Here is a 57,316-nt window from a genome sequence, read left to right as displayed (position 1 = left end):
TAAGGGCAGCCAGCACCAGCAGTTTGTCACCGATCAAGGTCGGGTACTGACGCTTGGTCTCGTTAAGGGCTTTGTTGAGCATCCGTACCGCCTGGGCCAGGGTTTCTTCCTGGCCTTCGGGCGCCTTGATCGAATAGTCGATGCCGAGGATCGACACGACATTGATCGGCTGCTCCTGCAGTCTCATGCGCCAACAACGCCCGCGCTGGCGCGCTCGACCAGGGCCTGGATGCGTGCTGCGGTAGCGCCGTTCTTCTCTTCCTGCTCCATCAGCGACAGCTGCAGGGTTTCGTTCTCTTCCTTGGCCTGGGCCAGTTCCTGGCCAAGGGCGGTGTTCTGCTCGATGAGTTGAGCGTTTTTCTGCATCAGGTCGCTGACCAGTTGCTCGATTTGATTCAGGGAAGCTTCCAGCATGGGTCTATCTCAGGTTGTTGCGAGGGGCACACACGATAAAGAAAAGTGCGCCCTATCGCCATTAAATATCGGATTCATAAGGTGTCGAACCCGCAGATTGACAGGGTAATCGACCCCTTGTTCCGACCTGGATCAACCGCCGGTCAGGAAAAGGTCAGCGGATGCACCATTTTCCCCGGTCGCATTCAAGACTGGCCAGTCACGACCGATAGCCCGGCAAGTCATGTTTTGTCGCTCTTATCCCACTTGCCTGGATCCTCCTCTCCATGTCCCTACGCAACATGAATATCGCCCCGCGCGCGCTTCTCGGCTTCGCGCTCATCGGCCTGCTGATGCTCGGCCTTGGTATCTTCTCCCTGGTGCAGATGGGCAACATCCGCCAGGCGGGCGTTGCCATCGAGCAAGTCAGCGTGCCCAGCATCAAGATCCTCGACGAACTCACCGCGCTGAACCTGCGCATGCGCACGCTTTCCTACCGCCTGCTGCTAAACCGCGAGCCGGCAACCCAACGCGATACCCTCGATCTGCTGGACCAGCGCAACAGCCAGATCGACCGTGCACGCCAGGCCTATCTGCCAATGATCGTCGCCGCCGACGAACAGGCAGCATTCGACCAGTACGGTCAGTTGCTCAACCAGTACCGCCAGTTGGAATCGCGCATGCGCACACTGAGCCAGGCCGACCGCCTGGATGAATTGCGTGACCTGCTCAACCGCGACCTGCTGGCCAACTCCGAGCAGATCAACAAGGTCATGGACACCTTGGTACGCATCAACACTGACCAGACTCGCGCCACCAACGAAAAAGCCGCCAACCAGTATGCCGGCGCTTTCGCTCTGGTGATCGGCCTGCTGGTTGCCGCCACCGTACTGACCTTCGCCTGTGCTTTCCTGCTGACCCGCAGTATCGTCAAGCCGATCGAAGAAGCACTCAAATGCGCCGAGCAAGTCGCCGACGGCGACCTGACCCACGTCATCCGCGCAGAGGGCACCGACGAAGCCGCCCGGCTGTTGCGCGCCATGGCGCGCATGCAGGACAAGCTGCGCGACACCTTGCAGCAGATCGCCGGCTCCGCCACCCAGCTGGCCTCAGCGGCAGAAGAGTTGAATGCCGTCACCGACGAAAGTGCCCGTGGCCTGCAGCAGCAGAACAATGAGATTGAACAGGCCGCCACTGCAGTCACCGAAATGACCAGTGCGGTGGAAGAAGTGGCGCGCAATGCCGTGAGCACTTCAGAAGCCTCCAGTGAAGCCAGCCGCTCCACCGGTGATGGTCGTGACCTGGTGATGGAAACCGTGGGTGCGATCGAGCGCATGAGTGGTGATGTGCAGGCCACCGCCAAGCTGATTACCCACCTGGCAGAACAGTCGCGCGACATTGGCAAGGTGCTCGACGTGATCCGTGGCCTGGCCGACCAGACCAACCTGCTGGCGCTCAACGCAGCCATCGAAGCCGCGCGGGCCGGTGAAGCGGGCCGTGGTTTTGCCGTGGTCGCCGATGAAGTGCGGGCATTGGCCCATCGTACACAACAGTCGACCAGCGAAATCGAGCGCATGATCGGCAGCATCCAGGGCGGTACGGAAGAGGCGGTAGAATCGATGCGCACCAGCACCGAGCGTGCGGAGTCGACACTGAACATCGCCCGTGGCGCGGGCATGGCACTGGACACCATCGCCGGTGCGGTGGCGCAGATCAACGAGCGCAACCTGGTGATTGCCAGTGCGGCCGAAGAGCAGGCCCAGGTAGCGCGGGAAGTGGACCGCAACCTGGTGAACATCAATGACCTGTCGGTGCAGAGTGCTACCGGGGCGCATCAGACCAGCGCGGCGAGTGCCGAGCTGTCGCGCCTGGCGGTAGACCTCAATGGCCTGGTAGCCCGGTTCCGCACCTAGAAGCATTCGCGGGCACGCCCGCTCCCACAAGGTTCACCGCAGTCCTGAAGATAGCGATGACCCTGTGGGAGCGGGCGTGCCCGCGAAGAATCCAGACTGGCCACTGGATCAGTAATCGATCCGCACATCCCCTTTCGGCACGCTGCAGCACGACAGGATGTAGCCCTCGGCTTCGTCCTCTTCGGTAATCCCGCCGTTGTGCTCCATCTCCACCTCGCCGCCCAGCTTGAGCACCTTGCAGGTGCCGCAGATACCCATGCCGCAGGCTTTCGGGATCATCAGGCCAACCTTGGCTGCCGCCGCATGCACGGTCTCGCCCGGGGCGATGCGGATGCTTTTCTCGCTGCCGATGAACTCCACCAGATTGAGGTCGGAAACGTCCAGCTCAGGTGCATCGGCCGCCTGCTCGGCGTGCTCCACGGCATCGGCCTTGGCTTCCGCCGGCGTCGCGCCGAACGACTCCTCGTGGTAATTCGCCATGTCGAAGCCGACCGCTTCGAGCAGGCGCTTGACCGCTGTCATGTACGGCGTCGGGCCGCAGCAGAACACCACGCGCTCCATGTAGTCCGGCGCGATCAGTTCCATCAGCCGCTGGTTCAGGTAACCGCGGTAACCTGCCCACGGCTCGCCCAGGCCATGCTTTTCGCAAATGATGTGCAGGCTGAAGTTGGGGATGCGCGAAGCCATCTGCTCCAGCTCGCGGTGATAGATGATGTCCTTCGGCGAACGGGCGCTGTGCACGAACACCATGTCGACATTGGCGTTGGTGTCGTAGAACCAGCGCGCCATCGACATCACCGGGGTAATGCCCACGCCACCCGACAGGTACAGCACCTTGCCCGACGGGAAGTCGATGGCGTTGAAAAGGCCCACAGGGCCGTGCACCGGCAGCTCGAGGCCTTCGTGCATGGTGTCGTGCAGGAAGTTGGAGACCAAGCCGCCCGGCACGCGCTTGACGGTGATAGAGAAGCTGTAGGGCACTGACGGCGAACTGGAGATGGTGTAGGACCGCATCACGGGCTTGCCTTCGATCTCCAGCTCCAGGGTGACGAACTGCCCTGGCTTGAAGAAGAACATGATCGGCTGGTCGGCCATGAAGCAGAAGGTGCGCACGTCCCAGGTCTCCTGGATGACCTTGACGCAGCGCACGATGTGGCGGCCGTTGGCCCAGGTCTGGGTAGTGACCGGATTGAGGAAGGTATCGGACATGTTCATCTCCAGCGGCCGACTATGGCCCTTTTCATGGCTGCGATAATGCGCAAGCTGAAGGCGACGCACATTCCTGCCTGCGACATCGACGTGCTTATCGCGACCAGCCCCGTGGCACAAGGGCTGGCGCGTCGTTATTCAAATCGGCCATGTCGCCCATGGATACGGTTCGCGGCGTCTTCGGACGCACACTCCACGGCAAAAGAACTAGCTGTTTTATCTGAAGCAGCCTTGCGGCACCACAACAACGATTAGCCACCTTTTGCCGGCCGCATACGGCCCCGAGGAATACACGATGGACGTCACCGCAACCCTGAGCCTGGGCGATCCACTTGAACCTGCACGCAAGGCTACCGCCGAGATGCTGCAGACCCGCGAGCGCACCTACTCGCTGCCCCAGCCTTTCTACACCGACGAGCGTCTGTTCCAGATCGACATGCAGGAGATCTTCCATAAAGAATGGTTGATCGCCGGCATGACCTGCGAGATCCCGGCCAAGGGCAACTACATCACCCTGCAGATCGGCAAGAACCCGATCATTGTGGTGCGCGGTGCCGAAGGCAAGGTGCATGCCTTCCACAACGTCTGCCGCCACCGCGGCTCGCGCCTGTGCGTCAGCGAGAAAGGCAAGGTGGCCAAACTGGTGTGCCCATATCACCAGTGGACTTACGAGCTGGACGGCCGCCTGCTGTTCGCCGGCACCGAGATGGGTGCTGACTTCGATATGAACCAGTACGGCCTCAAGCCCGTGAACGTGAAGGTTGCCGGCGGCTACATCTTCATCAGCCTGGCGGAAAACCCGCCTGCCATCGACGAGTTCCTGGCCACGCTGGACCATTACATGGAACCGTACGACATGGAGAACACCAAGGTGGCGGTGCAAACCACCTTGATGGAAAAGGCCAACTGGAAACTGGTGCTGGAAAACAACCGCGAGTGCTACCACTGCAACGGTTCGCACCCGGAACTGCTGCAAACCCTGCTGGAGTGGGACGACACCAACGACCCGCGCGCCAGCCAGGAATTCAAGGACCACGTGGCCGCCTCCGCCGCTGCCTGGGAAGCCGAGAAGATCCCGTACCTGCACAAGAGCCACGGCCTGCGTAACCGCATCGTGCGCATGCCGCTGCTCAAGGGCACCGTGTCGATGACCATGGACGGCAAGCAGGCCTGCCAGAAGCTGATGGGTCGCATCAAGAACCCGGACCTTGGCTCGATGCGCATCCTGCACCTGCCGCACTCGTGGAACCACTGCATGGGCGACCACATGATCGTGTTCACCGTGTGGCCGATCAGCGCCCAGGAGACCATGGTCACCACCAAGTGGCTGGTGCACAAGGATGCCGTCGAAGGTGTGGACTACAACCCCGAGAACATGCGCAAGGTGTGGGACGCCACCAACGACCAGGACCGCCGTCTGGCGGAAGAGAATCAGCGTGGGATCAACTCCACGGCGTACCAGCCTGGCCCGTATTCGAAGACTTACGAGTTTGGTGTGGTGAACTTCATTGACTGGTACAGCGGGCGGCTACTGAACAACCTGGGAGCAGAGCCTGCGCCGTATCTGAAGGAAGTGCAGGCGCAGTAACCCGTACCACCCACTGGCACGGCAAATTGCCGTGCCAGTGGGTTTATGGTCGCCTTATGTCCCGATTCGGAGACTGAGGCGGCGCACTGGGTTCAGTACCCCAGCGACGCCACGCATCCGCAGCTGCTCGACCTGCCGAAGCGATCCTGGCCCCTAGTGCCATGCTTCTGCCCCACACGTACGAAGCCCCTTCGAAAACCATCCGCACACCGGTGACTTCATAGACCGTCTCCCAGGCTACCCTTACCCCCGACACTCCGGGCTGTCCTACCCCCCTCCATACAGCCTGTGCCGCCTCGGCGTTGGAGAACAAGCCACCGCTGATGTTCCCAATTGCGTTGCCCAGCCCCAGGCGACGGCCGTGACTGGTCAGTACATTACCAATCCACCCTTGTTCGACTCCGCTCATTGCGGTGCCTGCAACCCCCATTACTCCTGTGTAGAAAAGGCTAGTATTACCAATCCGGGATCTTAGGCTCGGCGCGGTATATTCCGCACCGGAATGCTGGCTTTGCAGGTCGGCGACCACGTTTCTGGCCGTTCGTGCGACAGCCCCGCCCAGCGTCACCGAACTTGAAAACATGCTTATGCCACTGATCGCCGGGCTAATCACGTCGACCCGGTTGCGGGCGGAGGTGACCGGGTAAGCGCCACTGGGGTCGACCCGGTTGATCGGGTCGCCATTACAATAGGCATAGGCATTCAGCCCACCATCTGAGAAAGGGCTGAGTGAGTCGGCAGAGTGAAAGCGCATCAGCACAGGGTTGTAGGTTCGCCGGCCGTTGCCCAGGTGATAGCAACCCGTCAGGCGATCGACCATCTGCCCGGCGAAGGCAATATTCCTTGCACCAGCATAGGCCCCGTATGCTGAATACGACCTTGGAATCCCGCCCATATGGGTAGGGATAACGGGTTGCAGCATGCCATGCATGATGAACGCTCAGCCGATAGTGATCGCTCATTCTACTCGCCTGAAACAGGACTGCTAACTGATAGAAATGATAGGTTCTTGGTACTTATTCACAGGTTTTGACTTGGGTGATCCTGAGTTTTTACCTGCACTCACCAAGAACGTATGCCAGAGCAGTGTTAGAGCCCGATTGGCTGTTTTCTGATCAAAGCATTCGAAGACAGGAACGGCGGGGCCTACAGCCGCTCTCAAACAGATTATCCACAGAGCGGCTAACAGAGATTGTGGGAAAGCCCCGACAAGAACCAGCATTGACCGCCTCAGGCGAAGCCGACGGAAGCTGATCATTTTATGATCTAAACCGTGTAAGCGCCGTTATATAAGGCTCCTAGCCATGCACCAACAATTTATCCACACCTTGGCGAACAGATTCCGTGGGCAAAACGGAGCGTACCTGACAGTTCGTCCAGTTTGCTGGAATCCAGGCATGTGACGGGGGAAATGAATAACTTATGCACAGGGAACTGGGCTATGGATTGTGTCGCAGGGGCCGCAGCGCGGCCCCAGGATCTGGATTCTGCCTCAGGATTGTCAGGGGGCTGCCAAGCGGCCCATCGCGTCACACAGGCCGCCCCCACGGGACTCAGCGCAATACGCCCTCTTCCACCAGCAACTTGAGGATCGCCTCAGCGCCTTCCTGCGGCGAAACGTCCTTCAGCACCTTGCCACCACCGCCACTGGCCTTGGCCGTCGCGGCCTTCATGCGGTCGGCGCCACTCTTGGCCTTGATCACCTTCAAGCGCTTGGGCCTTGGACGGGCCGGTTGCAGCTCGGCTTCAGCCAACAGCTCATCTTCGACAATGGCCACGTTACGCGCCGCCAATACCCCCCGACGCGCAGGCCCAAAAGCACTCTGGCGCGGCTTGGGCGCAGCGTTATCCACAGTCGCCAGCAATGGCAGACGCACCTTCAAGCGACGCCGCTGACCACGCGGCAGAGCCTGCAACACCTGCGCGGTGCCGTTGTCGATCGACTCCACCTCAGCCAACCCGACAATCAGCGGCCAGCCGAGCTTTTCGGCCAGCAGGAACGGCAACATGCCCGACCCCTCGCCAGTCTCGGCCTGGCTGCCAGTCAGCACCAGTTGGGCCCCGGCGTCGCGCAGATAATCGCCCAGCACGCCCAGCACATCGGCCCCGGCCGGTTGCTCCAGCACATCGAGGTGGTCCAGGCCCATGCCCAGGTAAGCGCGCAAGGCCTCTTCCTGTGGATCGCCCGCATGCACCACCTGCAAGTTATCCCCAGCCAGCTGCAAACCCAGCTCCACGGCACGGGCATCCTGCTCGGCGCGGCGGGCGCGGCCAGAGCTGGGGTGGGCACCAATGGAAACCAGGCTGATCACTTTCGTACTCATGCTCGTGCCCTTATGCCGCGTCGCGCTGGCCGCCGCTGCGGTAGTTGTCCACAGCCTCGATCAGCGCCTTGAGAATCGCCGAGCTGTCGCCAATCACCGACAGGTCAGCCCGTTTGATCATGTCGCAGCCCGGGTCCATGTTGATCGCCACCACCTTGTCGCAGGCACCGATACCCTGCAGGTGCTGGATCGCGCCCGAGATACCCACAGCCACGTATACACGCGCGGTAACCCAGGTGCCGGTTGCCCCCACCTGGCGGTTGCGCGGCATAAAGCCATCGTCCACTGCCACCCGCGAGGCACCTTCGGTAGCGCCGAGGGCTGCGGTGGCCTTGTGGTACAGGTCCCAGTCCTTGACTCCGTTGCCGCCCGAGACGATGAACTCCGCTTCGGCCATGGCAATGGTGGCCGGGTCGACGGCCACCGAGCCAAGGTCTTCGATGCGCGGCAGGCTGCGTACCACGCTTGTGGACAACTCCACCGGCAGCGCTTCGTGACGGGTTTCGCTGACCGGCTCGGCGCACTCGGCCGCCGCCAGGATCAGGCGCGGCACGGCGCGTTGCAGGTCTTGCTGGCCGGCACCGGCGCGGCCGATGCACTGGCCGTCCTTGACCTGCCATACCCGCGTTGCCGGGCGCTCGCCCAGCGCGGCGCCCAGGCGCCGACCCAGTTCACCGCCACCGGTGCGGCTGTCGGGCAGCAGCCAGTGGCGCGGCGCGAACTGGTTATCCACAGCCCGCAGGCCTTGCACCAGTTGCTCCGGTGCATAACCTTCAAAGGCCTCGCCTTCGATAACCAGGAGGCGGTCGACACCGGCTGTGGAAAAGTTGCTTTCCTTGTGCTCGTTGAACACCACGGCCAGCACCGCCCCGTCGCTGCCGGCCAGGCTGTGGGCCAGGCCAAGCAGGTCGCGGTCGTGGCTGCTCAGGCGGCCGCCAACCATGTCCGGCACGACGGCAATGTAGAACGCCGGCGCCGCCACCTGGTGCAGGGGCAACTTGACCTCGGCTGCTGCCGTGCGCCGCCCGCCCGCGCCGGTGCCCTGCTGGGCGCCGCTGCGGTCGATGCGCTTGATGCCGGCCGGGCCGACAAAGCCCGCGGCAATTGCATGTGGGTTCTTGCGGATGATGCCGTTAGGCCCCATCCAGCTGGTCTGCTGCGTCTGCATCGCGGCATGCAGCGGGTGCAGACGGTTACGGGCGATCCACTCGGCGCGTGGGTCGCGGCGGATAATGTCGCTCATCAGTGCACCTCCGCAGGTTCACGTTTAGCCGTTTGCGGCTTTGGGACAGTGGATGCGTCCTCTTCGATCAGCACGTCGGCCACCAGTTCAGCCAGGTCCTTGATCTGCGGGCGCGGTTCCACCACGCCTTCAAGCATGGCAGTGCACTGCGGGCAACCCACGGCTACCAGCTCGGCCTCGGTCTCACGGATGTCGTCCATGCGCATATCGGGAATACGCTGCTTGCCAGGGATGTCAGTGATCGGCGCACCGCCACCACCACCGCAGCAACGGGAACGGAAGCCCGAGCGCTGCATCTCGCGCACCTCGATACCCAGCGCCTTGAGCACTTCGCGCGGGGCCTCGTACTCGCCGTTGTAGCGGCCCAGGTAGCACGGATCGTGGTAGGTGACGCTGCCGCCCTTGTGCTGACCAAGGTTGAGCTTCTTGGCCGCGATCAGTTCGGCGATGTAGGTGCTGTGGTGCTGCACCTGGTAGTCACCGCCCAGGGCGCCGTATTCGTTCTTCAGCACATGGAAGCTGTGCGGATCGCAGGTGACGATGCGCTGGAACTTGTACTTGGCCAGGGTCTGGATGTTGCGCTTGGCCAGTTGCTGGAAGGTCGCCTCATCGCCCAGGCGGCGCGCCACGTCGCCGCTGTCGCGCTCTTCCAGGCCGAGTACGGCGAAGTCCACACCCGAGGCTTTCAACACTTTGACAAACGAACGCAAAGTACGCTGGTTACGCATGTCGAAGGCACCATCACCGACCCAGAACAACACTTCGGTCGCTTTCACTTCAGACAGCAGCCGCAGGTTAAGGTCGGCAGCCCAGTTCATGCGCCCGCCGGGGGCGAAGCCGCCAGGGTTGTCGGTGGCGATCAGGTTGTCCAGCACCTCGGCGCCCTTGTTCGGGGTGGCGCCCTTTTCCAGGGTGAGGTGGCGGCGCATGTCGACGATGGCATCGACGTGCTCGATCATCATCGGGCACTCCTCGACGCAGGCACGGCAGGTGGTGCAGGACCACAGCGTCTCGGCGTCGACCAGGCCATTGACGATCGGCTGGTGTGGATTGCCGCCGTGTTCGCCGATCGGTTTGCCAGGGTATGGGCTACCGGCGAATTGCGCGTCAGTGCCACCGGCAAGGCCGATGACCATGTCCTGGATGAGTTTTTTCGGGTTCAGCGGCTGGCCAGCGGCAAAGGCCGGGCACATGGCTTCACATTTACCGCACTGCACGCAGGCATCGAAGCCCAGCAGCTGGTTCCAGGTGAAGTCCACCGGCTTTTCCACGCCAAGGGGAGCGTTCGGGTCTTCCAGGTCCAGCGGCTTGAGGCCGGTGGAGCGGCCGCCGCCGAAGCGATCGGCACGGCGGTGCCAGGCCAGGTGCAAGGCACCGGCGAAGGCGTGCTTCATCGGGCCGCCCCAGGTCATGCCAAAGAACAGCTCCGACACACCCCACAGCACGCCCAGGCCCAGAACGGCGACCATCACCCAGCCACCGGTGTTGGCCGGCAGGATACCGGCGACCGGCAGGGTGGCAATGAAGAAGCTCACGGCGAACGCCAGCAAACTCTTCGGCAGGCGCATCCACGGGCCCTTGGACAGGCGAGAAGGCGGGTTGAGGCGGCGTTTGAAGACAAAGATCGCACCGGTGAACATGATCACCGTAGCCACCAGCAGTGCGTAGCCGAGGATCTTGCTCTGCAGGCCAAAACCATGCACCAGAATGGCCAGGACAGCAGACAGCACAAAGCCGCCCGCAGTGGCCACGTGGGTCTTGGACATGTATTTGTCGCGCTCAACCACGTGGTGCAGGTCCACCAGGTAGCGGCGCGGCATGGCCAGCAGGCCGCCGATCAGGTTGACCTTGGACGGCCGGCCACGGCGCCACATGCGCACCCGGCGCAAGGCACCGAGCACTGCCAGGCCAAGGGCAGCGAACAGCAGGATGGGTAGAAGGGTGTTCAACATGGGAGACTCCCACAAACAGCTGGATTCTTGCGCCGACCAGAGGGCGAGACTGGCCCCATGTAGGAGCGGGCTCACCCGCGAATGCGTCCGGTCAGGCAACAGTGTTGTCAGTGCTGACGCATTCGCGGGTAAACCCGCTCCTACAGGGATCGCGCCCGATGGCGGCGACTGTTAACGATCAGAAGTCCTTGCACAGGCGCAAGGCGTCGTAGATCGCCGCATGCACGTTGCGCTGGGCCACGCAGTCGCCGATGCGGTACAGCAGGTAGCCTTCGCCCGGCTGGCTCAGGATCGGCTGTGGCTTGATGGCGAACAGCGCCTCCACGTCGATCTGGCCCTTGTTGCGCGAACCTTCCTTGAGCGCGTAGTACAGCTCTTCGTCAGGGCGCACACCGTTCTCAACCACGACTTGATCGACCACGCGCTCTTCCTTGGCGCCGGTGTATTCGTTCTCCAGTACCGCAACCAGCTTGTCGCCTTCGCGGTAGACCTTTTCCAGCATCATGTCGCCGGTCATGATCACTTCTTTGGGGTACATGCTGCGGTAGTAGGTGGGGAAGGTAGTACCACCCATGGCCACGCCTGGCTTGATATCGTCGGTGACGATCTCGACCTGGCTGCCTTTGTCAGCGATGAAGTCAGCTACCGACATACCGGTGAATTCGCAGATGGTGTCGTACACCAACACGTTCTTGCCCGGCGCTACCTTGCCATCGAGCACATCCCAGCTGCTGACCACCAGCCCTTCAGCGGCGCCCCAGTGCTCATTCTGCTCCAGGAACGAGTGCCCACCTACCGCCAGCACGATGACGTCCGGGCGCAGGTCCTGGATGGCAGCCACATCAGCGGCGGTGCCAAGGCGCAAGTCGACTTTCAGGCGAGCCAGTTCAAGCTGGTACCAGCGGGTGATACCGGCAATCTGGTCACGCTGCGGTGCCTTGGCGGCGATGGTGATCTGCCCGCCAATCTGGTCCCTCTTCTCGAACAGAGTTACGTCGTGGCCGCGTTCAGCAGCCACGCGGGCCGCTTCCATGCCGGCAGGGCCTGCGCCAACCACCACCACCTTGCGCTTGACGCCGGTGGTTTTTTCGATGATGTGCGGCACCCCCATGTATTCACGGGAGGTCGCGGCGTTCTGGATGCACAGCACATCCAGGCCCTGGTACTGGCGGTCGATGCAGTAGTTGGCACCGACGCACTGCTTGATCTGGTCGATCTGGCCCATCTTGATCTTGGCGATCAGGTGCGGGTCGGCCATATGCGCACGGGTCATGCCGACCATGTCCACGTAGCCGCCTTCAAGAATGCGCGTGGCCTGGTTCGGGTCTTTGATGTTCTGCGCGTGCAGCACCGGGACCTTGACCACTTCCTTGATACCGGCCGCCAGGTGCAGGAACGGCTCCGGCGGGTAGCTCATGTTGGGGATGACGTTGGCCAGGGTGTTGTGGGTATCGCAACCCGAGCCGACCACGCCGATGAAGTCGAGCATGCCGGTGGCGTCGTAGTAGGCAGCGATCTGCTTCATGTCCTCGTGGCTGAGGCCATCAGGGTGGAACTCGTCACCACAGATACGCATGCCCACGCAGAAGTCGTCACCCACTTCGGCGCGTACGGCTTTCAATACTTCCAGGCCGAATTTCATGCGGCCTTCAAAGGTGCCGCCCCATTCGTCGGTACGCTTGTTGACCCGTGGGCTCCAGAACTGGTCGATCATGTGCTGGTGCACTGCCGACAATTCCACGCCGTCCAGGCCGCCCTCTTTGGCGCGACGCGCAGCCTGCGCGTAGTTGCCGATTACCCGCCAAATCTCTTCCACCTCGATGGTTTTGCAGGTGGCGCGGTGCACAGGTTCGCGAATGCCCGATGGCGACATCAGCGTCGGCCAGTTGAAGCCGTCCCAGCGCGAGCGACGGCCCATGTGGGTAATCTGGATCATGATCTTGGCGCCATGCTTGTGCATGGCGTCGGCAAGGTTCTGGAAGTGCGGGATGATGCGGTCGGTCGACAGGTTGACCGATGCCCACCATTCCTGCGGGCTGTCGATGGCCACCACCGACGAGCCGCCACAGATGGCCAGGCCGATGCCGCCCTTGGCCTTCTCTTCGTAGTACTTCACATAGCGGTCGGTCGTCATGCCGCCGTCAGTGGCGTAGACCTCGGCATGCGCGGTGCTGAGCACACGGTTGCGGATGGTCAGTTTGCCGATCTGGATCGGCTGGAACATTGCTTCGAATGCCATGACGCTATCTCCGGCTTACAACGGCTTTGTAACGAACAGGCCATCTTCGTGGCCTTCTTCCGACCCGCCATAGACCTGCTCGGCCACGGTGCGGATCTTGCTGCCGCGGGCAGCGAGAATCTGGTCCATCGCGCCAGCGAACCAGCCGGTGAACATGTAGTCGACCTTGCGGCCACACTTGCCATAGACGTACACGAACGCAGAGTGCTTGAGCTTGACGCTGCAGGTACCTTTATCCAGGTCGATATCCTGGATCTCGAACAGGCCCCAGCCACGCTGGCTCAGGCGCTTCATGTAGTGCTCGAACACCGCCACGCCTTCCAGGCCATGGCACTCGGCCTCTTTTTCACACCAGTGCCAGGCAGACTTGTAGCCAGCCTTGTAGAGGATCTCGGCATAGGCGTCGGCGCCCAGCACTTCCTCGATGCCCATATGGTTATTGACGAAGAAATGCCGAGGCACATACAGCATCGGCAAGGCGTCGCTGGTCCAGACACCGGTCTCGCTGTCGACTTCGATTGGCAATTGCGGGGCGATTTTGGCCATGGAAACTCAACTCCATTAAATTTTTTGTGGGTGCCCCGGCGTTGCTGGCAGGGGCTATCAGGCTTGGAGAGCGGCTTACTCGCCCCAGACATCCTTGAGGACGTTTACCCAGTTCTCGCCCATGATCTTGCGCACCACGCGCTCGGAATGGCCGCGTTTGAGCAAGGTCTCGGTGAGGTTGGGGAATTCGCCGACAGTGCGAATGCCCAGTGGGTTGATGATCTTGCCGAAGTTGGTCAGGCGGCGGGCGTAGCCCTTGTCATGGGTCAGGTATTCGAAGAAGTCCTGGCCGTGACCCTGGGTGAAGTCGGTACCGATACCGATGGCGTCTTCACCGACGATATTCATGGTGTACTCGATGGCCTCGGCGTAGTCATCGATGGTCGAGTCAATGCCTTTGGCCAGGAACGGCGCGAACATGGTGACGCCAACGAAACCGCCGTGATCGGCGATAAACTTCAGCTCTTCGTCCGACTTGTTGCGCGGGTGCTCCTTCAGGCCCGAAGGCAGGCAGTGCGAGTAGCACACCGGCTTTTTCGATTCGAGGATGACTTCTTCGGAAGTCTTGGAGCCGACGTGGGACAGGTCGCACATGATGCCGACACGGTTCATCTCGGCAACGATCTCGCGACCGAAGCCGGACAGCCCGCCGTCACGCTCGTAGCAGCCGGTGCCCACCAGGTTCTGGGTGTTGTAGCACATCTGCACGATGCCCACGCCCAGCTGCTTGAACACGTCCACATAAGCGATCTGGTCCTCGAACGCATGGGCGTTCTGGAAGCCGAAGAGGATGCCGGTCTTGCCCAGCTCCTTGGCCTTGCGGATGTCGGCGGTGGTGCGCACCGGCATCACCAGGTCGCTGTTGTCGCGGATCAGCTTCTGGCTGGACGCGATGTTATCGACGGTAGCCTTGAACCCTTCCCAGACCGACACCGTGCAGTTGGCCGCCGTGAGGCCGCCTTTGCGCATGTCTTCGAACAGCTCGCGGTTCCATTTGGCGATGATCAGGCCATCGATGACGATGCTGTCGGCGTGTAGTTCGGCTGGGCTCATCAGGCTGTCCCCTTTTATAGAGTTGGGTCGCGCCAAACCTTCTGCCGGCGCTTTGAGGCCAGCATATGCCTGTGCCCCGAGGCGCCCCGGTGCAAAAACGACAGGGGGTTTGCCGAAAGCGTCAATGCGCGACAAGAGCGCGTCTGGCGCGTGTTCCGGGGATGAGAGACAGTCTCGATAACGACATTTGCGGCCGGTACATGAACATTTGGTCAGGGAGCTACCACCTGACCTCTGGCTGAGCGAGAATCCCTGCGATTCGACAGCCTGTTGAGGAGAAAACGGATGAAATCAATGGCATGGCTGGTGCTGCTGGCCATCGTGAGCGGGGCCCAGGCCGGTGAGGAAGAAAGCACACCTTGCGACAATGTGGAGACCGACCAGCAAACCTTCGCCTGTGCAGCATTCAACAAACAGGTCGCCGAGCGTGAGCTGCAGTCGGCCTATGACGACCTGGTTGCGCGCATGCGTGATCAGTTCGGCGACGAGGCAGGCCTGATGTCGCGAATAGAGGCAGCCGAGAAAGTCTGGAGCCAACTGCGCGATGCAGACTGCAAGGTCGAAACCCATGCTGAACAACCCGGCAGCAACGCCTACCAGATCGCCTGGAACAGCTGCATTGCACAGCGCAGCGATGAGCGAGCGGAGTATTTGCGCAGCCTGGGCTCGCAAAACAGTGACGAGCCGGCACCCGAAGATTGATCAGCACGCGCGAGTGAAGGATCAACTCCAGAGGAACAACATGCCGCTGATGCCCCCTGCGTAATTACTCGATAGTGCCCTCAGACCACGTGCTCACCATGTGTGTCTTGGAACTCACAACTATCAAGGAATTACAAAGTGGCTGACATCAAAGTTGAAATGGAAAAAATCCGCAAAGAGGGTCAAGAGCGCGTAGCCGCTACCGGCCAGACCATCTGCATCTTCGCTGACAATGTGCCTGCCAACATTGCAGAAGACATCCTGGCCGGCATGCGCTTGATGACCGAACTGGCCAACAAGAAGTTCGACAAGGAGACCCAGCAGCGCGAGTGGTACAACTTCTACAACGATGGCCTGATCAAGTTTGGCTGGACCATGACGGGCGCAGCACATGCCGAAGATGCCATTGATGAGGACAACCTGACCCTGGCAGAGCTGATTACCAAGTCCGTCACCATCAGCGTCTCCGCGGACCCTCGTCGCGCCGCCTGCGCCAGGCGAGTTCTGCAAATTGTCGTGCAGAAACCGGAAGTCAAGGCGCACCTGGAAAAGCACAGCCATAGCGAATCCGGCAAATCGAGCAACTTCGTGGTCGCCCAGTGCGAAATGACGCCACAAGGCCTGCCCGCGATGCACATGACCAGCTTCCAGGCCAGCTACGACTCGAAAGTCGAGCGTGAAGGCGCCCTGACGCGCAAGGTCGACAAAACCTCTACCCGCGTCTATCGCGCTTCGCAACAAGGCACGTTCAGCGTTCGTCACTTCGACGCTGCACGTGACCTTGTGAATGAGAAGATCAAAGGCGACCTCGGCGCGTTTCTCGCTATCTGATTAGCGAGGCCGGGTACCAGAGCGCGCTGGTACCCGGTTCTGGTCATCTGCATCCATCAAGGAGCAATGCCATATGGGTGATACGAGCCTGGATACCCGAATATTCGAGGAGCGGCTAAGCATCAAGCCTGCGCCCTGGCTGACACTCGATACATGGGAAGATTTGCAGCTATGCCTGCGTTATTCACAAGCAGTGGCCAATGAAAAATACTCGATGGAAACCCAGCCTCAGCAATGGTTCACTGTCGCTCGCGCCACCTTGCAATCATTGAAATTCACCCTGTTCGAACATACTCATAGAACCATCGTGTATGAGCCGAACTTGCTTGCGTTAAGCGATGTTTACAGTGGCTATCTCCCCCCGCCCCGCGAGAAAGGACCTTGGTTCAAGAGCCTCGAAGAGAATGTTCAAGCCGCTCTGCAATCGGCAGGTACGCGTACCTTCACCGTCATGAACGCCTCTTCACATCTAAGTATTGAAATGGACCATGAAGGGGACCATGTCCCGGTTGCGATCCTGTTTTATGCCTACTGCATTACCGACCCGGTCGAGCCCACCAGAAAGTTGAACCTGGTATTTGACCATCTGGGTGCACGCTTCAATGCAGCGGGTTTCGCCCCGCTTCGCGAGGATCTGCAAGCAAGGAATCGTGAAAAGCTAAGGGCCATTCTCGAGCGAGAACTGGATTGAAGCTCACTTTGTACCGCTGGGCCGTCGCTCTTCCCGCGGGCACCGTCCAAACCTCAGCTTGTAGCGCCGCGTGAAATAGGATGGCAGTTCAAACCCGCACGCAAGGCTGACTTCAGTCACCGACATGTCGGTCTGGGCCAACAGCTGGCGCGCCTTGTCCAGCCGTAACCCAAGATAGAAACCGCTCGGTGTTGCATCAAGGTGCATGCGAAACAAACGCTCCAGTTGACGCCGTGTCACCTTGATCGCGGCAGCCAGTTCCAGCGTAGTCAGCGGTGGCTCGATGTGTTTTTCCATTTCTCCAATGGCATGGACCAGCTTCTTGTTGCTGATGCCATAACGCGCACCGATCTGCATGCGCTGGTGGTCCTGGCGCTGACGGATACGACCCAGCACGAACTGCTCGGACACCTTGACCGCCAGTTCGCTGCCGTGAGATTGGGCAATCAGGTGCAGCATCAAATCGATTGAGGCCGTTCCGCCGGCACAGGTGATGCGGCTGCGGTCAATCTCGAACAGCTCCTGGGTAGCTTGAAGGCCTGGGTAGCGCTCCTTGAATGCCTCAAGCGCCTCCCAATGCAATGTCGCCCGGTAGCCCTCGAGCAGCCCTGCCTCGGCCAGCACCATCGCGCCCGTATCGATGCCCCCGAGCATGACAGCTTCGTGGTTGAGCCGGCGCAACGCATGCAGCAGTTTGGGTGCGACATTGGCCAGTGGTTCGAAGCCCGCGACCACCAGCAGGATGTTGGCCGGCTCGCCCTCCCCCAGGGCGGCATCGGCATTGATCGACATGCCATTGCTCGCCAGCACCGCCTCACCGTCCAGGCTAAGCACCTGCCACCGGTACAACTGCCCACCAAAACGATTGGCCACCCGCAGCGGCTCCACCGCCGAAATGAACCCCATGGCAGAAAAGCCGGGCACCAACAGAAAGGCAATCGTCTCCATCATCCTCTCCTCCACAGAAACTGGTCGCCCCGGTGCTAATTCCTGTCGCTAGCGTGCGCTTGGGCAAGGTAGCGCCAGCGTAGCGTATTCACACGGTCCGCAGAGGCCGCCCTCAATAACAATATGCACTGCCGATGGAGAGCCACCATGCACAGCTTGATCCGCCGCAGCCTGTTGCCCCTTGCCCTGAGCAGCATCGTCGCCACCCCGCTTTTCGCCGCCGAGCCCGCCGCCTGCAAAAACGTGCGCCTTGGCGTGGTCAACTGGACCGACGTCATTGCCACCAGCGCCATGGCCCAGGTACTGCTCGACGGCCTGGGGTACCAGACCAAACAGACCAGTGCCTCGCAACAGATCATCTTCGCCGGCATACGCGACAAACGCCTGGACATGTTCCTGGGTTACTGGAACCCGATCATGACCCAGACCATTACCCCGTTCGTCGATGCCAACCAGGTCAAGGTTTTGGACAAGCCAAGCCTGGAGGACGCGCGCGCCACCTTGGCCGTGCCGAAATACCTCTACGACAAGGGCCTGAAGACCTTCGCCGACATCCACAAGTTCGAGAAAGAGCTGGGCGGCAAGATCTATGGCATCGAACCGGGTTCCGGCGCCAATACCCAGATCAAGGCGATGATCACCAAGAACCAGTTCGACCTGGGCAAGTTCCAGCTGGTCGAGTCCAGCGAGGCCGGCATGCTCGCCGCCGTCGACCGCGCGGTGCGGCGCAAGGAGGCCGTGGTGTTCTTTGGTTGGGCGCCGCACCCGATGAACGTGAACATCGACATGGCCTACCTGGGTGACAGCCAGGATGCGCTCGGCCCTGACGAAGGCCGTGCGACGGTGTGGACGGTGACGGCTCCGGACTATGCCGAACGCTGCCCCAATGCCCACCGCCTGCTGGCCAACCTGAAGTTCAGCGCCGAGGACGAGAGCCGCATGATGCAGCCACTGCTCGACCACAAAGACGCGCTGGAATCGGCCCGCCAGTGGCTCAAGGACCACCCCGAGGACAAGGCCCGCTGGCTTGAGGGTGTGACCACCTTCGATGGCAAGCCGGCTGCGGACAACCTCAAGCTTACCGCCAACTGATCCGGCCCTTTCGCGGGTAACCCCCGCGCCTACAGGTAACGCGCTCGCCAGGGCCATCACGGCTCCCTGTAGGAGCGGGCTTGCCCGCGAAGAGGCCAGCATTGACCATACAAGGAACCCGCCATGAACCACGACGTCATCATCACCTGCGCCCTCACCGGCGCCGGCGACACCGCCTCGAAAAGCCACCTGGTCCCGGTCACCCCCAAACAGATCGCCGAATCCGCCGTAGAGGCCGCCAAGGCCGGCGCCACCGTGGTCCACTGCCACGTCCGCGACCCGCAGACCGGCCGTTTCAGCCGAGATGTAAACCTCTACCGCGAAGTCATGGAGCGTATCCGCGAAGCCGACGTGGACATCATCGTCAACCTCACCGCCGGCATGGGCGGCGACCTGGAAATCGGCCCGGGTGAAACGCCGCTGGCGTTCGGCCCGGGCACCGACCTGATCGGCCCGCTGGAGCGCCTGGCCCATGTCGAAGCACTGTTGCCGGAAATCTGCACCCTCGACTGCGGCACCCTCAACTTCGGCGATGGCAACTCGATCTACGTGTCCACCCCGGCCCAACTGCGCGCCGGTGCCAAGCGCATTACCGAACTGGGGGTGAAGGCCGAGCTGGAAATCTTCGACACCGGCCACCTGTGGTTCGCCAAGCAAATGATGAAGGAAGGCCTGCTCGAAGACCCGCTGTTCCAACTGTGCCTGGGCATCCCTTGGGGCGCACCGGCCGACACCACCACCATGAAGGCCATGGTCGACAACCTGCCCGCCAACGTCACCTGGGCAGGCTTCGGCATCGGCCGCATGCAAATGCCGATGGCCGCTCAGGCAGTGCTGCTGGGCGGCAACGTGCGGGTGGGCCTGGAAGACAACCTGTATCTGGACCGTGGGGTGCTGGCCAGCAACGGCCAATTGGTGGAACGCGCGAGCGAGATCATCACCCGCATGGGTGGCCGCGTGCTCAGCCCGGCAGAAGGCCGGGAAAAAATGAACCTCAAGCGCCGCTGATCCTTTCAACGATCGCAAATGCGCCGAAGACCCCGTGGGAGGGGGCGTGAACGCGAAGCAGGCAACGCGATGGATGGCACCGGCCGCGCCGGTGTTCGCGGGCATGCCCGCTCCCACAGGGTTAGCCATTAACCCTGATGACTGTGTTTTACCCTGAGGACTAGCTATGCCCTTTATCACTGAAATCAAAACCTTCGCCGCCCTGGGTAGCGGCGTGATCGGCAGCGGCTGGGTCGCCCGCGCCCTCGCCCACGGCCTGGACGTGGTGGCTTGGGACCCGGCGCCCGGCGCCGAACAGGCACTGCGCAAACGGATCGCCAACGCCTGGCCGGCACTGGAAAAACAAGGCCTGGCCCCTGGCGCATCGCAAGACCGCCTGAAGTTCGTGGCAACCATCGAGGAATGCGTGCACGACGCCGACTTCATCCAGGAAAGCGCGCCAGAGCGCCTGGACCTCAAGCTTGAGTTGCACGCAAAAATCAGCGCCGCAGCCAAGCCTGACGCAATCATCGGTTCCAGTACCTCGGGCCTGCTGCCAAGCGAATTCTACGAGTCGTCCACTCACCCGGAGCGCTGCGTTGTCGGCCACCCGTTCAACCCGGTGTACCTGCTGCCGCTGGTCGAGATTGTCGGCGGCAGCCGCACCTCACCCGAAGCCATTGAAGCCGCCAAAACCATCTACACCGCACTCGGCATGCGCCCACTGCATGTGCGCAAGGAAGTGCCAGGCTTCATCGCCGACCGCCTGCTCGAAGCGCTCTGGCGCGAGGCCTTGCACCTGGTCAACGATGGCGTTGCCACCACGGGCGAAATCGACGACGCGATCCGCTTCGGCGCAGGCTTGCGCTGGTCGTTCATGGGCACGTTCCTTACCTATACTCTGGCCGGTGGCGATGCCGGCATGCGCCATTTCATGTCGCAGTTCGGCCCGGCTCTGAAGCTACCCTGGACGTACCTTCCGGCACCGGAGCTGACCGACAAGCTGATCGACGACGTGGTAGACGGCACTTCCGAGCAACTGGGCGAGCACAGCATCGCCGCACTGGAGCGCTACCGCGACGACACCCTGCTGGCGGTGCTGGAAGCGGTGAAGACCAGCAAGGCCAGCCACGGCATGTCGTTCGGCGATTAAGGAGACCAAGATGCCTGCTCTGATCACCTACCGCACCACGGTCCAAGAGGACTGGGTCGATTACAACGGGCATCTGCGGGATGCCTTCTACCTGCTGATCTTCAGCTACGCGACCGATGCGCTGATGGAGCGCATTGGCCTGGACGCCGACAGCCGAGGGCAAAGCGGTAATTCGCTGTTCACGCTGGAGGCGCATATCAATTATCTGCACGAGGTGAAGCTGGCCACCGAGGTGTGGGTGCAGACGCAGATCATCGGCTTCGATAAAAAGCGACTGCACTTGTATCACAGCTTGCATCGATCAGGTTTTGACGAGGCGTTGGCCGCCAGTGAGCAATTGCTTTTACATGTGGACCTGGCGGGGCCAAAGGCAAAGCCATTTGGAGAATCCAGCACCCATCGACTACAAAGCGTGGTCGATGACCAACGGGATTTACCAACGCCAGCCTTTACAGGCCGTGTGATAAAGATTCCTAGTTGATACCAACGAGAGCAGTCAGAACATGGCTGCTCGCTAGGCCTCGGTTATTGTGGGATATCGAGATTTATCCAGCTTTGGTACCTACCGTTATCACATGTCAATAACTCAGGCCCCGGCTTCAAGCTGGGCTGAGAGCCTAGGCAAAGGTTGCGATTATAACTCTGTATTTTCAAGGTATGATCGGGCTGCGCTGATACCATCCAGAGAAGACCATCTTTGACTGTTGCAGGGCATGACTCAGCCAAAACATAATTATCAGCCCGCGCGACCATACATTTACCGCCCGGAGCCACAATCCTGAACGTACCCGCCTCGCCCCACGGCTCTAACGTCCATTTTTGCTGGGGGCCAGGAGAGCATGCGACGAACTGGATACTTGATCCGGCAAAATCCTGCAGGCAGGGGTGAGTGGAACCTTGATCCAGCCGACCTTTATTTTTAAGCACTCCCGGCATGGGAGGGTAGAAACTCTCTATACTTGCCCTACGCTCGTTGATCGCGCGGGCGACATCATGATGTGCGACAGTTCCCAGAGGTTGTCCTTGATAACTCAGCCGCGGATTGGAGTAAAACGGTACTCTCGGACATGTCGGGCTACAGTTAGCAGACATCTGAGTTCGGAATCTGAGGTTCCCCCCATCCGGAGCGTAGCGATATCCATGGATATAATTATCACTTTGCCCATCCCAGTTATGAGTCATGCCAAAGTTGTGGCCGATCTCGTGGGCTAACGAGGTAATGCAATTAATCGCCGAAAAGCCTTGCGTCTTATTACTCGACGGCTTACCCGCGCCGCAAAACTCACTATTGGCAACGTACATCGAGACTAGATCAGCCCTAAGCTCCACCCTTTTGGCATTGACAGCGGGATTATTATATTGAACCTCATTGAGGAGCGTTCCAAAGTCTTTCCCCACTTCGTCAATAGCAGAATCTATAAACCCCGCAAACTCGTAAGTAATATCCACCTTGCTATTTTTTGCAATTTGATTTACATCCTGCAACCCTAGCATCAAATCAGCACGATAGTTTGGATTTTTCGCGCGAGACTGCACTGTACTTACAAATAGCAGCCTTATTATACTGTAGGCAGACGAGACCTGCTGCGATTCTTCTAGAGCAGGGGATGCCGGAAACCCAACGTCTACGCCCAGTGCATCTTCAGAGGGTAACTTTGACTCATCAACCTTGATCAGCACGTGCGTATCTGAACCGATATAAACCAATCGGTATCGCTGGCCATCCACCAAAAAATTGCCTGCCAACTGATTACCAAGGCGAATGATTGAAATATAATACTCAGGATCGAAATCAATTTCTGCTTCCGCCCCTGAGCGGCCTGCCTTCCACTTTGAAGGCTGATAGCCAACCCATCCTTCGTACCCATCAGCCAAGACACTGAAGTTCCGCCGGTTAAACTTCTCAGCCTTTCGATTCGGCAGTGTTATAGCTATATTTTCAGTGTTCCCTCCAATCAATGATGCATCAACATTCACTAGCGTGAATTCTTCATTAGCGGGGTCGGACAACAAAGTTTTTAGATGACCTTTTGCTGTTTTCTGAAGCATCTGGCGGTTTTGAGTAGGCTGCAGTGTAAACAGCTGCGGAACAACACTCGCAACAGTACTCGTTTGCGGGGTAGATGACGAACATGAAGCCATTATCAAGGTCGCGCCCAGGACAATGATCATGCAGATATTCTTTTTCACGTTTTCCGCTCCTGTGGAATCCATCTGCCACAAAAGAGCACAAATTTCTGCAGTCCGTCACCTGACATAAATGCTAGGTGTATGAATGTATAGGGGAGTCTGGCGGAATAAAAATAACCCCGGAAAGCCGTGAGCTACCGGGGCCAAGAGCGAGCAACATCCACTGTGCGTGAGCGAGGGTGACCAAACCCTCTGTACCGTGAATGGCTCCAGTGTGCGTGCTTGCCTGGCAGGGGATTTAGTCGTAAACGACCTGTTCTTAGCCAAAGCAGCCATGGCGACATTCTGTCCTTGCGAGGCTGTCGCGCACGTCACAGAATCGGTCGTAAATCACAGCAGCACTCTCTTAGCGATAAAAGGGACAACAGCCATGATGCATGCGGATTTGATTGATCAGGACGACCTCGCCGGCCACCTGCGCTCGCGCGGTTTCGATATTCCTGCAGGAGCCAGTGCCGAGCAGGCTTGCGAAGCGGTGGTGCGTGGGCTGACCGAGCCCAATGCACGGGCGCTGAAGGGGATGGTGGAGCAGATGTACACCGGTAGTGCGACGATCCTGCCGGCGGTGCGCCAGGCCATCGACAAGCAACTGTTGCCGGCATTGGCGCAGTTCAACAAACGCGCGTAATTCATTTACCCAGGACCGGACCCTTCGCGGGACAAGCCCGCTTCCACAGGATCACCGCTGGCTCAAGCTCAGCGGGTGACCTGCGGGAGCGGGCTTGTCCCGCGAAAAAGTCGACTCGGTGTCAGAGCCTTACACTGGCAAAGGTCGACTCGTTGCGTGCCTGGCTCAGGGCCGCCATCGGCCCGCTGTGCGGCGACAGGGTCATGGCCTGCGGAATCGGCATCATGGCCACCTGCTGCGCGGTGTTGGACCCCACGCGCTCGTCACGCGGCGGAATGCCGAAGTACTCGCGATAGCACTTGGAGAAGTGCGGGGTCGAGACAAAGCCGCACACCGATGCCACTTCGATGATCGACATCGGCGTCTGCTTCAGCAGCTGCCGCGCACGGATCAGGCGCAACTTCAGGTAGTAGCGCGACGGCGAGCAGTGCAGGTACTTCTGGAACAGGCGCTCCAACTGGCGTCGCGAAACCGCCACATACACTGCCAGTTCGTCCAGGTCGATCGGTTCCTCCAGATTGGCCTCCATCAACGCGACGATTTCCTGCAACTTCGGCTGGTTGGTGCCAAGCATGTGCTTGAGCGGCACGCGCTGGTGGTCTTGCTCGTTGCGAATACGCTCGTAGACGAACATCTCGGAAATCGCCGCCGACAGCTCGCGGCCGTGATCACGGCTGATCAGGTGCAGCATCATGTCCAGCGGCGCGGTGCCACCGGAGCTGGTGAAGCGGTTGCGGTCAAGGGTGAACAGGCGGGTGCTCATGTTCACCCGCGGGAAGGCTTCCTGCATCGCGGCCAGGCATTCCCAGTGCACGCTGCAATCGAAGCCGTCGAGCAGGCCGGCGCAGGCCAGTGCCCAACTGCCGGTGCACACGGCACCCAACCTGCGCGACTGACGGGCCTGGGCTTGCAGCCAGGTGACGTGTTCACGGGTGACGGAGCGCTGGATGCCAACACCACCACAGACAATCACGGTGTCGATGGGCGGAGCATTGCTGATTGCGGCATCCGGTGTGATTTGCAGGCCATCGCTGGCCCACACCTGGCCGCCATCGATCGTCAGCGTGTGCCAGCGATACAGCTCACGGCCAGACAGCTGGTTGGCCATGCGCAGCGGCTCGACCGCCGATGCCAGGGAAATCAGGGTGAAATTGTCCAATAGAAGAAACCCGATGGACTGGGGTGTTGTGCGGTTCTGGGTTGGATTCCCGGAGGTGTACGACGTCATCGCGATTTCTCCTCACACAAATGCAGGGTGTGCCTCAGGCGGGCACTTATTTCTTGTTATGACCCCTCGGTCATTTTCCGGGGGTAGGCTTGCCAATCTCAACGCAAACGCCGTGCCTAAAATTGAACGGCTATCCAAAAAAACCTGAAAACGACGCCTTTACTGGGCATTTCAAGTGCTTGCATCGTGTTGGCCAGTCGTCCAGAACAGGCGAGCTAGCGCGTTGCCTGTAACGGTTGAGCAGTTTAGTGACACGCGCCGCGTGGGTTTCCCAGAAGCGACACCTTTAAGTGTCACCGACAACCCTCACACTGATCGCGACATCCGACGATCGGTAGCGTGCCACCGCACCATAAAGAGGCATTGGCGGTTGTGTTGCACCTGCATCAACCTCAAGGGCCTCTTCGCGGGCAAGCCCGCTCCTACAGGGATTTCACCGTTCCTGTAGGAGCGGGCTTGCCCGCGAAGACGCCTTGAAGGTCAGATCAGCAAATCAGCACTCGATAGCGCTGACCGCCAGGCCGCCGCGCGAGGTCTCTTTGTACTTGTCGTGCATATCGGCCCCGGTATCGCGCATGGTGCGGATTACCTGGTCGAGGGAAATGAAGTGCTCACCATCGCCGCGCAACGCCATCTGCACCGCGTTGATGGCCTTCACGGCAGCAATCGCGTTGCGCTCGATGCAGGGCACTTGCACCAACCCGCCCACCGGGTCGCAGGTCAGGCCAAGGTTGTGTTCCAGGGCAATTTCAGCGGCGTTCTCAACCTGTGCCGGGGTGGCGCCGAGTACTTCGGCAAGGCCTGCTGCGGCCATCGCGCAGGCCGAGCCGACTTCCCCCTGGCAACCCACTTCGGCACCAGAGATCGAGGCGTTCTTCTTGCACAGGATGCCCACGGCGGCGGCGGCCAGGAAGTAGTCGACAACGCTGGACTCATCAACCTCATCACTGAAACGCATGTAGTAATGCAGCACTGCCGGGATGATGCCTGCCGCGCCGTTGGTAGGCGCGGTCACCATGCGCCCACCGGCGGCGTTTTCTTCGTTGACCGCCAAGGCGAACAGGTTGACCCACTCCATGGCACTCATGGTCGAGCCGATCACGTTGGGCTTGCCAATTTCCTGCAGGCTGCGGTGCAGCTTGGCGGCGCGCCGGCGCACGTTCAGCCCGCCGGGTAGCGTGCCCTCGTACTTGAGGCCGTTGTTGACGCATTCCTGCATGGCTTCCCAGAGCTTGTGCAGGCCAGCGCGGATGTCTTCCTCGCTGCGCCAGACCTTCTCGTTGGCCATCATCAATTGCGACACGCTGAGGTCGTTTTGCTTGCACAGGCGCAGCAGTTCGGCGGCGCTGTTGAAGTCGTACGGCAACACCGTCTGGTCAGCATCCAACACACCGCTGGCGGCTTGGGCTGCATCGACCACAAAGCCGCCGCCCACCGAGTAATAGGTGTCGCGGTGCAACTCGCCCTGCTCGCCTTCGGCAATCAGGGTCATGGCGTTGGGGTGATACGGCAGGTTCTCGTCCAGCAGCAGCATGTCACGGGCCCAGACAAACTCGATGGGCAAGCGGCTATCCAGCTGCAGGGTGTTGGTTTCGCGCAGGTCGGCTATACGCGGCACGATCTGGGTCGGGTCAATGGCGTCAGGCCACTCGCCCATCAGGCCCATGATGGTGGCGTTGTCGGTGCCATGGCCGATACCGGTGGCCGACAGCGAGCCATACAGGCGCACTTCGATCCGTTTTACACGCTCCAGCTCACCGCGTTCTCGCAGGCCCTGAACGAATAGGGCGCCAGCACGCATGGGGCCGACGGTGTGGGAGCTGGAGGGCCCGACACCGATCTTGAACAGGTCGAACACGCTGATGGCCATTGTCGAATCACCTCTTGCTGGGCTTGTCTCTGCGCGCCATGCGCAGGGCGGGGTAGCTGCTAGGCTCAAACAGCGGGCCGCCTTGAATGCCAGCATCATCGGGCTTTTACCGCCCACCTCGCCGTCTGCAACCGACGTACTTTTGTCCAGCAGCGCCGCGCTGTTTTCAACCAGGAACTGCGCTCACCGCGCCGTTTTCCAGCGGCCTGGTGACGCAAAAATGCGTACGAGGGGGTGGAAAAATCCATAAGCGACATCGCCCATACTGGATACGACCCGTTCCGTACTGGATACGACCCCACCAGTAGGCGATTGCCCGGCGCTGGAGGATTATCGAAAGCGACTCGTAAAGCACGGCCACGCATCCTGCCCTCTGCAGGCCTGGTCGACCGGACCCTCAGAAAGCCCGGCGACCCACGCGAACCCGAAGACAATATCTCAGGAGTCCATCCATGAAAGGTTCACCCTCGCTGTTGCTGGTTGCGTTGCTGTCCGCGCCATTGCTGGCCCAAGCAGCCGAACCCGAGCAATGTCAGACTGTACGCTTCTCCGATGTCGGCTGGACCGACATCACAGTCACGACCGCGACCACCAGCGTTGTGCTCGAAGCCCTGGGTTACAAAACCCACACCACCATGATCTCGGTACCGGTGACCTACAAGTCGCTGGCCACCGGCAAGGACCTGGACGTGTTTCTCGGCAACTGGATGCCGACCATGGAGAACGACATCAAGCAGTACCGCGATGCCGGCACGGTAGAAACCGTGCGCGCCAACCTGGAAAACGCCAAGTACACCCTGGCAGTCCCCCAGGCGCTGTACGACAAGGGCCTGAAGGATTTCAGCGACATTCCAAAGTTCAAGAAGGAACTGAACGGCAAGATCTACGGCATCGAACCGGGTAACGACGGTAACCGCACCATCCAGAGCATGATCGACAAGAACGCCTTTGGCTTGAAGGACGCCGGTTTCAAGATCGTGCAGTCCAGCGAGGCGGGCATGCTGTCGCAGGTTGACCGCGCGCAGAAACGCGGCGAGGCATTGGTGTTCCTCGGCTGGGAGCCACACCCGATGAACACCCGCTTCAAGATGCAGTACCTGACCGGCGGGGACGAATTCTTCGGTCCCGACTTCGGTAAGGCGACCGTGCTGACAAACACCCGCAAGGGATATACGCAGGAATGCAGCAACGTTGGCCAATTGCTTAAGAATCTGTCGTTCGAGCTCAAGGATGAAAGCACCATGATGGGCTATGTCCTGGACGACAAGATGAAACCCGAAGCCGCCGCCAAGAAATGGATCAAGGACAACCCAGGCAAGCTGGATGCCTGGCTGGCCGGCGTTACCACCGTGGATGGCAAACCTGGCCTGGAGGCGGTCAAGGCCAAGCTTACGCAATAACGAACTACGCAGTAGCGCTACCTCGGGGCAGGACCGTGCCTGCCCCGGGTTGATTTCAATCTATGCAGGTGGAAGCTCGCTATCATGCTTATCGATCAGAAAATACCCCTGGGCCAGTACATCGCGTCGTTCGTCGAATGGCTGACCCAGAACGGCGCGAATTACTTCGACGCCATCGCGCAAGGCCTGGAGTTCATGATCCACGGCGTTACCAGCGCCCTGACTTTCTTCAACCCGTTCGTGCTTATCGCCCTGTTCGCCGCCCTGGCGCATTTCATCCAGCGCAAGTGGGCACTGACCGCATTTGTCGCCCTGTCGTTCCTGCTGATCCTCAACCTGGGTTACTGGCAGGAAACCATGGAGACCCTGGCGCAGGTCACCTTCGCCACAGTGGTATGTGTGGTGATCGGCGTGCCATTGGGCATCCTCGCCGCGCACAAGCCGATGTTCTATACCGCCATGCGCCCGGTGCTCGACCTGATGCAGACGGTGCCCACCTTCGTCTACCTGATCCCAACCCTGACCCTGTTCGGCCTGGGCGTGGTGCCGGGGCTGATCTCCACCGTAGTGTTCGCCATCGCCGCGCCCATTCGCCTGACCTACCTGGGCATCTGCGACGTGCCGCAAGAGTTGATGGACGCCGGCAAGGCCTTTGGCTGCTCGCGTCGTCAGCTGCTTACCCGTATCGAACTGCCGCACGCGATGCCAAGCATCGCCGCCGGTGTCACTCAATGCATCATGCTGTCGCTGTCGATGGTGGTCATTGCCGCCCTGGTTGGCGCTGATGGCCTGGGCAAACCTGTGGTCAACGCACTGAACACCGCCGATATCTCCCTGGGCTTCGAAGCGGGCCTGGCGATCGTGCTGCTGGCAATCATGCTCGACCGTATCTGCAAGCAACCGGAACTGCCGGTAAGGGGTGAGGCATGAGCATCATTCGTTTCGAAGACGTCGACGTCATCTTCTCCAACAAACCGCGCGAGGCACTGGCGCTACTGGACCAAGGCCAGACCCGCGAGCAGATCCTCAAGCAGACCGGCCTGGTGGTGGGTGTCGAAAAGGCCAACCTCGATATCAACAAAGGCGAGATCTGCGTGCTGATGGGCTTATCCGGCTCGGGCAAGTCGAGCCTGCTGCGCTGCATCAACGGCCTCAACACCGTCAGCCGTGGCAAGTTGTTCGTCGAGCACGAAGGCAAGCACATCGACATTGCCAACTGCTCCGCGGCCGAGCTGAAGATGATGCGCACCAAGCGCATTGCCATGGTGTTCCAGAAGTTTGCCCTGATGCCTTGGCTGACGGTGCGCGAGAACATCAGCTTTGGCCTGGAAATGCAGGGTCGCCCGGAAAAGGAACGGCGCAAGCTGGTCGACGAGAAGCTTGAGCTGGTGGGCCTGACCCAGTGGCGTAACAAGAAGCCAGATGAGCTTTCTGGCGGCATGCAGCAGCGCGTGGGCCTGGCCCGGGCGCTGGCGATGGATGCCGACATCTTGCTGATGGACGAACCGTTCTCGGCCCTGGATCCACTGATCCGCCAGGGCTTGCAAGATGAGCTGCTTGGCCTGCAGGCCAAGCTGAGCAAAACCATCGTGTTCGTCAGCCACGACCTGGACGAGGCGCTGAAACTGGGTACCCGCATTGCGATCATGAAAGACGGTCGGATAATCCAGTACAGCAAGCCGGAGGAGATCGTGCTGAACCCGGCTGACGAATACGTGCGCACCTTCGTCGCCCATACCAACCCGCTGAACGTGCTGTGCGGGCGCAGCCTGATGCGCAGCCTGGACAACTGCAAGCGGGTCAATGGCTCGGTGTGCCTGGACCCAGGTATCGATTCGTGGCTGGACCTTGGCGAAGGCGGCGCGCTCAAGCGTGCACGCCAAGGCCAGAACGGGCTGGACATGCAGAAATGGGCACCAGGACAAGATGTGGAACTGCTGGAGCGCAGGCCGACCGTGGTGCACGCCGACATCGGCATGCGTGAGGCACTGCAGATTCGTTATCAAACCGGCAACAAGCTGGTGCTGCAGGATAACGACAGGGTGGTGGGGATACTCGGGGATACCGAGCTTTACCACGCACTGCTCGGCAAGAACCACGGTTGAGGCAATTGGGGCCGCTTCGCGGCCCTTTCGCGGGCACGCCCGCTCCCACAGGTTTGGACTGCCCCCAAGAAGTTGGACACCAATCCAACTCTTGGGGGGCAGTCCAGGTTTGCTGAGATCTCTGTGGGAGCGGGCGTGCCCGCGAAGGGCTGCAAAGCAGCCCCGATCAATGGATCAGCGAACGACGATCCCGCGCGAAGCCATGTAAGCCTTGGCTTCAGGCACTGTGTACTCGCCAAAGTGGAAGATGCTGGCCGCCAACACCGCGCTGGCATGCCCTTCCAGGATGCCGTCTGCCAGGTGCTGCAGGTTACCCACACCCCCCGAGGCAATCACCGGAATCCCCAGCGCATCACTGATAGCGCGGGTAACGCCCAGGTCGAAGCCGTTCTTCATGCCGTCCTGGTCCATGCTGGTCAGCAGGATCTCGCCAGCGCCCAGGCCTTCCATCTTCTTCGCCCACTCGACTGCATCCAGCCCGGTCGGTTTGCGCCCGCCGTGAGTGAAAATCTCCCAGCGCGGCGCTTCACCTGGCCCGGAGACTTTCTTGGCATCGATGGCGACAACGATGCACTGCGAACCGAAACGCTCCGCCGCCTCGCCGACAAACTCTGGGTTGAACACCGCGGCGGTGTTGATCGAGACCTTGTCGGCACCGGCGTTGAGCAGGTTGCGGATGTCCTGCACGGTCCGCACGCCACCACCAACCGTCAGCGGGATGAACACCTGGCTGGCCATGCGCTCGACGGTATGCAGCGTGGTGTCGCGCCCATCGACGCTAGCGGTAATGTCGAGAAAGGTGATTTCGTCGGCACCTTGCTCGTCGTAGCGACGGGCGATTTCCACCGGGTCGCCGGCATCACGGATGTTCTCGAACTTGACGCCCTTGACCACCCGGCCGTTGTCCACGTCCAGGCAAGGGATAATGCGCTTGGCCAGTGCCATGGTTCAGTCCTCAGCCTTGGTAATTGTCACAGAAGGCCTGGGCCTCAGCGACATCCAGGGTGCCTTCGTAGATGGCACGGCCGGTGATGGCGCCGATGATGCCCGGGGCCTTGGCGTCCAGCAGGGCCTTGATGTCACCCAGGTTGTGAATGCCACCCGAGGCGATCACCGGGATACGGGTGGCTTCAGCCAGTGCCTTGGTGAAGGGCACGTTGCAGCCCTGCATCATGCCGTCCTTTGCGATGTCGGTGTAGACGATCGCCGAGACGCCATCGGCCTCGAAACGCTTGGCCAGGTCGATGACCTGCACCGAGCTGACTTCAGCCCAACCGTCGGTGGCGACGAAGCCGTCCTTGGCGTCCAGGCCGACGATGACCTTGCCCGGGAAAGCTTTGCACGCTTCAGCAACGAACTCGGGCTGCTTGACGGCCTTGGTGCCGATGATCACGTAGCTGACGCCAGCCTTGACGTAGTGTTCGATGGTTTCCAGCGAACGGATACCGCCGCCGATCTGGATCGGCAGGTTCGGGTAGCGCTTGGCGATGGCGGTAACCACTTCACCATTGACCGGCTGGCCTTCGAAGGCGCCGTTGAGGTCAACCAGGTGCAGGCGGCGGCAGCCACCCTCGACCCACTTGGCGGCCATGCTCACCGGGTCGTCGGAAAAAACCGTGGAGTCTTCCATGCGGCCCTGGCGCAGGCGCACGCAAGCACCGTCCTTCAGATCGATAGCGGGGATAATCAGCATCTTGGGAACCTGTCTATTTGTTGGGTTTCAGGGCTTCTCGAGTGCCCACAGGTCGCTTTCGATGCTCTCGAACCGCTCCTTGAGGTGCAGCTGAACATCGGCAATCGCCCTGTTGTAGTAATGGGGTGCAATCTCTTTGCTGAACAGCTCGAGGACCTCGGCCACCTCGAACGACCCCAACTGCAGCTCGAAGCGGTCTTCGAGAAAACGCTTCAAGGTGTCGAGCGCTTCGCGCTCCTGCTCGGGGGCCAGGGTGATGGTCGGGGCCTTGGTCTTCGACCTGCTCATTTACCAGCGCCCGTCCCAGGCGATGAAGTTCTGCAGCAGCTGCAGGCCATGGGTATGGCTCTTCTCCGGGTGGAACTGCACGGCAAAACGCGAACCGTCGGCCAGCGCTGCGGCAAAGTCGACGCCATAGTGACCGCGACCCACCACCTGGCCCGGCTTGCCGGCATTGATGTAGTAGCTGTGCACGAAGTAGAAACGTGCGCGGTCAGGGATGTCGTGCCACAGCGGGTGGTCGATGGTCTGGCTGACTTCGTTCCAGCCCATGTGCGGCACCTTCAGGTGCTCGCCCTCTTCTTGCAGGTCTTTGCCGAAAAAGCGCACCTGGCCAGGGAACAGGCCAATGCAGTCGACGCCGGTGTTTTCCTCACTGTGCTCGAGCAGCGCCTGCATACCGACGCAGATGCCGAGGAACGGGCGGTCCTGGCTGACTTCGCGCACCAGGCTGTCGAAACCCAGGCGGCGGATCTCGGCCATGCAGTCGCGAATCGCGCCCACGCCCGGGAACACCACACGGTCGGCCTCGCGGATCACTGAGGCATCGCTGGTCACCAGCACTTTACCGGCACCTACGTGCTCAAGCGCCTTGGCCACCGAGTGCAGGTTACCCATGCCATAGTCGATTACGGCTACCGTTTGCATTTACAGGCACCCTTTGGTGGAAGGCATCTGCCCGGCCATACGCTCGTCGAGGGTGATGGCCATGCGCAGAGCGCGGCCGAAAGCCTTGAATACGGTTTCGATCTGGTGGTGGGTGTTGTGGCCACGCAGGTTGTCGATATGCAGGGTTACCAGGGCGTGATTGACGAAGCCCTGGAAAAACTCCTGGAACAGGTCGACATCGAAGCCGCCAACGCTGGCACGGGTATACGGTACGTGCATCTGCAGGCCTGGGCGGCCAGAGAAGTCGATGACCACGCGTGACAGCGCTTCGTCCAGCGGCACGTAGGCGTGGCCGTAGCGGAAGATACCTTTCTTGTCACCGATGGCTTGGGCGAATGCCATGCCCAGGGTGATGCCGACGTCTTCGACGGTATGGTGATCGTCGATATGCGTGTCACCCTTGCACTCGATATCCAGATCGATCAACCCATGGCGGGCGATCTGGTCCAGCATGTGTTCAAGGAAGGGCACACCGATATCGAATCGGGCCTTGCCGCTGCCATCGAGGTTGATCGAGCACTTGACCTGGGTTTCCAGGGTATTGCGCTCGACGGAAGCCTTACGTTCAACCATCACCAGCTCCGCAAAATCATTGGGCGAAAAGGGTTTCATTATAGGCCCAGAACGCGCCAGCTTGAAACGCGGATGACATATGGCAAAGCCAGGTTTTACGCGGGCTGGATGCTGCTACAGGTCTATACAAGCACAGCAGCCCGCTCCTGCAGTGGCGAAAGGGGGGGGCGCAATGCGCCCCCCTGCTGATCAATGGAACAGCACAGCGGTCTTCTGCAAGGTCACCCAGACACCCCAGGCCAACGGCACGACCACCACCGCCCAGGCCAGCAGCACCAGTGGCAGGCTGCCTGGCGCCGCTTTCCACTCCAGCGACCGCGCCCCATCGGCGCCCTTGTCATGGCTCAACGCCCGCTCGGCCGCCAGTTCGGCATCACTCATGAAGTGCTTGTCGGCCACCGGGCGCACCAGCATGTTGCAGATAAAGCCCAGCACCAGCAGACCCGCGAGGATGTACAAGGTCATGTCATAAGCCGCCGCCCGCTCCACGCCCGCTGCCAGTTGATACTCGCGCAGGTAGGTGATCAGCACCGGCCCCAGCACCCCCGCTGCCGCCCAGGCGGTCAGCAGGCGGCCATGGATGGCACCCACCATCTGCGTGCCGAACAGGTCGGCCAGGTAGGCCGGCACCGTCGCAAAACCACCGCCATACATCGACAGGATGATGCAGAACGCTGCCACGAAAAGCGCCACGTTGCCCAGGTGCCCCATGTTCGGCACCAGGCTGTACAAGCCCACGCCCAAGGCGAAGAAGGCAAAGTAGGTGTTCTTGCGGCCGATGTAATCGGAGAACGATGCCCAGAAGAACCGGCCGCCAATGTTGAACAGGCTCAGCAGGCCGGTAAAGCCGGCGGCGATCGCGGCAATCTGCGCCAACTGCGCAGTGCTCAGCTGGCTGAAGGTCAGTTCGTTGCCCAGTAATTTACCGGCGAACACTTCCTGCAGCAGCGGTGACGCCATGCCCAAAATGCCGATGCCCGCCGACACGTTCAGGCACAGCACCAGCCAGATCAGCGCGAACTGCGGGGTCTTCCAGGCCACACTGACGTGCACGTGGCGGTCGGTGACCATGGCGTTACTGGCATTCTTCAACGGCGCAGCCCAGCCTTCAGGCTTCCAGCCGGTCGGTGGTACGCGATACGCCAGGGCGCCAGCGGTCATGAACACAAAGTAGATCGCCGCCATGGCGACAAAGCTCTGCCATACGCCAACTTCGTGCTCATTGCCAAAATGCCCCATAAGCGCGGTGGCCAGCGGCGCCCCGACCATGGCCCCGCCGCCGAAGCCCATGATCGCCATACCGGTGGCCATGCCGCGTTTGTCCGGGAACCACTTGATCAAGGTCGACACGGGTGAGATGTAGCCCAGGCCCAGGCCGATACCGCCAATCACGCCGGAACCAAGCCACATCAGCCACAGCTGATGGGTTTTCACACCTATCGCCGAAAGCAGCATGCCACCGCACCAGCACAAGGCCGACACCAGGCCAGCCTTGCGCGGGCCGGCGTGCTCCAGCCAGCCGCCCAACACCGCCGCCGAGCAGCCGAGAAAGACGAAGAACAGGGTGTAGATCCAGCTCAGCATCGAGATTGGCCAGTCGCATTCGGCGCTGAACATCCGGGCCATGAAGCCCATGTCTGCCGCACAGGCGACGGGGGCGGTGATCCCCAGGGCTTGCGACAAAGGCAACCAGAATACCGAGAAGCCGTAGGCCATACCGATGCACAGGTGAATGGCCAGGGCAGCTGGCGGGACCAGCCAGCGGTTGAAGCCCGGGCGGGCGATTATGCGTTCCTTCGACAGGAAGCCTGGCTCACTGGCCAAGGTTCCCGTCGCGACGGTACTGGTCATGAATCTGATCCTTGTTATAGGGAGGGTGCTCGCGAAGCGGCGCAAGGGTAGCAGCATCAAGCAGAATGAAAGCAATCTGCCATCGTCCATTTTTGCCTGACTGAATCGGTCATGTCCCCGGCAAAAGCTCAATATTAAGCTGTCGAAAGCCGTACCCTCTGATACAGGCGTAGGAATTTCCTACATCTCTAGTCGTACAAGCAGGGGTAACCGCTACAGCGTTATACTCTGCCGCCTGAACTCACTAACGGACTAAAAGGACTCGCCCATGAAAGCGTTCGGCAAAATCCTGGGACTGGGGCTTCTCGGGTTACTGCTGATCATCGTGGCGCTGGGCTTCGCCCTGACCCACCTCTTTGATCCCAACGACTACAAAGACGAGATTCGCCAGCTGGCACGCGACAAGGCGCACGTCGAACTGACCCTCAACGGTGACATCGGCTGGAGTCTGTTCCCGTGGCTGGGCCTGGAGCTGCACGAAGCCAGCATCGCTACCTTGAACAAACCCAAGGAACCGTTCGCCGACCTGCAGATGCTTGGCCTTTCAGTCCGTGTGCTGCCGCTGCTACGCCGCGAAGTGCAAATGAGCGACGTACGTGTCGAGGGCCTGAACCTGACCCTGGCGCGTGACGAACAGGGCCATGGCAATTGGGAGGACATCGGCAAGCCGCTGCCCGCGCAGAATGGCGCAGGCACCGATGCACCCGCACAGGCACCGGCACAGGCCGAGCAGACGCCTGCGACCAGCGACAGCAACGACCGCGCCATCAAGCTGGACATTGACAGCCTGACCGTGAACAACGCGCGCGTGCAGTACACCGATGCCAAGACCGGCCACAGCTACAGCGCCGAAAGCATCCAGCTGAGCACCGGCCCAATCCATGAAGGCGCAAACATTGCGCTCAAGACCAGCGCCTTCATCAGCGCCAGCCAGCCGAACATCAAGGCCCGTACCGAGCTGGCCGGCGAGTTGCGCTTCGACCGCAAGCTCAAACGCTACAACTTCGAAGACATGCGCCTGTCGGGCGAGACCTCGGGTGAGCCTACCGGCGGCAAGACCGTGACCTTCGCCGCACAAGGCCAACTGCTGGTCGACCTGGCCGCCAATGTCGCCTCGTGGAACGGCCTGAAAGTTTCGGCCAACCAACTGCGCGCCCTCGGTGAGCTGAACCTGCGTGATCTGGACAAGGCACCCCAGCTGAGCGGCGGCCTGTCCATCGCCCAGTTCAGCCTGCGCACCTTCCTTGAAAGCATCGGCCACCCGCTGCCGGCCACCAATGACCCGGCCGCCTTCGCCAAGCTGGAGCTGGTGACCCGCCTGCAGGGCACGCCCAGCAGCCTGGCCCTGGAAGACCTGGCAGTGAAGCTGGACGACAGCACCTTCAGCGGCCGCGTGGCCGTCGAAGATTTCGCCAAACAAGCCCTGCGCCTGCAGCTTAAGGGCGACACATTCGACGCCGACCGCTACCTGCCGGCCAAAAGCGAAGAAGCCAAGGGGGCCACCGCTGCGCGCCAGGCCGAGGTCAAGCAACAAGAGGCCAGCGCCGTAGCCGGTGCCGGCACCACACCACTGCCCAACGCCCCAACGCAAGTGGCATGGAGCGACGACAAGCTGCTGCCGGTCGACCGCCTGCGCGCCCTCGACCTGCAGGCCGACCTGGCCTTCGGCTCGTTGACCCTGGACAAGCTGCCGATCGAGGGCGCCCAGCTCAAGGCCGTTGGCCAAGGCGGCCTGCTGACCCTGCAAACCCTGCGCGGAGAGCTGTACAACGGCACCTTCGAAGCCAAGGGCACGGTCGACGTGCGCCCTGCCGTGCCACAGCTGGGTGTGAACACCAATATCCAGCGGGTGCCGGTGGAACACTTCATCAAGACCGAAGGCAAGGAACAGACGCCGCCGGTCAAGGGCCTGCTGACCCTGACCAGTGATCTGACAGCCACCGGTAACAGCCAGAAAGCACTGGTCGACACCCTGAACGGCAGCGCAAACTTCGCCATCAACGATGGCGTGCTGGTCAATGCCAACCTGGAACAGCAGCTGTGCCAGGCCATCGCCACGCTCAATCGCAAGACGCTGAGCAGCGAACCACGCGGCAAGGACACCCCGTTCCAGGAGCTGCGCGGCAGCCTGGTGGTACGCAATGGCGTCGCCAGCAACCCGGACCTCAAGGCGCGTATCCCGGGCCTGACCGTCAATGGCCATGGTGACCTCGACCTGCGCGTGCTGGGCATGGACTACAACATCGGCATAGTCGTCGAAGGCGACCAGCGTGCCATGCCGGACCCGGCCTGCCAGGTCAACGAACGTTATGTGGGTGTTGAAGTCCCCCTGCGCTGCCGTGGTCCGCTGGAACTCGGCGCAAAGGCCTGCCGCCTCGACCAGAACGGCCTGGGCAAGGTTGCCGCCAAGCTGGCCGGCAACCGCCTGAAAGACAAGATCGATGAAAAACTTGACGAAAAACTTGGAGACAAAGTGAGCCCGGAACTGAAAGACGCGCTCAAGGGGCTGTTCAACCGATGAGCCCCGAGCAGTTCTCCAGCGCAGTGCTGGACTGGTATGACGAGCACGGCCGGCACGACCTGCCCTGGCAACAGGGCATCACGCCGTACCGGGTGTGGGTGTCGGAAATCATGTTGCAGCAGACCCAGGTCAGCACCGTGCTCAATTACTTCGACCGCTTCATGCAGGCCCTGCCAACCGTGCAAGCCCTGGCCGAGGCACCGGAGGACGAAGTGCTGCACCTGTGGACGGGCCTTGGCTACTACACCCGCGCACGCAACCTGCAAAAGGCCGCCAAGGTCGTCGTCGAGCAACATGGCGGCGAATTCCCGCGCAGTGTCGAGCAGCTTACCGAGCTGCCCGGCATTGGCCGCTCCACTGCCGGCGCCATCGCCAGCATCAGCATGGGCATCCGCGCACCGATCCTCGACGGCAACGTCAAGCGCGTGCTGGCACGCTACACCGCCCAGGCCGGCTACCCCGGCGAACCCAAGGTTGCCAACCAGCTATGGGCCACCGCCGAGCGCTTTACTCCGCAACAACGCGCCAACCACTACACCCAGGCGATGATGGACATGGGCGCCACGCTGTGTACGCGCAGCAAGCCCAGTTGCCTGATCTGCCCGTTGCAGCGCGGCTGCGAAGCGCACCTGCACGGCGAAGAAACCCGCTACCCCGAGCCCAAACCGCGCAAGGCGCTGCCGCAACGGCGCACACTGATGCCACTGCTGGCCAACCACGAAGGTGCCATCCTGCTTTATCGACGCCCTTCCAGCGGCCTTTGGGGGGGCTTGTGGAGCCTGCCGGAACTGGACGACATCGCCCAGCTCGACGACTTGGCCTACCAGCACGGCCTGCGCCTGGCTGGCCGCCACGCCATGGACGGCCTGACCCATACCTTCAGCCACTTCCAGCTGGCGATCGAGCCCTGGCTCGTGCACGTCGACCCGGTCGGCGAGCACGTGGCCGAGGCCGACTGGCTCTGGTATAACCTCGCCACCCCGCCGCGCCTGGGCCTCGCCGCCCCGGTGAAAAAGCTGCTTGAACGCGCGGCCGACGAACTGATCGCAGGAGACGCCCGATGACCCGCACCGTGATGTGCCGCAAATACCTAGAAGAACTGCCAGGCCTGGAACGCCCGCCCTATCCCGGTGCCAAGGGCCAGGACATCTTCGAACACATCTCGCAGAAAGCCTGGGCCGACTGGCAGAAGCACCAGACCATGCTGATCAACGAGAAGCGCCTGAACATGATGAACGCCGAGGACCGCAAATTCCTCCAGGCTGAGATGGACAAGTTTTTCGCCGGCGAAGAATACGCTCAGGCCGAAGGCTACGTTCCGCCGGCCGAATGACCCCAAAAATCGTAAGCGACGGAATTAATTTAAAATTTTTTCAAAAAGTCGTTGACGAGCGGTCCGGAAATCTATTTAATTCACCTCGTCGCCCAGATAGCTCAGTCGGTAGAGCAGAGGATTGAAAATCCTCGTGTCGGCGGTTCGACTCCGTCTCTGGGCACCACCTTCAAGCTTCTGGTGGTTGCAAAGTTACCCGAAGCGACAACAAGAAACCCGCCTAGTGCGGGTTTTTTGTTGCCTGCGATTTTTAACTTCACGCGGCGTCGAAGAACACGAGACCTCACAACGCAACCTGAAGGCTCGCCATGCAATCGAGAAACCCGCAGCCATAAGCAGACTGCGGGCCAAACCTTACTCGTCCGACATGGAACGAAGATGATTGAATGCGTCCTCAGTCATGTGCCCCATGTAGGAGATGCTGTGCAACTGAAGGTGGCCGTGTTGCTTGCCTTTTTCGATAATGGCGGCGATGTCAGCCTTTGTAATCCTTTGCTCGTCGCAACCGGCGAAACCGGTTGGATAGTAAACCCTGCCATCGTCCGTGTAGCCGTACAGGGTGACCAGATAAAAGTGCTTCATGACTCCTCCTTTGTAGCGCAAACGTGCGCATCACTCACAGACGCCGAATTGGCGCAGTGAAAGGCTGCCAGCCAGCATGGCTGGCAGCAGGAGAGAAGCTACGCAGGGCCCACGGTCCGCATAATCTGGATATGTATCCCACAGACATCCCAAGCTGCAGCGCCCAGGCGCGCTGCTTGGGTTTATCGGGCAATTGCGCTTCAATACGCGCACTTTCAGACACACCCAAGGATTTCCCCATGGCCACCCCTACCAAGCAACAGAAACGCGCCAAGCGCGCCGCCAGCAAGGCCAAGCAGAACCGCATGGTTCGCAGCGGCCAAGCGGTCAAGGCCAGTGCCGGCGACAGCGCCAGCGTCGAGCAGGTGTACAACAAGGCCATGGAGTCGGGCAGCTACGACGCGATGTTCAACAAGATGAAGGAAGCCCAGGAAGGCGGCCTGGTGCCAATGATCTCGGTGTTCCTGGTGGATCCGCTGCTCGCCCTGGTGCTCAAGGGGCACAAGGAAGAACACGCCACCGACTACATCGTGCTGGTGTTCAACGCCTACCGCAAATGGCTGGACGGCGCTGACGAAGAGACCACCATGGCCTGGCTGGAGAGTGATGAGTTCCAGGACGCCTATATCGCCGCTTCCGAACTCGTGGCCAAACAGCAGCAACAGCAGAAGCAGTTTGGCTGACAGGGCCATATAACCTGTTGCGGCCCCTGTAGGAGCGGGTTTACCCGCGAATACAATGGCGGCTGCGACGGTGATTAGCCAGGGAAATCGGCCAGCAGCCCCGGCCCTTTCGCGGGTAAACCCGCTCCTACGGGCCTGTGGTGAACCTGCGGGCTTGCCCGCGAAAGGGTCATCACAGGCCACAAAAAAAGGCCGCACCCTTCACAGGGCGCGGCCTTTTCATTTCAGTCAGCGCGGATCAGCTGTCCAGCGCCGCCCGCCCGGCAGCCTCGCGCTTGCGGTGCACCAGCAAGCCAGCCGCCACCACACCAATACTCAGCAACGCAGTCGCAATGATCTCCGCACGGTGATCCTCACGCAGCGCCATGACCACCAGAATGGCAACGATGAAGGCAATGGTCGCCCAGGTCAGGCCCGGGAACAGCCACATCTTGAAGGTGATCTTCTCGCCGCGGGCTTCACGCTGGGCGCGCATGCGCAGCTGCGACACGGCAATCACTAGGTACACCAGCAGCGCGATGGCGCCAGAGCTGGCCAGCAGGAACTCGAACACCTGGGCCGGTGCCACGAAGTTGGCGAACACGCAGAGAAACGCAGCCGCGGTGGACAGCAGTACCGCCACGTGCGGGGTCGCCGCCTTGGTGGTGCGTTGGGCGATGGCCGGGGCGTCGCCACGCTTGCTCAGCGAGAACAACATGCGCGAAGAAGTGTACAGCGCCGAGTTCAGGCAGCTGGTCACGGCTATCAGCACCACAATGTCGACGATCAGCTTGGCATTCGGCACACCAATGCGGCTCAGCACGGTCTGGTAGGAGCCCGTCTCGGCCAAGGCCGGGTCGTTCCACGGCACCAGGGCCACGACCAGGAAGATCGATACCAGGTAGAACAGGCAGATACGCCAGATTACCGAGTTGGTGGCACGGCTGATCTGCTTGCCCGGGTCCTTCGACTCGGCAGCGGCGATGGTGACGATTTCGGTACCCATGAACGAGAACATGGTGGTCAGCATCGCTGCCAGCACCGCGCCCAGGCCGTTGGGCATGAAGCCTTGGGTATCGAACAGGTGGCTGGCACCGCTCACCTGGCTGCTCGGTACAAAGCCGAACAAAGCAGCACAGCCCACGGCGATGAAGCCGATGATCGCCAGCACTTTGAGCAGGGCAAACCAGAACTCGAACTCACCGTAGTTCTTCACACTGCACAGGTTGGTAAGTGTCAGTGCCAAGGTAATGATGAGGGAGAACGCCCACAGGTCAACCGCCGGGAACCAGGCATGCAGAATGGCTGCGGCGGCGTTGGCCTCCAGCGGAATCACCAACACCCAGAACCACCAGTACAGCCAGCCAATGGTGAAACCGGCCCAGCGCCCGATGGCGCGGTCGGCATACGTAGAGAACGAACCGGTGTCAGGCGAGGCGACTGCCATTTCACCCAACATACGCATCACCAGCACGACCAGCGTACCGGCGGCAGCGTAAGCCAGCAGCACGGCAGGGCCGGCAGCTGCGATGGCGTGGCCGGAGCCTACGAACAGGCCGGCACCGATGACGCCAGCGATGGACAGCATGGTCACATGCCGTTGTTTGAGCCCCTGAGCGAGGTCATTGGAATTGTTACCGCTCATTGAAACTACCTTTGTAAGGAGTGGACCACGCCGACTGCGGGTACAGAGCGCGCCAGGGGATGACCTAGGCATCGCTGCAATCGGCGGTTTCCAACTGGCAATAAGCGCGCCATATGACGAATGCACTCGTCAGAAAATTCTGCAGGCCTTTGATGATGCGGCCTGGAGGGCTTTCGGCCATTGCATGACCGAAAGGACCTCAAATTAGTGGATTACTGAAATACCCACTTACAAATGCACCAAAGGTGCTCCTCGGTAACACCTGTGCACCACTGCAATGCCAAAAAGTGCAACCCATGGGTACAACCTTGTGACATCAACATGGCATCCGTGGGTGAACCCGATTGCACTGGCAAAAGGTCGGGTTTACCCCTCCAATGGGTCAAAACAGCTTCCATGAGCCGGCCAAAGCTGGCACCATCGCGCCTTTTTTCATCAAGGCTCTGGTGCTGGGCGACACCTTCGCGGACATCTGCGCGACGTTACGCTGTAGCGATGCGACAAACTGCCCCACCAGCGCCCCCAGTCCCCGGCGACCCTGTTGGCCGTCATAATGCCGCTATGCTAGCTTGGCGCACGCCAGGAAGGCCGCCAACAGCTGGGAACGCACCCGAACACATGAGGACCGCACATGGCTCAGGCCACGCCCGCGCTGGAAATCCGCAATTTGCACAAACGCTACGGCGAGCAGGAAATTCTCAAGGGCATTTCGCTGACCGCTCGCGACGGTGACGTGATCTCCATCCTGGGGTCGTCCGGCTCCGGCAAGTCCACCCTGCTGCGCTGCATCAACCTGCTCGAGAACCCGCACCAGGGCGAAATCCTGGTCGCCGGCGAAGCCCTCAAGCTCAAGACCGCCAAGAATGGCGACCTGATCGCAGCCGACAACCGCCAGATCAATCGCCTGCGCAGCGAAATCGGCTTTGTCTTCCAGAATTTCAACCTGTGGCCGCACATGTCGATCCTCGACAACATCATCGAGGCGCCACGCCGCGTGCTCGGCCAAAGCAAGGCCGAGGCCATCGAAGCCGCCGAAGCGCTGCTGAACAAGGTCGGCATCTACGACAAACGCCACAGCTACCCCGCCCAGCTTTCCGGTGGCCAGCAACAGCGCGCCGCCATTGCCCGTACCCTGGCCATGAAGCCCAAGGTCATCCTGTTCGACGAGCCCACTTCGGCCCTCGATCCGGAAATGGTCCAGGAAGTGCTTAACGTTATCCGCGCATTGGCCGAAGAAGGCCGTACCATGCTGCTGGTGACGCACGAGATGAGCTTTGCCCGCCATGTGTCCAGTGAAGTCGTCTTCCTGCACCAGGGCCTGGTCGAAGAGCAGGGATCGCCGCAGCAGGTCTTCGAAAACCCGACCTCGGCGCGTTGCAAGCAATTCATGTCCAGCCACCGCTAACGGAGCAATACATGCACACCTACAAGAAGTTTCTCCTGGCAGCTGCTGCCACGCTGGTGATGTCGGCAAACGCCATGGCCGCAGAAAAACTGCGCATGGGCATCGAAGCCGCCTACCCACCGTTCAACAACAAGGATGCCAGCGGTAACGTGGTTGGCTTCGACAAAGACATCGGCGACGCCCTGTGCGCCAAGATGAAAGTCGAGTGCTCGGTCGTTACCTCCGACTGGGACGGCATCATCCCGGCCCTGAACGCCAAGAAGTTCGACTTCCTGGTGTCGTCGCTGTCGATCACCGACGAACGCAAGCAGGCTGTGGACTTCACCGAGCCGTACTACTCCAACAAGCTGCAGTTCATCGCGCCGAAAAACGTCGACTTCAAGACCGACAAAGCGTCGCTCAAGGGCAAGGTCATCGGCACCCAGCGCGCCACCTTGGCCGGCACCTACCTTGAAGACAACTACCCGGATGTCGATGTCAAACTCTACGACACCCAGGAAAACGCCTACCTTGACCTGGTTTCCGGTCGTATCGACGGCATCCTGGCCGACAAGTACGTGCAGTACGAGTGGCTGAAAAGCAAAGACGGCTCGAACTTCGAGTTCAAGGGCGAGCCGGTGATGGATAGCGACAAGATCGGCATTGCCGTGCGCAAAGGTGACACCAAGCTGCGCGACGACCTGAACAAAGCCCTGGCAGAAATCAAAGCCGACGGTACTTACAAGAAAATCAACGACAAGTACTTCCCGTTCAGCATCGAATGATCCGCCCTGACCGGCGCGCCCTTGCGGCGCGCCAGTCCCTAAAATGACCTGCCCATGAATATCGACCTGCACGGATTCGGTCCGGCCATGATGGCCGGCACCCTGATGACCGTAAAACTGGCGCTTTGCGCCTTGCTGCTGGGGCTGGTCCTGGGCCTGCTCGGCGCCCTGGCCAAGACCTCCCCGCTCAAGCCGCTGCAATGGCTTGGCGGCTTCTACTCGACCCTGGTTCGCGGCGTGCCCGAACTGCTGTGGGTGCTGCTTATCTATTTCGGCACCGTCGGGCTCATGAACAGCCTCGGCGAAGCCCTGAACATGCCCGGCCTTGAGCTCAGCGCCTTTGCCGCGGGCGTGATCGCCCTGGGCCTGTGCTTTGGCGCCTACGCCACCGAAGTGTTCCGTGGCGCCATCCTCGCAATCCCCAAGGGCCACCGCGAAGCCGGCCTGGCGCTGGGCCTGTCCAAGGGCCGCATCCTCTCGCGGATCATCCTGCCGCAGATGTGGCGCATCGCCCTGCCCGGCCTTGGCAACCTGTTCATGATCCTGATGAAGGACACCGCCCTGGTATCGGTAATCGGCCTTGAAGAAATCATGCGCCATTCGCAGATCGGCGTGACCGTGACCAAAGAGCCGTTCACCTTCTACATGGTCGCGGCCTGCATCTACCTGGGCCTGACCGTGCTTGCCATGACCGGTATGCATTTCATGGAAAAACGCGCCGCTCGCGGCTTTGCGAGGGCTGAATAATGAATTGGGAAGTCATCTTCAAATGGCTGCCACGCCTGGCCGAGGGTGCGGTCCTGACCCTGGAGCTGGTGGCCATTGCCGTGGTTGCCGGGTTGATCCTGGCCATCCCGCTGGGCATCGCCCGTTCCTCGCGCCACTGGTACGTGCGCGCGGTGCCGTTCAGCTACATCTTCTTCTTCCGTGGCACGCCGCTGCTGGTGCAGTTGTTCCTGGTCTATTACGGCCTGGCGCAGTTCGATGCGGTGCGCTCCAGTTCGCTGTGGCCGTACCTGCGCGATCCGTTCTGGTGCACGGTGCTGACCATGACCCTGCACACCGCTGCGTACATCGCCGAGATTCTGCGTGGCGCGCTGCAGGCGATCCCTAAAGGTGAGATTGAAGCGGCACGGGCGCTGGGCATGTCGCGTGGCAAAGCGCTGTTCTACATCATGCTGCCACGCGCCGCGCGCATCGGCCTGCCGGCGTACAGCAACGAAGTGATCCTGATGCTCAAGGCCAGTGCCCTGGCCAGTACCGTGACCCTGCTGGAGCTGACCGGCATGGCCCGTACCATCATCGCCCGCACCTACCTGCCGGTGGAAATCTTCTTCGCCGCAGGCGTGTTCTACCTGGTGATCTCGTTCATGCTGGTGCAAGGCTTCAAGCTGCTGGAGCGCTGGTTGCGCGTGGATGCCTGCCAAGGCCGCTGACATCTCCTGGCCTTCTTCGCGGGCACGCCCGCTCCTACAACAGGCCTATGCTGAACCTTCGTAGGAGCGGGTTTACCCGCGAACAGGCCCTCAACCCCAACACACATCCCCATGCCCAGCCACCTCCACAGCCACCACCTAAGCGCCCGCTTCCAGGCCCTCGACCAGTTCCTGATCGAGCACCAACAGCTGTGGAAACCCCGCCCCTTCACCACCCTGCAACTGGCCTGGGAAACCACCCACCGAAAGCTTGCCGCCCACCTGCGCCAATGTTCCCTGGCAGACGCCGAAGCCGACAGCGCCGCTGACCGCTTGCCTGCCCCATTCCCGCAACTGGCCGAACAAGCCCGACAGCTCGCCACGCTGGGCAGCCTTGCGCAAACCAATCTACCGCCTGCCGCCCACCGCCTGGACGTCGCCGTCCCCGGCCGCAAATGGCAGCAGATCGAAGCCTTCGCCAGCCACCTGGCCTTCCGCGAGCAGCCCCGGCACTGGCTGGACTGGTGTTCTGGCAAAGGCCATCTCGGCCGTCGCCTGCTGCAACCTGGGCAACACCTGACCTGCCTGGAGTACGACGCCGACCTGGTCGCTGCCGGTCAGGCTCTGAGTGCACACCACCACTTGCAAGCACAGCACGTACATCAGGATGTGATGGCCAGCGACAGCGCTCGCCACCTGGCTAACGATAAAAGTGTTGTTGCCCTGCATGCCTGTGGCGATCTGCATGTACGCCTGATGCAACTGGCCAGCCAGCAAGGTTGCCGGCAACTTGCCATAGCCCCCTGCTGCTACAACCGCATCGCCGCACAGCAATACCAGGCGTTATCCACAACCGCGCAGGCGTCGAGCCTGCAGCTGTCGCTGGACGACCTGGGCCTGCCCTTGAGCGAAACCGTCACTGCCGGCGCCCGCGTGCGGCGCCAGCGCGACACCTCGATGGCCCGGCGCCTGGGCTTCGACCTGCTGCAACGCCAGCAGCGCCAGAGCGATGAATACCTGCCGACGCCTTCCCTGCCGGTGGCCTGGCTGGAGAAGCCCTTCGAGCAATACTGCCGCGACTTGGCTGAACTGAAGCAATTGCCAGTGAGCGGCGACCCAGACTGGGCAATGCTGGAAGCTGCGGGCTGGCAACGCCTGGCCGAGGTTCGGAACCTGGAGCGCGTACGCAACCTGTTCCGTCGGCCACTGGAGCTGTGGCTGGTACTCGATCGCGCCCTGTTCCTCGAAGAACAAGGCTATGACGTGCGCCTGGGCCTGTTCTGCGATTACCCACTGACCCCGCGCAACCTGCTCATTCTCGCGGAACGCGACGGTTAGCCGCAGAGCAGCCTGTGGATAAGTCTGTGAACAAGCTTGTGATTACCTGTTGGATACAAGCGTTATTTCAAGCGCTTGGCTTATTCCTGCTTGCGGCTACAGCCCAGTAAAAACAGGCGTTTGCGCAAAGACCAGCGGCGTAGCGATCCGGCATGCCTTTCGCTCAGGCCCCAAATGCCACTTGTGCATAAACATTTCTTGTGGTTAGCGCAAGCGGCTTTTGTGGGAGCGGCCTTGCGTCGCGAAAGGGCCGCAAAGCGGCCCCCGTACTCTCACATTTTCAATGCGCCTTGCCCTTGGCGATCTCGATATCGTTCATCAGCGCCTTGGCCATGTCGCACAGATAATCGGCTGCCCCCAGGAATTTATGGTCGTCCTCCATATCGCCCTCGCGCACTAGGTGCTTGATGTAGCCCATCAGGATCGAGACATGCTCGTAGGCCGCGTCGACGGGGACGCCGGGCTCTACGCGTAGGAGATTGAGGGATGGGTTACCGGCTGCGAGGAAGGTTTCCACGCCTGCGGTTGTGATTGGCTCAGAAACATCTTTTTTCATGGCAAATCCTTATTCACGGAAGGAGACTGCCAAAAATCTTTCTCACGGATTTGGGGCGGCAGCCGTACGCAGGGTGAGAAACCGAGTGAATAAGGAAGCCCGGCCAGACCGAGGTCTGCCCACGTACGACCACCATGGCGGGTAGCGCTTATTCAAGTCGGGTTCTCACACCCAGTCGCCAGAGCGACCCGAAAACGGTATCCGTGAGCCACTTCCCCGACAACAGCGTTACTTCGGCGGCGCGCGTAGGATACTTCCGAAGCATCCAAACCCTGAAGCTTTTGACCCCATGGTTCAGAATTCCCTTACACAGATAACCCGGCTTACCCGCCCCCTTGTAGGAGCGGGTTCACCCGCGAAGAGGCCATACCAGACAACACAAGGCTAATGCTCCACCCCCGCAACGGTGTATCATCCGCCCCCCAAATCATTAAAAAGTGACGTCGCGCGCTGCCCGCCAGCCCCGCGACCTTCTGGCGTTGCGCCAGAACCGACAATGGACCACCGGACCTGAGCATCGTGACCCGAGCCACCCCCCTCGCCCTGCTGACCTTCGCCCTGGCCCTGACCGGCTGCGCCGGCGGCACCTCGCCCCACCCCAACAGCAACCTGGGCTGGAACCACCCCGGCATGCAGCTGGGCGGCGACAACGGCCTGCCCCTGCGCACAGAAGCCCCATGCCGCAAGCGCGGCTGCGACAACGACAAGCTGTTTTTCAACCCGGGTAAAAGCGAGCCTAGCGTCACCACCATGCACCGCGGCTGGTAGGAAAATTCTTCTTTTAGGCCGGTGACTTAGGTCTTTTGCGAACATTCGCAAGGAAGTGGTTTACAGGCGCCAAACGATCGCTATAATGACGCCCCATTGCCGGTATAGCTCAGATGGTAGAGCAACTGACTTGTAATCAGTAGGTCCCGGGTTCGATTCCTGGTGCCGGCACCATACGCAGTATCAAAAAAGGCTCACCGAAAGGTGGGCCTTTTTTGTTTTCAGTGTCGTTATGCCCCCTCGCCCTTACCCCTCTCAAACCCTCCGCAACCCCCGCCGCACCTCTTTATCGGCATACATCAACTGATCCGCCGCTTTAAGCGCGGCCTGCAGCGAAGTCGCAGCGGGATCAACACTCGTAATACCAAAACTCGCACCCGCGTAATCGAACCGGCAGTCGTCAAATTCGTAGCTACCAATCAGCAGCGGCACCAGCCGTCTGCGCATCGCTGCGGCAGTTTTGGCCATTTCGTCCGGGTGGACCGAAGCGGTCAAGCCGATCACAACGAACTCGTCACCACCCCAGCGCCCAAGCTCATCCGACGCCCGCAATCCACCCTGCAGGCGCCGGCTGCTTTCGATCAGGAACTTGTCCCCCACCTCGTGCCCGTACGTGTCGTTGATCGCCTTGAATTCATCGAGGTCGATAAACGCCACCAGCACCCCCTGCCCCGTTCGCTTCGCCAACGCGAAATGCCGATGCAAGGCAGCCAGGATTGCACGCCGATTCTTCAACCCGGTCAGCGCGTCATAGTTTGCCGCATAGCGTTCTTCCTGGCGGCGCAACAGCATCTGCCCGGCCACACGGCTGGAGAGCAAGATCAAGATCAACCCGAGCGCGGCTACAGAGGCACCGGTCCAGTAATACTGCTGACGCATCGGCTGCAGGTGATCAAGCTTTGCCAGCGTCAGCAGCTGATATTGCGCGTCGTTCAGAGGCTGGCGATGCACCAGATAAGGGTGCCCGTCAATGAGCCATTGATTGGCCTGACCCGCGTCTGCCACAGCGCGGATATCCATGGGCTCGCCCGGCTCTTCGTCGCCATCCAGAGGCCTGCGAATATCGGGCGGGAGCAGTGTCACCACGTTACGCAGCATGAAAAGTTCGCTGGACGCGGTGGTCACACGGCCCTGACGGTTCACTATCAAGGCAATGTGACGCCCTGTCAGGTAGAGGGCTATGTCCGGGGCATCGAACTTGACCGTGACAGAGCCAAGTGGCTTGCCGTCAGCATCGTCGATGCGGCTGGCGACGAAATAGGAGGGGGTTTTGTTCAAGCGGGCGATGCCGAACATCTCACCACTGCCGGTGCGCAATGCGTCGATGAGGTAGGCCCTGCCCGTATAAATCTGGCCAACGATGCTGAATGACTCCGCCCAGTTGCTGGCCGTCACCGTATCGTCTGAGAGATTGTTCATGTAGATACGGCCATAGTGGAGATCGCTGGCCAATCTATCCATGAAATCACCCACGCTTCGCACCAGCGGGTCACGGGTGAACTTCGAAGCGCGCTCCTCACGCGTGAGTGCGGCGAAGCCGGGCGGATCATGGCGATATCGGGCAGCGAGTTGGATCACTTCGCTTTGACGGGCCACCATGTTGGCCACGCTGGCCATTTCGGTGAACAGGCGGTCTACGATTCGCCCCGTAATCTGGGCTTCGTATTCGGCGCCTGCCGCCAGGTTGTCGAGTTCTTCTGCTGTAAGGCGCTGCACTATCCACCCGCCCAGGCTTGCCACAAGTGCCAACCAGACGACCACAACGCCCAGCGTCACCCGGCGCACGATGGATGGAATGTCCCTGCGTTGCCGCCGTTGCGGCGGATCGTAACTCACGCCGCGCTTGCCGGTTGAATGGGGCACCAAAGCAACTCCTTTTGCGATACAGCAATGTGCATCATCGACCCTGCGATACCCCGCCAAGGCGAGGCTCGCAAGATTGTAAAACATTCACCTCAGTGGATCGCCAGTGGATTGATGGCGGTCAAACGACGGGCTGGGCGAGGAGTTTACGTTCAGAACAGGCAGCCCTGAGGGAGGATGAACATGGCCAAGAGATTCCCCACAACCCCTCGCCACCCCGAGCGTATCTGCTGGGGTTGCGACCTGTACTGCCCTGCCAAGGCGCTAGCCTGTGGCAATGGCGCAGACCGGACCATGCATCCGGTGGAGCTGTTTGGCGAGGATTGGGATAGCTTCGAGGGCCAGCTGGAGAAGCCGATTGATCCAGGGCAAGCGGTAAAGCCCAGGTAAGAAAGGGCCGCTTGGCGGCCCAGCGCAGGCCCTGAACCCAGCGCTGGTTCCGTGTGCGGGCGTGCCCGCGACGCTGGCGATGCGGTTGCAGGCACCGGCTGCGCCGGTGTTCGCGGGTGAACCCGCTCCTACAGGTACAGCGCCAGGCCTTGTGGAAGGGCTGATCAGAACACGGTGCTCACCGTCAACGACAGGTTACGCGGGTCGCCATAAATTGCCCCAGCATAGAACCCGTACTGGCTGTAGTAGTGCTTGTCGAACAGGTTGTTGGCGTTGAGGCTGACGCTGGTGTCGTCGGTGAGCTGATACTTGGCCATGGCATTCCAGATGGCATAACCGGACCAGTTCACGTCAGTGGCGCCATTGCTCACACCGTTGGTGGGCTGGCCAGCCGGGCTGGAAATGGCGCGGATGTTGGTCTGCGCAGTCACGCCGGCACCCAGGGTCAGGCGGTCGAGCGGGCCGCTCAGGCGGTAGGTGGTGGAGGCCTTGAACAGGTGCGACGGATCGCTGCGGCCGTCGCTGTCCACGCGACGGAAATGCAAGTAGGTGTAGCCGGCGTACACGTTCCAGTTGGGTGTCAGGGCGCCTGCGACTTCCAGGTCGATGCCGTCGGTTTCCTGCCCGGAACCGGCCTTGTATGCGTTGCCACCGGTCGGGGTGGTCAGGTCGCCGTCCAGCACGGCCTTGTTTTCCTGCTTGGTGCGGAAGTACGCCGCCGAGGCGTTCAGGCGGCCATCGAACCACTCACCCTTTATACCTGTCTCGTAGCTTTGCCCACGAATCGGCTCGACCTTGCTGCCGCTGCTGGTTTCAGATGTTTGCGGGGTAAAGATGTCGGTGTAGCTGGCGTATACCGAGTAGTTGTCGTTGAGGTCGTACACCGCGCCCAGGTAGGGGGTGACGATGCCGTTCTCTTCCTGGCTGCTGCGCTCGCCGGCCACGCTGCGGGTGACCGAGGAATAGTTGCTGGTGCGCACGCCAACGATCACCGACAACGGGTCGGTGATGCTCAGGCGGGTGGCGGCGTACATGCCCTGCAGGCGGGTGGTGGTCTTGCTGTGAAGGCCGGTGCGCGAAGCGATGAGGTCGTAGTCGTCATCCACACCATTGTGCCAGTCGGTCACCGGGAAGCCGTTGTTGGCGCGGAACTGGCAACCCAGTGCAGGCGCGCTGGTCATGCCGCCGCCGACCATGGTGCAGGTGTACTGGGGCGACCAGCCAACGGTGCGGCTGTCGTTGTAGCCGACCATGGCCTGGTGGGTGCGGCCGAACAGCTGGAACGGGCCAGACAGGTCGATCTGCGCCGACTGCTGGGTGGTGTCGCTGGAGCTGTGCAAACCATTCAGTACGGCGCCGCTGCCGTCCTGGTCCCAATAGCCGCCGTAGCTGCCGCGCCCAGCCGAGTTCACCTTGGCAAGGCCCCGGTGGTTCAGGGCTTCGGTGGTGGCCTGGGCGGCTTTCAGGTCCAGGGTCCAGTCGTTGTCGAAGCGGTGCTCGAGCGAACCGAACGCAGTGCGGGTGGTGTACTCGCCAAAGCTCCAGCTGGGCACCACGTTGGTGCTGCGCGGCAAGTCGGTCTTGCTGCCGTCGCGGTACCAGATCGGGACGTTCGCCCCCCAGCCGCCGCCCACAATCTTGTTGTACTCATACTGGTAACCGGCGCCCAAGGTGGTGGCGTCGTCCAGGTCGAACTCGAAATTAGCCAACGCGGCGCGGGAGCGCTCGGACTGGTTATCGCGGAACGAGTTGGCATCCTGCTGGGTCATCACGAAACGCGAGCGCAGGCGGCCATCTTCGGATAGCGGCAGGTTCAAGTCCGCCCCCAGACGACGCTTGTCCCAGCTGCCGTAAGTGGCATAGGCGCTGCCGCCGAAGGTTTTGGTGGGTGCCTTGCGGATCAGGTTGACGGTGGCCGAGGGGTCGCCGGTGCCGCCCAGCAGGCCGTTGGCGCCGCGTACGATGTCGATGCGTTCATACAGGTCCATGTTCAGCGCATTGCCGCTGCCACTGAAATCGGAGCCGCCCTGGGTCTGCAGGCCATCGACCTTCCAGTTGCTGATCGAGTAACCACGCGCGCGGTAGTCGGTACGCCCACCCACCTCGGACTTGTTGGCCGTTACGCCTGGGGCGGTTTCCAATGCCTGCTCGATGGTATGGATGTCGCGGTCATCCATCTGCTGGCGGGTGATGGTGGTAACCGATTGCGGTGTCTGCCGTGGCGTCAGTGCCAGGCCAGTGGAGCTGCGGGTGCTCTCGACCGTATAGCCCAACTGGCCGGCCTCGTCGGCAGGCTGTAATGCGCTGTCTTCGATCTGTGTGGCGTCGAGTTCAAGGGGTTTGCCGTCGGCAGCCACTGCACCACCGCTGATGGCGACGGCAACGCAGAAGGCCAGCGGCTTGAGGCAATTGCCACTTTGACTGAAGGGGATGAACACTGGCGTGATGCTTTGGGGATTCATTTGGGAAGGCTTCGTATTTGCAGATGATTTTTTGTTAGGATTCTAGGGATCAGCCCTCCGGGCTCCAGGCCCGACATGTACGGGGATGTAATTGAACGTAACGAGCGCCACCGGCCCTCACCGAACAGGTGTTTTTCTGCATGAGCACGACCCTGCTGGTTGTCGATGATGACGACGAGATCCGCGAACTTCTTTGTGATTACCTGACCGATGCCGGCTACAACGTACTGGCGGCAGCCGACGGTCAACAGATGCGCGACCAGCTGGCCCGGCACAAAGTGGAGCTGGTGGTGCTCGACCTGATGCTGCCGGGTGAGGACGGCCTTAGCCTGTGCAGGCAGTTGCAGGCCACCCCCGGTTTGGCAGTGATCATGCTGTCAGCCAAGGGCAGCACGCTGGACCGCATCATCGGCCTGGAAGTAGGCGCCGACGACTATCTGGCCAAGCCCTTCGAACCACGCGAACTGATCGCCCGGATCAAAGCCGTACTGCGTCGCCCGCAACGCCTGGGCACCTCTGCCGAAGAACCCGTGGTGGACGCCCAGCTGTTCGCAGGCTTTCGCCTGGAACACGTCAAGCGCCTGCTCACCCGCCCGGATGGCGAGACCCTGACCCTGCCGCGCTCCGACTACCGCGTGTTGCGCGAACTGCTGGAAGCCAACAACCGAGTGGTCTCCCGTGACCAACTGACCCGCAGCGCGTTCGGCCGCGACCACCTGCCCGACGACCGTTCGGTGGACATGTGCGTCAGCCGCCTGCGCCAGCAGCTGCGCCGGGCGCCGGCGGGGACCGCGCAAATCCTGACCATCCGCAACGAAGGCTACCTGCTGAGCATCGCCACCCTCGCCGCCGGTGCCTGACATGCGCTGGCTTCACCGGCTGTGGCCACGCACCTTGTTTGGTCAGCTGCTGCTGATCATGGTCAGTGGCACGCTGGTAATCCAGTTGATGTCGAGCAGCATCTGGTTCGATGTGCGTTTCGCTCAGGCGCTAGAGGTGCCCGTGCGACTGGTTGCTGCACGCAGCGCCCCCCTGATTGCCCTGGCCGACTGCCACGGCGGTACGCTGCAGGCGCCATCCCACTACCAGCTTCGCTGCGTCGAAAGCCTGCCTGCGCAAGAGCATGACGAGCGCCGCGGGCGCAGGCGGGTCGAGTTGTTGTTGCAGCAGGCCCTGAAGTACGAGCTGGGGCATGCCCAGGACGTACGCCTGATGAACGTGCAACTCACCGACGAACTGGGCCAGCCGATTGTCTGGCGCAGCCTGTTCGGCCTGCGCACGGCCCAGGCGCATATCCAGTTTGCGGTGCCGTTACCCGATGGCCAGTGGCTGACCGTTGCAGGCCAGGAACTACAGGGCTGGAGTGGCGAGTCGGCCTGGGTGCTGATCAGCGATTACCTGCTGCGGGTGTATGCGCTGCGCATCGTCGCGGTGTTGCTGGTATGCCTGGTAGCCGTGCGCCTGTGCCTGCGCCCGTTGCAGCGCCTGGCCGATGCCGCACGCGGCCTGGGCAGCAACCTCGAGCAGCCTCCCCTGGCACTGGATGGCCCGGAGGAAGTGCGCCAGGCGGCTCAGGCGTTCAACGCCATGCAGCAGCGGCTGATTGCCATGGTCAACGACAAGGCCTACTTCCTGGCCGCCGTGTCTCACGACCTGCGTACTCCACTGACCCGCATGCGCCTGCGACTGGAGCGCTTACCCGATGACGAGCACCGCCAGCGCCTGCGGCAGAACATCACGCAGATGGACGATATGATCGGTCAGGTTCTGGATTACCTGCGTGCCGGAGAGCAGCAGAACTTGCAGCAGGTGGACCTGGACCGATTGGTTGCGCGCCAGTGTGCGGACCTGGCGACTGACCAGGAACCACTGCCGGTGCACGGCCGGGTGAACAGCTTGCGTGGGGATGCCCTGCTGCTACAGCGCTGTCTGCAGAACTTGTTGGTCAATGCGTTGCGTTATGCCAAGGATGTTTCTGTCACGCTGGAGCGGACCACCACAGGGGTGTTCATCCACATCGACGACCGCGGGCCAGGGATTTCACCAGCGCTGCTGCCGATCATCACCGACCCGTTCGTGCGCGGTGAGGGGTCGCGTAACCAGGCATCCGGCGGATATGGGCTGGGGCTGAGCATTGCCCAGCGGATCGCCACCAGCCATGGGGGTGAGCTGATGCTGTCGAACCGTGAGAGCGGTGGGTTGCGGGTCAGCATACTGCTGCCCGGCTAACGCGATCTTCTGTAGGAGCGGCCTTGTGTCGCGATGGGCTGCGCAGCAGCCCCAGATAGTGGTGTCACGGCACAAACCGCCGGGGCTGCTGCGCAGGCCTAGGAATTCGCATTCAGGTAACAGTCTTTTACCGATTACCCAGGTTTTCCCTCCCCTGCGTTTGCCTATCCTATGCCCGGTCATCCTGCCTGCGATGGACCCATGAAACACTCTCTTCCCAGCCGCTACGCCTGCCTCGTACTCTGCCTTGTCTTCACTTTCGCCAGCCTGCCCCTGCTGGCCCAACATGCCTGGCTGTGGCCGGTAACGCTGATCACCGCGCTGCTCAGCCTGGTCGGTCTGAATGACCTGCGCCAAAGCCACCATGCGGTGCGACGCAACTACCCAATCCTGGGCAATATCCGTTACCTGATCGAAACCATCCGCCCGGAAATCCGCCAGTACCTGATCGAAGGTGACGACGACAAGCTGCCGTTCTCCCGCTCGCAACGCTCGCTGGTCTACGCCCGCGCCAAGAACGAAAGCGCCGAGAAAGCGTTCGGCACGCTCAACGACGCCTACAAACCTGGTTTCGAATTCATCAGCCATTCCATGCTACCGGTGGCCACGCCAGACCCTGCGTCGTTCCGCATTGCCATCGGCGGGCCGCAATGCCGAATGCCCTACTCGGCCTCGATCTTCAACATCTCGGCGATGAGTTTCGGCGCCCTCAGCGCCAACGCCATTGCTGCGCTCAACCGCGGCGCGCGCATGGGCCGGTTTGCCCATGACACTGGCGAAGGCAGCATCAGCCCGTCCCACCGTGAACACGGCGGCGACCTGATCTGGGAAATCGGCAGCGGCTACTTCGGCTGCCGCACCGAGGACGGTCGTTTCGACCCACAGCGCTTCGCCGAACAAGCCCGCTCGGCACAGGTGAAGATGATCGAGATCAAGCTCAGCCAGGGCGCCAAGCCTGGCCACGGCGGCATTTTACCGGGGCACAAGGTCAGCCCCGAAATTGCCGAGACCCGTGGCGTACGCGCAGGCGAGGACTGCATCTCGCCGGCGGCGCACAGCGCCTTCCGCACACCAGTCGAGCTGCTGCGGTTCGTAGCCGGCCTGCGCGAGCTTTCGGGTGGCAAGCCCGTGGGCTTCAAGTTCTGCCTGGGCCACCCTTGGGAGTTCATGGGCATTGCCAAGGCCATGCTCGCCACCGGCATCACCCCTGACTTCATCGTTGTCGATGGCAAGGAAGGTGGCACCGGCGCGGCACCTCGCGAGTTCAGCGACAACATGGGCGTACCAATGCGCGAAGGCCTGATGTTCGTGCACAACACGTTGGTCGGCCTGAACCTGCGCTCCAGCATCTGCATTGGCGCGGCGGGCAAGATCGTCAGCGCCTTCGACATTGCCAGCGTATTGGCCATCGGCGCTGACTGGGTCAATTCGGCACGCGGCTTCATGTTTGCCATTGGCTGTATTCAGTCGCAGAGCTGCCACACCAACAAGTGCCCGACCGGCGTGGCGACCCAAGACCCTCTGCGCCAGCGCGCCCTGGTGGTGCCAGACAAGGCCGAGCGGGTAGCCAGCTTCCACCGCAACACACTGCACGCACTGGCCGAGATGCTGGCTGCCGCAGGCCTGGAGCACCCTTCGGAGCTCAAGCCCAAGCACCTGGCGCGGCGCATAAGCCCCAGCGAAATCGGGTTGTTTTCGGACTTGCACACATTCCTCAAGCCGGGCGAATTACTCAGTGGCTCGATCGAAAGCGAGTTTTATGCGCGGATGTGGCGGATGGCGCGTAGCGACAGTTTTGCGCCAGAGACGGGGGACACTGCAACACGAACTGTGGCATCAAGACTGCGCCACGAAGAGACTGAACCTGCATGACAAACATGACTGGGGCTGCACTGCAGCCCTTCGCGGGCGTGCCCGCTCCCACAATTGCAGCGCCAGCGCAGGCAACGCTGTACCTGGACTGCCCCCAAGAAGTTGGACACTAATCCAACCCTTGGGGGATCTATGGGTAAGTACACCGAGCAATTCAAGCT

Annotated in this window: 52 protein-coding genes and 2 tRNA genes (1 of these 54 cut by a window edge); 29 read left to right on the top strand and 25 right to left on the bottom strand. The window is 61.2% G+C overall.

The window, feature by feature from the left end:
* Together FQ668_RS00835 and FQ668_RS00830 are read right to left on the bottom strand one after the other, a co-directional pair.
* A protein-coding gene (locus FQ668_RS00835) for a cell division protein ZapA (RefSeq protein WP_003255684.1) crosses the window boundary here: on the bottom strand, positions 1-187 show its 5' portion. The gene continues 116 nt to the left of window position 1, outside the view; only the first 187 of its 303 coding nucleotides appear in the window; the start codon lies at positions 185-187; the stop codon falls past the left edge of the window.
* Positions 184-414 (bottom strand): hypothetical protein, encoded by a 231-nt coding sequence (locus tag FQ668_RS00830; RefSeq protein WP_003255686.1) that lies wholly within the window; start codon positions 412-414, stop codon positions 184-186. The genes FQ668_RS00835 and FQ668_RS00830 overlap by 4 nt, the downstream gene beginning before the upstream one ends.
* 266 nt (positions 415-680) lie before the next feature.
* Here FQ668_RS00830 and FQ668_RS00825 point away from each other — a divergent pair, with 266 nt between their 5' ends.
* On the top strand, positions 681-2,306 hold the full coding sequence (locus tag FQ668_RS00825; protein WP_003255688.1) for a methyl-accepting chemotaxis protein: 1,626 nt from the start codon (positions 681-683) through the stop codon (positions 2,304-2,306).
* A 108-nt stretch (positions 2,307-2,414) separates the two neighbouring features.
* Here the strand turns inward: FQ668_RS00825 and gbcB are convergent, their stop codons facing one another.
* The gene (gene gbcB, locus FQ668_RS00820; protein ID WP_014589387.1) at positions 2,415-3,515 is read right to left on the bottom strand and encodes a glycine-betaine demethylase subunit GbcB; all 1,101 of its coding nucleotides are present in this window, start codon (positions 3,513-3,515) and stop codon (positions 2,415-2,417) included.
* 295 nt (positions 3,516-3,810) lie between these two features.
* On the opposite strand from gbcB, the gene gbcA reads away from it, so the two are divergent.
* Positions 3,811-5,103: a glycine-betaine demethylase subunit GbcA gene (gene gbcA / locus FQ668_RS00810; RefSeq protein ID WP_014589386.1), complete on the top strand. Its 1,293-nt coding sequence runs from the start codon at positions 3,811-3,813 to the stop codon at positions 5,101-5,103.
* 43 nt (positions 5,104-5,146) lie between these two features.
* Here gbcA and FQ668_RS00805 read toward each other — a convergent pair whose 3' ends face one another.
* From FQ668_RS00805 to FQ668_RS00775, 7 genes are all read right to left on the bottom strand, one after another.
* Positions 5,147-5,998 (bottom strand): RHS repeat-associated core domain-containing protein, encoded by an 852-nt coding sequence (locus FQ668_RS00805; RefSeq protein ID WP_256590442.1) that lies wholly within the window; start codon positions 5,996-5,998, stop codon positions 5,147-5,149.
* A 658-nt stretch (positions 5,999-6,656) separates the two neighbouring features.
* Positions 6,657-7,427: an electron transfer flavoprotein subunit beta gene (locus FQ668_RS00800; protein ID WP_003255694.1), complete on the bottom strand. Its 771-nt coding sequence runs from the start codon at positions 7,425-7,427 to the stop codon at positions 6,657-6,659.
* A gap of 10 nt (positions 7,428-7,437) precedes the next feature.
* A complete protein-coding gene (locus tag FQ668_RS00795; protein ID WP_014589384.1) occupies positions 7,438-8,670 on the bottom strand; it encodes an electron transfer flavoprotein subunit alpha/FixB family protein in 1,233 nt (410 codons plus the stop codon).
* Positions 8,670-10,622, bottom strand: a complete 1,953-nt coding sequence (gene dgcB, locus FQ668_RS00790; RefSeq protein ID WP_004575952.1) for a dimethylglycine demethylation protein DgcB — start codon at positions 10,620-10,622, stop codon at positions 8,670-8,672. Before dgcB ends, FQ668_RS00795 begins: the two co-directional genes overlap by 1 nt.
* A gap of 178 nt (positions 10,623-10,800) precedes the next feature.
* On the bottom strand, positions 10,801-12,861 hold the full coding sequence (gene dgcA / locus FQ668_RS00785; RefSeq protein ID WP_003255697.1) for a dimethylglycine demethylation protein DgcA: 2,061 nt from the start codon (positions 12,859-12,861) through the stop codon (positions 10,801-10,803).
* Positions 12,862-12,876: 15 nt separating this feature from the next.
* Positions 12,877-13,407, bottom strand: coding sequence for a DUF5943 domain-containing protein (locus FQ668_RS00780; RefSeq protein WP_003255698.1), 531 nt, complete (start codon positions 13,405-13,407; stop codon positions 12,877-12,879).
* Between the two features lie 75 nt (positions 13,408-13,482).
* Positions 13,483-14,460 (bottom strand): dipeptidase, encoded by a 978-nt coding sequence (locus tag FQ668_RS00775; RefSeq protein ID WP_003255700.1) that lies wholly within the window; start codon positions 14,458-14,460, stop codon positions 13,483-13,485.
* Positions 14,461-14,745: 285 nt separating this feature from the next.
* Between FQ668_RS00775 and FQ668_RS00770 the strand changes: the two genes are divergently transcribed.
* The 3 genes from FQ668_RS00770 to FQ668_RS00760 all read left to right on the top strand — a co-directional run bounded on the left by FQ668_RS00770 (position 14,746) and on the right by FQ668_RS00760 (position 16,684).
* Positions 14,746-15,162, top strand: coding sequence for a lysozyme inhibitor LprI family protein (locus tag FQ668_RS00770; RefSeq protein WP_019436922.1), 417 nt, complete (start codon positions 14,746-14,748; stop codon positions 15,160-15,162).
* 138 nt (positions 15,163-15,300) lie between these two features.
* Positions 15,301-15,993, top strand: a complete 693-nt coding sequence (locus FQ668_RS00765) for a hypothetical protein (RefSeq protein WP_014589381.1) — start codon at positions 15,301-15,303, stop codon at positions 15,991-15,993.
* A 73-nt stretch (positions 15,994-16,066) separates the two neighbouring features.
* Positions 16,067-16,684, top strand: coding sequence for a hypothetical protein (locus FQ668_RS00760; protein WP_014589380.1), 618 nt, complete (start codon positions 16,067-16,069; stop codon positions 16,682-16,684).
* A 3-nt stretch (positions 16,685-16,687) separates the two neighbouring features.
* On the opposite strand, the gene FQ668_RS00755 is transcribed toward FQ668_RS00760, so the two are convergent.
* A complete protein-coding gene (locus tag FQ668_RS00755; RefSeq protein ID WP_019436921.1) occupies positions 16,688-17,635 on the bottom strand; it encodes a GlxA family transcriptional regulator in 948 nt (315 codons plus the stop codon).
* A gap of 144 nt (positions 17,636-17,779) precedes the next feature.
* Between FQ668_RS00755 and choX the strand changes: the two genes are divergently transcribed.
* The 4 genes from choX (at position 17,780) to FQ668_RS00735 (ending at position 21,345) form a co-directional block, all read left to right on the top strand.
* Entirely contained in the window at positions 17,780-18,724 is a 945-nt protein-coding gene (gene choX, locus FQ668_RS00750) for a choline ABC transporter substrate-binding protein (RefSeq protein ID WP_014589378.1), read from the top strand.
* A gap of 123 nt (positions 18,725-18,847) precedes the next feature.
* The gene (locus FQ668_RS00745; protein ID WP_003255710.1) at positions 18,848-19,732 is read left to right on the top strand and encodes a 3-keto-5-aminohexanoate cleavage protein; all 885 of its coding nucleotides are present in this window, start codon (positions 18,848-18,850) and stop codon (positions 19,730-19,732) included.
* Between the two features lie 166 nt (positions 19,733-19,898).
* The gene (locus tag FQ668_RS00740) at positions 19,899-20,864 is read left to right on the top strand and encodes an L-carnitine dehydrogenase (protein ID WP_014589377.1); all 966 of its coding nucleotides are present in this window, start codon (positions 19,899-19,901) and stop codon (positions 20,862-20,864) included.
* 10 nt (positions 20,865-20,874) lie between these two features.
* Positions 20,875-21,345 (top strand): thioesterase family protein, encoded by a 471-nt coding sequence (locus FQ668_RS00735; protein WP_014589376.1) that lies wholly within the window; start codon positions 20,875-20,877, stop codon positions 21,343-21,345.
* 44 nt (positions 21,346-21,389) lie between these two features.
* On the opposite strand, the gene FQ668_RS00730 is transcribed toward FQ668_RS00735, so the two are convergent.
* A complete protein-coding gene (locus tag FQ668_RS00730; RefSeq protein ID WP_026031817.1) occupies positions 21,390-23,054 on the bottom strand; it encodes a reprolysin-like metallopeptidase in 1,665 nt (554 codons plus the stop codon).
* A gap of 370 nt (positions 23,055-23,424) precedes the next feature.
* Between FQ668_RS00730 and FQ668_RS00725 the strand changes: the two genes are divergently transcribed.
* Positions 23,425-23,682, top strand: a complete 258-nt coding sequence (locus tag FQ668_RS00725; protein WP_014589374.1) for a hypothetical protein — start codon at positions 23,425-23,427, stop codon at positions 23,680-23,682.
* A 121-nt stretch (positions 23,683-23,803) separates the two neighbouring features.
* Here FQ668_RS00725 and FQ668_RS00720 read toward each other — a convergent pair whose 3' ends face one another.
* Both FQ668_RS00720 and FQ668_RS00715 read right to left on the bottom strand, forming a co-directional pair.
* On the bottom strand, positions 23,804-24,910 hold the full coding sequence (locus FQ668_RS00720) for a GlxA family transcriptional regulator (protein WP_011953240.1): 1,107 nt from the start codon (positions 24,908-24,910) through the stop codon (positions 23,804-23,806).
* A 493-nt stretch (positions 24,911-25,403) separates the two neighbouring features.
* Positions 25,404-26,780 (bottom strand): L-serine ammonia-lyase, encoded by a 1,377-nt coding sequence (locus tag FQ668_RS00715; protein WP_019439081.1) that lies wholly within the window; start codon positions 26,778-26,780, stop codon positions 25,404-25,406.
* A 452-nt stretch (positions 26,781-27,232) separates the two neighbouring features.
* Here FQ668_RS00715 and FQ668_RS00710 point away from each other — a divergent pair, with 452 nt between their 5' ends.
* The 3 genes from FQ668_RS00710 (at position 27,233) to choV (ending at position 30,285) form a co-directional block, all read left to right on the top strand.
* Positions 27,233-28,180, top strand: coding sequence for a choline ABC transporter substrate-binding protein (locus tag FQ668_RS00710; RefSeq protein WP_014589371.1), 948 nt, complete (start codon positions 27,233-27,235; stop codon positions 28,178-28,180).
* An 81-nt stretch (positions 28,181-28,261) separates the two neighbouring features.
* A complete protein-coding gene (choW, locus tag FQ668_RS00705) occupies positions 28,262-29,110 on the top strand; it encodes a choline ABC transporter permease subunit (protein WP_172830946.1) in 849 nt (282 codons plus the stop codon).
* Complete coding sequence (gene choV / locus FQ668_RS00700; protein WP_010951660.1) at positions 29,107-30,285, top strand: choline ABC transporter ATP-binding protein; 1,179 nt, start codon at positions 29,107-29,109, stop codon at positions 30,283-30,285. The genes choW and choV overlap by 4 nt, the downstream gene beginning before the upstream one ends.
* A 174-nt stretch (positions 30,286-30,459) precedes the next feature.
* On the opposite strand, the gene hisF is transcribed toward choV, so the two are convergent.
* The 6 genes from hisF to FQ668_RS00670 form a co-directional block, all read right to left on the bottom strand.
* Positions 30,460-31,230, bottom strand: a complete 771-nt coding sequence (gene hisF / locus FQ668_RS00695; protein ID WP_014589370.1) for an imidazole glycerol phosphate synthase subunit HisF — start codon at positions 31,228-31,230, stop codon at positions 30,460-30,462.
* Positions 31,231-31,240: 10 nt separating this feature from the next.
* Positions 31,241-31,978 (bottom strand): 1-(5-phosphoribosyl)-5-[(5-phosphoribosylamino)methylideneamino]imidazole-4-carboxamide isomerase, encoded by a 738-nt coding sequence (gene hisA, locus FQ668_RS00690; RefSeq protein WP_003255731.1) that lies wholly within the window; start codon positions 31,976-31,978, stop codon positions 31,241-31,243.
* Between the two features lie 27 nt (positions 31,979-32,005).
* On the bottom strand, positions 32,006-32,266 hold the full coding sequence (locus tag FQ668_RS00685; RefSeq protein ID WP_003255734.1) for a DUF2164 domain-containing protein: 261 nt from the start codon (positions 32,264-32,266) through the stop codon (positions 32,006-32,008).
* Positions 32,267-32,905 (bottom strand): imidazole glycerol phosphate synthase subunit HisH, encoded by a 639-nt coding sequence (gene hisH, locus FQ668_RS00680; RefSeq protein ID WP_014589369.1) that lies wholly within the window; start codon positions 32,903-32,905, stop codon positions 32,267-32,269.
* Positions 32,906-33,499: an imidazoleglycerol-phosphate dehydratase HisB gene (gene hisB, locus FQ668_RS00675; RefSeq protein WP_003255736.1), complete on the bottom strand. Its 594-nt coding sequence runs from the start codon at positions 33,497-33,499 to the stop codon at positions 32,906-32,908.
* A 189-nt stretch (positions 33,500-33,688) separates the two neighbouring features.
* Complete coding sequence (locus tag FQ668_RS00670) at positions 33,689-35,350, bottom strand: OFA family MFS transporter (protein ID WP_014589368.1); 1,662 nt, start codon at positions 35,348-35,350, stop codon at positions 33,689-33,691.
* A gap of 268 nt (positions 35,351-35,618) precedes the next feature.
* Here FQ668_RS00670 and FQ668_RS00665 point away from each other — a divergent pair, with 268 nt between their 5' ends.
* The 4 genes from FQ668_RS00665 (at position 35,619) to FQ668_RS00650 (ending at position 39,370) form a co-directional block, all read left to right on the top strand.
* Positions 35,619-37,871, top strand: a complete 2,253-nt coding sequence (locus FQ668_RS00665) for an AsmA family protein (protein WP_019439079.1) — start codon at positions 35,619-35,621, stop codon at positions 37,869-37,871.
* Positions 37,868-38,935: an A/G-specific adenine glycosylase gene (gene mutY, locus FQ668_RS00660; protein ID WP_010951654.1), complete on the top strand. Its 1,068-nt coding sequence runs from the start codon at positions 37,868-37,870 to the stop codon at positions 38,933-38,935. The genes FQ668_RS00665 and mutY overlap by 4 nt, the downstream gene beginning before the upstream one ends.
* Complete coding sequence (locus tag FQ668_RS00655; protein ID WP_019439078.1) at positions 38,932-39,204, top strand: oxidative damage protection protein; 273 nt, start codon at positions 38,932-38,934, stop codon at positions 39,202-39,204. Before mutY ends, FQ668_RS00655 begins: the two co-directional genes overlap by 4 nt.
* Before the next feature lie 90 nt (positions 39,205-39,294).
* A tRNA-Phe gene (locus FQ668_RS00650) sits at positions 39,295-39,370 on the top strand.
* A 188-nt stretch (positions 39,371-39,558) separates the two neighbouring features.
* Here the strand turns inward: FQ668_RS00650 and FQ668_RS00645 are convergent.
* Positions 39,559-39,786 (bottom strand): hypothetical protein, encoded by a 228-nt coding sequence (locus FQ668_RS00645; RefSeq protein WP_019439077.1) that lies wholly within the window; start codon positions 39,784-39,786, stop codon positions 39,559-39,561.
* 239 nt (positions 39,787-40,025) lie between these two features.
* Here FQ668_RS00645 and FQ668_RS00640 point away from each other — a divergent pair, with 239 nt between their 5' ends.
* Positions 40,026-40,469 carry a hypothetical protein gene (locus FQ668_RS00640; protein ID WP_014589364.1) on the top strand — a complete coding sequence of 148 codons (444 nt, stop codon included), beginning with the start codon at positions 40,026-40,028 and terminating at the stop codon, positions 40,467-40,469.
* 238 nt (positions 40,470-40,707) lie between these two features.
* Here FQ668_RS00640 and gabP read toward each other — a convergent pair whose 3' ends face one another.
* The gene (gabP, locus tag FQ668_RS00635; RefSeq protein WP_003255745.1) at positions 40,708-42,093 is read right to left on the bottom strand and encodes a GABA permease; all 1,386 of its coding nucleotides are present in this window, start codon (positions 42,091-42,093) and stop codon (positions 40,708-40,710) included.
* 631 nt (positions 42,094-42,724) lie between these two features.
* On the opposite strand from gabP, the gene FQ668_RS00625 reads away from it, so the two are divergent.
* From FQ668_RS00625 to FQ668_RS00605, 5 genes are all read left to right on the top strand, one after another.
* Complete coding sequence (locus tag FQ668_RS00625; RefSeq protein ID WP_019439075.1) at positions 42,725-43,498, top strand: ABC transporter ATP-binding protein; 774 nt, start codon at positions 42,725-42,727, stop codon at positions 43,496-43,498.
* A gap of 11 nt (positions 43,499-43,509) precedes the next feature.
* Complete coding sequence (locus FQ668_RS00620) at positions 43,510-44,262, top strand: ABC transporter substrate-binding protein (RefSeq protein ID WP_019439074.1); 753 nt, start codon at positions 43,510-43,512, stop codon at positions 44,260-44,262.
* A gap of 54 nt (positions 44,263-44,316) precedes the next feature.
* Positions 44,317-45,009 (top strand): ABC transporter permease, encoded by a 693-nt coding sequence (locus FQ668_RS00615; RefSeq protein ID WP_003255749.1) that lies wholly within the window; start codon positions 44,317-44,319, stop codon positions 45,007-45,009.
* Entirely contained in the window at positions 45,009-45,698 is a 690-nt protein-coding gene (locus FQ668_RS00610; RefSeq protein WP_019439073.1) for an ABC transporter permease, read from the top strand. The genes FQ668_RS00615 and FQ668_RS00610 overlap by 1 nt, the downstream gene beginning before the upstream one ends.
* Before the next feature lie 111 nt (positions 45,699-45,809).
* Positions 45,810-47,015 carry a methyltransferase gene (locus FQ668_RS00605; protein WP_019439072.1) on the top strand — a complete coding sequence of 402 codons (1,206 nt, stop codon included), beginning with the start codon at positions 45,810-45,812 and terminating at the stop codon, positions 47,013-47,015.
* A gap of 280 nt (positions 47,016-47,295) precedes the next feature.
* Here the strand turns inward: FQ668_RS00605 and FQ668_RS00600 are convergent, their stop codons facing one another.
* Positions 47,296-47,571 (bottom strand): DUF3077 domain-containing protein, encoded by a 276-nt coding sequence (locus FQ668_RS00600; RefSeq protein WP_019439071.1) that lies wholly within the window; start codon positions 47,569-47,571, stop codon positions 47,296-47,298.
* A gap of 519 nt (positions 47,572-48,090) precedes the next feature.
* Here FQ668_RS00600 and FQ668_RS00595 point away from each other — a divergent pair.
* Together FQ668_RS00595 and FQ668_RS00590 are read left to right on the top strand one after the other, a co-directional pair.
* Complete coding sequence (locus FQ668_RS00595) at positions 48,091-48,339, top strand: hypothetical protein (RefSeq protein ID WP_014589359.1); 249 nt, start codon at positions 48,091-48,093, stop codon at positions 48,337-48,339.
* Between the two features lie 98 nt (positions 48,340-48,437).
* Positions 48,438-48,513: transfer RNA gene (locus FQ668_RS00590), tRNA-Thr, on the top strand.
* Between the two features lie 81 nt (positions 48,514-48,594).
* Here the strand turns inward: FQ668_RS00590 and FQ668_RS00585 are convergent.
* Positions 48,595-50,202: a sensor domain-containing diguanylate cyclase gene (locus FQ668_RS00585; protein WP_026031809.1), complete on the bottom strand. Its 1,608-nt coding sequence runs from the start codon at positions 50,200-50,202 to the stop codon at positions 48,595-48,597.
* Positions 50,203-50,385: 183 nt separating this feature from the next.
* Between FQ668_RS00585 and FQ668_RS00580 the strand changes: the two genes are divergently transcribed.
* Entirely contained in the window at positions 50,386-50,592 is a 207-nt protein-coding gene (locus FQ668_RS00580) for a DUF3079 domain-containing protein (protein WP_014589357.1), read from the top strand.
* 164 nt (positions 50,593-50,756) lie between these two features.
* On the opposite strand, the gene FQ668_RS00575 is transcribed toward FQ668_RS00580, so the two are convergent.
* The gene (locus tag FQ668_RS00575; protein ID WP_019436730.1) at positions 50,757-53,054 is read right to left on the bottom strand and encodes a TonB-dependent siderophore receptor; all 2,298 of its coding nucleotides are present in this window, start codon (positions 53,052-53,054) and stop codon (positions 50,757-50,759) included.
* 140 nt (positions 53,055-53,194) lie between these two features.
* Here FQ668_RS00575 and FQ668_RS00570 point away from each other — a divergent pair, with 140 nt between their 5' ends.
* From FQ668_RS00570 to FQ668_RS00560, 3 genes are all read left to right on the top strand, one after another.
* Positions 53,195-53,914: a response regulator gene (locus FQ668_RS00570; protein WP_019436731.1), complete on the top strand. Its 720-nt coding sequence runs from the start codon at positions 53,195-53,197 to the stop codon at positions 53,912-53,914.
* 1 nt (position 53,915) lies between these two features.
* Positions 53,916-55,283, top strand: a complete 1,368-nt coding sequence (locus FQ668_RS00565; RefSeq protein WP_019436732.1) for an ATP-binding protein — start codon at positions 53,916-53,918, stop codon at positions 55,281-55,283.
* A 201-nt stretch (positions 55,284-55,484) separates the two neighbouring features.
* Positions 55,485-57,155, top strand: coding sequence for an FMN-binding glutamate synthase family protein (locus tag FQ668_RS00560; RefSeq protein ID WP_019436733.1), 1,671 nt, complete (start codon positions 55,485-55,487; stop codon positions 57,153-57,155).
* Positions 57,156-57,316: the final 161 nt, after the last annotated feature.

This window comes from Pseudomonas sp. Kh14 (assembly GCF_900291005.1).
Lineage (GTDB): Bacteria > Pseudomonadota > Gammaproteobacteria > Pseudomonadales > Pseudomonadaceae > Aquipseudomonas > Aquipseudomonas alloputida.
The sequence above is the reverse complement of the archived record's forward strand: the minus strand, read 5'-3'. Positions and strand labels throughout refer to the sequence as shown.

Coding starts and splice junctions, on each gene's coding strand:
- FQ668_RS00830 (WP_003255686.1), bottom strand. CDS start 414: ATGCTGGAAGCTTCCCTGAATCAAATCGAGCAACTGGTCAGCGACCTG.
- FQ668_RS00825 (WP_003255688.1), top strand. CDS start 681: ATGTCCCTACGCAACATGAATATCGCCCCGCGCGCGCTTCTCGGCTTC.
- gbcB (WP_014589387.1), bottom strand. CDS start 3,515: ATGTCCGATACCTTCCTCAATCCGGTCACTACCCAGACCTGGGCCAAC.
- gbcA (WP_014589386.1), top strand. CDS start 3,811: ATGGACGTCACCGCAACCCTGAGCCTGGGCGATCCACTTGAACCTGCA.
- FQ668_RS00805 (WP_256590442.1), bottom strand. CDS start 5,998: ATGGGCGGGATTCCAAGGTCGTATTCAGCATACGGGGCCTATGCTGGT.
- FQ668_RS00800 (WP_003255694.1), bottom strand. CDS start 7,427: ATGAGTACGAAAGTGATCAGCCTGGTTTCCATTGGTGCCCACCCCAGC.
- FQ668_RS00795 (WP_014589384.1), bottom strand. CDS start 8,670: ATGAGCGACATTATCCGCCGCGACCCACGCGCCGAGTGGATCGCCCGT.
- dgcB (WP_004575952.1), bottom strand. CDS start 10,622: ATGTTGAACACCCTTCTACCCATCCTGCTGTTCGCTGCCCTTGGCCTG.
- dgcA (WP_003255697.1), bottom strand. CDS start 12,861: ATGGCATTCGAAGCAATGTTCCAGCCGATCCAGATCGGCAAACTGACC.
- FQ668_RS00780 (WP_003255698.1), bottom strand. CDS start 13,407: ATGGCCAAAATCGCCCCGCAATTGCCAATCGAAGTCGACAGCGAGACC.
- FQ668_RS00775 (WP_003255700.1), bottom strand. CDS start 14,460: ATGAGCCCAGCCGAACTACACGCCGACAGCATCGTCATCGATGGCCTG.
- FQ668_RS00770 (WP_019436922.1), top strand. CDS start 14,746: ATGAAATCAATGGCATGGCTGGTGCTGCTGGCCATCGTGAGCGGGGCC.
- FQ668_RS00760 (WP_014589380.1), top strand. CDS start 16,067: ATGGGTGATACGAGCCTGGATACCCGAATATTCGAGGAGCGGCTAAGC.
- FQ668_RS00755 (WP_019436921.1), bottom strand. CDS start 17,635: ATGATGGAGACGATTGCCTTTCTGTTGGTGCCCGGCTTTTCTGCCATG.
- choX (WP_014589378.1), top strand. CDS start 17,780: ATGCACAGCTTGATCCGCCGCAGCCTGTTGCCCCTTGCCCTGAGCAGC.
- FQ668_RS00745 (WP_003255710.1), top strand. CDS start 18,848: ATGAACCACGACGTCATCATCACCTGCGCCCTCACCGGCGCCGGCGAC.
- FQ668_RS00740 (WP_014589377.1), top strand. CDS start 19,899: ATGCCCTTTATCACTGAAATCAAAACCTTCGCCGCCCTGGGTAGCGGC.
- FQ668_RS00735 (WP_014589376.1), top strand. CDS start 20,875: ATGCCTGCTCTGATCACCTACCGCACCACGGTCCAAGAGGACTGGGTC.
- FQ668_RS00725 (WP_014589374.1), top strand. CDS start 23,425: ATGATGCATGCGGATTTGATTGATCAGGACGACCTCGCCGGCCACCTG.
- FQ668_RS00720 (WP_011953240.1), bottom strand. CDS start 24,910: ATGACGTCGTACACCTCCGGGAATCCAACCCAGAACCGCACAACACCC.
- FQ668_RS00715 (WP_019439081.1), bottom strand. CDS start 26,780: ATGGCCATCAGCGTGTTCGACCTGTTCAAGATCGGTGTCGGGCCCTCC.
- FQ668_RS00710 (WP_014589371.1), top strand. CDS start 27,233: ATGAAAGGTTCACCCTCGCTGTTGCTGGTTGCGTTGCTGTCCGCGCCA.
- choV (WP_010951660.1), top strand. CDS start 29,107: ATGAGCATCATTCGTTTCGAAGACGTCGACGTCATCTTCTCCAACAAA.
- hisF (WP_014589370.1), bottom strand. CDS start 31,230: ATGGCACTGGCCAAGCGCATTATCCCTTGCCTGGACGTGGACAACGGC.
- hisA (WP_003255731.1), bottom strand. CDS start 31,978: ATGCTGATTATCCCCGCTATCGATCTGAAGGACGGTGCTTGCGTGCGC.
- FQ668_RS00685 (WP_003255734.1), bottom strand. CDS start 32,266: ATGAGCAGGTCGAAGACCAAGGCCCCGACCATCACCCTGGCCCCCGAG.
- hisH (WP_014589369.1), bottom strand. CDS start 32,905: ATGCAAACGGTAGCCGTAATCGACTATGGCATGGGTAACCTGCACTCG.
- hisB (WP_003255736.1), bottom strand. CDS start 33,499: ATGGTTGAACGTAAGGCTTCCGTCGAGCGCAATACCCTGGAAACCCAG.
- FQ668_RS00670 (WP_014589368.1), bottom strand. CDS start 35,350: ATGACCAGTACCGTCGCGACGGGAACCTTGGCCAGTGAGCCAGGCTTC.
- FQ668_RS00665 (WP_019439079.1), top strand. CDS start 35,619: ATGAAAGCGTTCGGCAAAATCCTGGGACTGGGGCTTCTCGGGTTACTG.
- mutY (WP_010951654.1), top strand. CDS start 37,868: ATGAGCCCCGAGCAGTTCTCCAGCGCAGTGCTGGACTGGTATGACGAG.
- FQ668_RS00655 (WP_019439078.1), top strand. CDS start 38,932: ATGACCCGCACCGTGATGTGCCGCAAATACCTAGAAGAACTGCCAGGC.
- FQ668_RS00645 (WP_019439077.1), bottom strand. CDS start 39,786: ATGAAGCACTTTTATCTGGTCACCCTGTACGGCTACACGGACGATGGC.
- FQ668_RS00640 (WP_014589364.1), top strand. CDS start 40,026: ATGGCCACCCCTACCAAGCAACAGAAACGCGCCAAGCGCGCCGCCAGC.
- gabP (WP_003255745.1), bottom strand. CDS start 42,093: ATGAGCGGTAACAATTCCAATGACCTCGCTCAGGGGCTCAAACAACGG.
- FQ668_RS00625 (WP_019439075.1), top strand. CDS start 42,725: ATGGCTCAGGCCACGCCCGCGCTGGAAATCCGCAATTTGCACAAACGC.
- FQ668_RS00620 (WP_019439074.1), top strand. CDS start 43,510: ATGCACACCTACAAGAAGTTTCTCCTGGCAGCTGCTGCCACGCTGGTG.
- FQ668_RS00615 (WP_003255749.1), top strand. CDS start 44,317: ATGAATATCGACCTGCACGGATTCGGTCCGGCCATGATGGCCGGCACC.
- FQ668_RS00610 (WP_019439073.1), top strand. CDS start 45,009: ATGAATTGGGAAGTCATCTTCAAATGGCTGCCACGCCTGGCCGAGGGT.
- FQ668_RS00605 (WP_019439072.1), top strand. CDS start 45,810: ATGCCCAGCCACCTCCACAGCCACCACCTAAGCGCCCGCTTCCAGGCC.
- FQ668_RS00600 (WP_019439071.1), bottom strand. CDS start 47,571: ATGAAAAAAGATGTTTCTGAGCCAATCACAACCGCAGGCGTGGAAACC.
- FQ668_RS00580 (WP_014589357.1), top strand. CDS start 50,386: ATGGCCAAGAGATTCCCCACAACCCCTCGCCACCCCGAGCGTATCTGC.
- FQ668_RS00575 (WP_019436730.1), bottom strand. CDS start 53,054: ATGAATCCCCAAAGCATCACGCCAGTGTTCATCCCCTTCAGTCAAAGT.
- FQ668_RS00570 (WP_019436731.1), top strand. CDS start 53,195: ATGAGCACGACCCTGCTGGTTGTCGATGATGACGACGAGATCCGCGAA.
- FQ668_RS00565 (WP_019436732.1), top strand. CDS start 53,916: ATGCGCTGGCTTCACCGGCTGTGGCCACGCACCTTGTTTGGTCAGCTG.
- FQ668_RS00560 (WP_019436733.1), top strand. CDS start 55,485: ATGAAACACTCTCTTCCCAGCCGCTACGCCTGCCTCGTACTCTGCCTT.